The organism is Paenibacillus eucommiae (assembly GCF_017874215.1).
GTDB classification, from domain to species: domain Bacteria; phylum Bacillota; class Bacilli; order Paenibacillales; family NBRC-103111; genus Paenibacillus_AI; species Paenibacillus_AI eucommiae.
In genome coordinates, this window is sequence record NZ_JAGGLB010000027.1 from 1 (window position 1) to 57,368 (window position 57,368).

General features: G+C 44.2%; 58 protein-coding genes and 1 tRNA gene (1 of these 59 running past the window's edge). 43 read left to right on the forward strand and 16 right to left on the reverse strand.

Annotated features, from left to right (window positions below; all coding sequences use genetic code 11):
• Positions 1-582: 582 nt before the first annotated feature.
• The 8 genes from J2Z66_RS29930 to dnaA form a co-directional block, all read right to left on the reverse strand.
• On the reverse strand, positions 583-1,653 hold the full coding sequence (locus J2Z66_RS29930) for an HD-GYP domain-containing protein (protein ID WP_209976433.1): 1,071 nt from the start codon (positions 1,651-1,653) through the stop codon (positions 583-585).
• A 116-nt stretch (positions 1,654-1,769) separates the two neighbouring features.
• Positions 1,770-4,244 (reverse strand): DNA gyrase subunit A, encoded by a 2,475-nt coding sequence (gyrA, locus tag J2Z66_RS29935; protein WP_209976434.1) that lies wholly within the window; start codon positions 4,242-4,244, stop codon positions 1,770-1,772.
• 47 nt (positions 4,245-4,291) lie between these two features.
• A complete protein-coding gene (gene gyrB / locus J2Z66_RS29940) occupies positions 4,292-6,202 on the reverse strand; it encodes a DNA topoisomerase (ATP-hydrolyzing) subunit B (RefSeq protein WP_209976435.1) in 1,911 nt (636 codons plus the stop codon).
• A 36-nt stretch (positions 6,203-6,238) separates the two neighbouring features.
• Positions 6,239-6,487 (reverse strand): extracellular matrix regulator RemB, encoded by a 249-nt coding sequence (gene remB / locus J2Z66_RS29945; protein ID WP_209976436.1) that lies wholly within the window; start codon positions 6,485-6,487, stop codon positions 6,239-6,241.
• 4 nt (positions 6,488-6,491) lie between these two features.
• On the reverse strand, positions 6,492-7,610 hold the full coding sequence (gene recF, locus J2Z66_RS29950; protein ID WP_209976437.1) for a DNA replication/repair protein RecF: 1,119 nt from the start codon (positions 7,608-7,610) through the stop codon (positions 6,492-6,494).
• A 30-nt stretch (positions 7,611-7,640) separates the two neighbouring features.
• A complete protein-coding gene (yaaA, locus tag J2Z66_RS29955) occupies positions 7,641-7,856 on the reverse strand; it encodes a S4 domain-containing protein YaaA (RefSeq protein WP_209976438.1) in 216 nt (71 codons plus the stop codon).
• A 19-nt stretch (positions 7,857-7,875) separates the two neighbouring features.
• Positions 7,876-9,018: a DNA polymerase III subunit beta gene (dnaN, locus tag J2Z66_RS29960; RefSeq protein ID WP_209976439.1), complete on the reverse strand. Its 1,143-nt coding sequence runs from the start codon at positions 9,016-9,018 to the stop codon at positions 7,876-7,878.
• A gap of 175 nt (positions 9,019-9,193) precedes the next feature.
• Entirely contained in the window at positions 9,194-10,558 is a 1,365-nt protein-coding gene (dnaA, locus tag J2Z66_RS29965) for a chromosomal replication initiator protein DnaA (protein WP_312894833.1), read from the reverse strand.
• A gap of 541 nt (positions 10,559-11,099) precedes the next feature.
• Here dnaA and rpmH point away from each other — a divergent pair.
• From rpmH to J2Z66_RS30025, 12 genes are all read left to right on the forward strand, one after another.
• Positions 11,100-11,234: a 50S ribosomal protein L34 gene (gene rpmH, locus J2Z66_RS29970; protein WP_209976441.1), complete on the forward strand. Its 135-nt coding sequence runs from the start codon at positions 11,100-11,102 to the stop codon at positions 11,232-11,234.
• Between the two features lie 86 nt (positions 11,235-11,320).
• A complete protein-coding gene (gene rnpA / locus J2Z66_RS29975) occupies positions 11,321-11,680 on the forward strand; it encodes a ribonuclease P protein component (RefSeq protein ID WP_209976442.1) in 360 nt (119 codons plus the stop codon).
• Positions 11,681-11,752: 72 nt separating this feature from the next.
• Positions 11,753-12,499: a membrane protein insertase YidC gene (yidC, locus tag J2Z66_RS29980; RefSeq protein ID WP_245375952.1), complete on the forward strand. Its 747-nt coding sequence runs from the start codon at positions 11,753-11,755 to the stop codon at positions 12,497-12,499.
• Positions 12,496-13,113: an RNA-binding cell elongation regulator Jag/EloR gene (jag, locus tag J2Z66_RS29985; RefSeq protein WP_209976443.1), complete on the forward strand. Its 618-nt coding sequence runs from the start codon at positions 12,496-12,498 to the stop codon at positions 13,111-13,113. The genes yidC and jag overlap by 4 nt, the downstream gene beginning before the upstream one ends.
• A 79-nt stretch (positions 13,114-13,192) precedes the next feature.
• A complete protein-coding gene (mnmE, locus tag J2Z66_RS29990) occupies positions 13,193-14,569 on the forward strand; it encodes a tRNA uridine-5-carboxymethylaminomethyl(34) synthesis GTPase MnmE (RefSeq protein ID WP_209976444.1) in 1,377 nt (458 codons plus the stop codon).
• Positions 14,570-14,607: 38 nt separating this feature from the next.
• Positions 14,608-16,497, forward strand: coding sequence for a tRNA uridine-5-carboxymethylaminomethyl(34) synthesis enzyme MnmG (gene mnmG, locus J2Z66_RS29995; protein WP_209976445.1), 1,890 nt, complete (start codon positions 14,608-14,610; stop codon positions 16,495-16,497).
• Positions 16,498-16,541: 44 nt separating this feature from the next.
• On the forward strand, positions 16,542-17,270 hold the full coding sequence (rsmG, locus tag J2Z66_RS30000) for a 16S rRNA (guanine(527)-N(7))-methyltransferase RsmG (protein WP_209976446.1): 729 nt from the start codon (positions 16,542-16,544) through the stop codon (positions 17,268-17,270).
• Positions 17,271-17,460: 190 nt separating this feature from the next.
• On the forward strand, positions 17,461-18,276 hold the full coding sequence (gene noc / locus J2Z66_RS30005; RefSeq protein ID WP_209976447.1) for a nucleoid occlusion protein: 816 nt from the start codon (positions 17,461-17,463) through the stop codon (positions 18,274-18,276).
• A 214-nt stretch (positions 18,277-18,490) separates the two neighbouring features.
• Positions 18,491-19,249, forward strand: a complete 759-nt coding sequence (locus J2Z66_RS30010; RefSeq protein ID WP_209976448.1) for a ParA family protein — start codon at positions 18,491-18,493, stop codon at positions 19,247-19,249.
• Entirely contained in the window at positions 19,246-20,106 is an 861-nt protein-coding gene (locus J2Z66_RS30015) for a ParB/RepB/Spo0J family partition protein (protein ID WP_209976449.1), read from the forward strand. The genes J2Z66_RS30010 and J2Z66_RS30015 overlap by 4 nt, the downstream gene beginning before the upstream one ends.
• A 139-nt stretch (positions 20,107-20,245) precedes the next feature.
• The gene (locus J2Z66_RS30020) at positions 20,246-21,439 is read left to right on the forward strand and encodes an aminotransferase class V-fold PLP-dependent enzyme (RefSeq protein WP_209976450.1); all 1,194 of its coding nucleotides are present in this window, start codon (positions 20,246-20,248) and stop codon (positions 21,437-21,439) included.
• Positions 21,440-21,532: 93 nt separating this feature from the next.
• Positions 21,533-21,949, forward strand: coding sequence for a DUF4446 family protein (locus tag J2Z66_RS30025; RefSeq protein ID WP_245375957.1), 417 nt, complete (start codon positions 21,533-21,535; stop codon positions 21,947-21,949).
• On the opposite strand, the gene yyaC is transcribed toward J2Z66_RS30025, so the two are convergent.
• Complete coding sequence (gene yyaC, locus J2Z66_RS30030) at positions 21,924-22,544, reverse strand: spore protease YyaC (RefSeq protein ID WP_209976451.1); 621 nt, start codon at positions 22,542-22,544, stop codon at positions 21,924-21,926. The two genes, J2Z66_RS30025 and yyaC, sit on opposite strands and share 26 nt — an antisense overlap.
• Before the next feature lie 102 nt (positions 22,545-22,646).
• Between yyaC and J2Z66_RS30035 the strand changes: the two genes are divergently transcribed.
• From J2Z66_RS30035 to J2Z66_RS30050, 4 genes are all read left to right on the forward strand, one after another.
• Positions 22,647-22,907: a putative Se/S carrier protein gene (locus J2Z66_RS30035; protein WP_209976452.1), complete on the forward strand. Its 261-nt coding sequence runs from the start codon at positions 22,647-22,649 to the stop codon at positions 22,905-22,907.
• A gap of 3 nt (positions 22,908-22,910) precedes the next feature.
• On the forward strand, positions 22,911-23,744 hold the full coding sequence (locus J2Z66_RS30040; protein WP_312894835.1) for a mechanosensitive ion channel family protein: 834 nt from the start codon (positions 22,911-22,913) through the stop codon (positions 23,742-23,744).
• Positions 23,745-23,801: 57 nt separating this feature from the next.
• Complete coding sequence (locus J2Z66_RS30045) at positions 23,802-24,017, forward strand: DUF951 domain-containing protein (RefSeq protein WP_209976453.1); 216 nt, start codon at positions 23,802-23,804, stop codon at positions 24,015-24,017.
• Positions 24,018-24,108: 91 nt separating this feature from the next.
• Positions 24,109-24,199, forward strand: a tRNA-Ser gene (locus J2Z66_RS30050).
• Positions 24,200-25,163: 964 nt separating this feature from the next.
• Here the strand turns inward: J2Z66_RS30050 and J2Z66_RS30055 are convergent.
• Both J2Z66_RS30055 and J2Z66_RS30060 read right to left on the reverse strand, forming a co-directional pair.
• Positions 25,164-25,505: a PH domain-containing protein gene (locus J2Z66_RS30055; protein ID WP_209976454.1), complete on the reverse strand. Its 342-nt coding sequence runs from the start codon at positions 25,503-25,505 to the stop codon at positions 25,164-25,166.
• A 61-nt stretch (positions 25,506-25,566) separates the two neighbouring features.
• Positions 25,567-26,694: an ROK family transcriptional regulator gene (locus tag J2Z66_RS30060; RefSeq protein ID WP_209976455.1), complete on the reverse strand. Its 1,128-nt coding sequence runs from the start codon at positions 26,692-26,694 to the stop codon at positions 25,567-25,569.
• Positions 26,695-26,932: 238 nt separating this feature from the next.
• Here J2Z66_RS30060 and J2Z66_RS30065 point away from each other — a divergent pair, with 238 nt between their 5' ends.
• From J2Z66_RS30065 to J2Z66_RS30080, 4 genes are all read left to right on the forward strand, one after another.
• Complete coding sequence (locus tag J2Z66_RS30065) at positions 26,933-27,793, forward strand: sugar phosphate isomerase/epimerase family protein (protein WP_209976456.1); 861 nt, start codon at positions 26,933-26,935, stop codon at positions 27,791-27,793.
• Positions 27,794-27,804: 11 nt separating this feature from the next.
• Positions 27,805-29,067, forward strand: a complete 1,263-nt coding sequence (locus J2Z66_RS30070; RefSeq protein WP_209976457.1) for a DegT/DnrJ/EryC1/StrS family aminotransferase — start codon at positions 27,805-27,807, stop codon at positions 29,065-29,067.
• 101 nt (positions 29,068-29,168) lie between these two features.
• Positions 29,169-30,197: a TIM barrel protein gene (locus J2Z66_RS30075; RefSeq protein WP_209976458.1), complete on the forward strand. Its 1,029-nt coding sequence runs from the start codon at positions 29,169-29,171 to the stop codon at positions 30,195-30,197.
• Positions 30,198-30,263: 66 nt separating this feature from the next.
• Complete coding sequence (locus J2Z66_RS30080) at positions 30,264-31,433, forward strand: Gfo/Idh/MocA family protein (RefSeq protein ID WP_209976459.1); 1,170 nt, start codon at positions 30,264-30,266, stop codon at positions 31,431-31,433.
• A 613-nt stretch (positions 31,434-32,046) separates the two neighbouring features.
• Here the strand turns inward: J2Z66_RS30080 and J2Z66_RS30085 are convergent.
• Positions 32,047-32,310: a hypothetical protein gene (locus J2Z66_RS30085; RefSeq protein WP_209976460.1), complete on the reverse strand. Its 264-nt coding sequence runs from the start codon at positions 32,308-32,310 to the stop codon at positions 32,047-32,049.
• A 55-nt stretch (positions 32,311-32,365) separates the two neighbouring features.
• Complete coding sequence (locus tag J2Z66_RS30090) at positions 32,366-32,554, reverse strand: YjzC family protein (protein ID WP_209976461.1); 189 nt, start codon at positions 32,552-32,554, stop codon at positions 32,366-32,368.
• A 158-nt stretch (positions 32,555-32,712) separates the two neighbouring features.
• Here J2Z66_RS30090 and J2Z66_RS30095 point away from each other — a divergent pair, with 158 nt between their 5' ends.
• The 11 genes from J2Z66_RS30095 to J2Z66_RS30145 all read left to right on the forward strand — a co-directional run bounded on the left by J2Z66_RS30095 (position 32,713) and on the right by J2Z66_RS30145 (position 42,821).
• Entirely contained in the window at positions 32,713-33,384 is a 672-nt protein-coding gene (locus J2Z66_RS30095) for a Bax inhibitor-1/YccA family protein (protein WP_209976462.1), read from the forward strand.
• 315 nt (positions 33,385-33,699) lie between these two features.
• A complete protein-coding gene (gene rpsF / locus J2Z66_RS30100; protein WP_209976463.1) occupies positions 33,700-33,987 on the forward strand; it encodes a 30S ribosomal protein S6 in 288 nt (95 codons plus the stop codon).
• A 33-nt stretch (positions 33,988-34,020) separates the two neighbouring features.
• Positions 34,021-34,485 (forward strand): single-stranded DNA-binding protein, encoded by a 465-nt coding sequence (gene ssb, locus J2Z66_RS30105; RefSeq protein WP_209976464.1) that lies wholly within the window; start codon positions 34,021-34,023, stop codon positions 34,483-34,485.
• A gap of 21 nt (positions 34,486-34,506) precedes the next feature.
• Positions 34,507-34,788, forward strand: coding sequence for a 30S ribosomal protein S18 (gene rpsR, locus J2Z66_RS30110; RefSeq protein WP_209976465.1), 282 nt, complete (start codon positions 34,507-34,509; stop codon positions 34,786-34,788).
• A 283-nt stretch (positions 34,789-35,071) separates the two neighbouring features.
• Positions 35,072-35,986 carry a DUF2232 domain-containing protein gene (locus J2Z66_RS30115; protein ID WP_245375953.1) on the forward strand — a complete coding sequence of 305 codons (915 nt, stop codon included), beginning with the start codon at positions 35,072-35,074 and terminating at the stop codon, positions 35,984-35,986.
• A gap of 18 nt (positions 35,987-36,004) precedes the next feature.
• On the forward strand, positions 36,005-37,966 hold the full coding sequence (locus J2Z66_RS30120; protein WP_209976466.1) for a DHH family phosphoesterase: 1,962 nt from the start codon (positions 36,005-36,007) through the stop codon (positions 37,964-37,966).
• Positions 37,963-38,409: a 50S ribosomal protein L9 gene (rplI, locus tag J2Z66_RS30125; protein WP_209976467.1), complete on the forward strand. Its 447-nt coding sequence runs from the start codon at positions 37,963-37,965 to the stop codon at positions 38,407-38,409. Before J2Z66_RS30120 ends, rplI begins: the two co-directional genes overlap by 4 nt.
• A 125-nt stretch (positions 38,410-38,534) precedes the next feature.
• Positions 38,535-39,896 (forward strand): replicative DNA helicase, encoded by a 1,362-nt coding sequence (gene dnaB / locus J2Z66_RS30130; RefSeq protein WP_209976548.1) that lies wholly within the window; start codon positions 38,535-38,537, stop codon positions 39,894-39,896.
• A 293-nt stretch (positions 39,897-40,189) separates the two neighbouring features.
• Positions 40,190-41,476 (forward strand): adenylosuccinate synthase, encoded by a 1,287-nt coding sequence (locus tag J2Z66_RS30135; protein WP_209976468.1) that lies wholly within the window; start codon positions 40,190-40,192, stop codon positions 41,474-41,476.
• 63 nt (positions 41,477-41,539) lie between these two features.
• Complete coding sequence (locus J2Z66_RS30140) at positions 41,540-41,797, forward strand: hypothetical protein (RefSeq protein WP_209976469.1); 258 nt, start codon at positions 41,540-41,542, stop codon at positions 41,795-41,797.
• Positions 41,798-42,104: 307 nt separating this feature from the next.
• Positions 42,105-42,821 carry a hypothetical protein gene (locus tag J2Z66_RS30145; protein WP_209976470.1) on the forward strand — a complete coding sequence of 239 codons (717 nt, stop codon included), beginning with the start codon at positions 42,105-42,107 and terminating at the stop codon, positions 42,819-42,821.
• A 52-nt stretch (positions 42,822-42,873) separates the two neighbouring features.
• Here J2Z66_RS30145 and J2Z66_RS30150 read toward each other — a convergent pair whose 3' ends face one another.
• Positions 42,874-43,143, reverse strand: coding sequence for a hypothetical protein (locus tag J2Z66_RS30150; RefSeq protein WP_209976471.1), 270 nt, complete (start codon positions 43,141-43,143; stop codon positions 42,874-42,876).
• Between the two features lie 181 nt (positions 43,144-43,324).
• Here J2Z66_RS30150 and J2Z66_RS30155 point away from each other — a divergent pair, with 181 nt between their 5' ends.
• From J2Z66_RS30155 to J2Z66_RS30180, 6 genes are all read left to right on the forward strand, one after another.
• Positions 43,325-44,869 carry a peptidoglycan DD-metalloendopeptidase family protein gene (locus J2Z66_RS30155; RefSeq protein WP_209976472.1) on the forward strand — a complete coding sequence of 515 codons (1,545 nt, stop codon included), beginning with the start codon at positions 43,325-43,327 and terminating at the stop codon, positions 44,867-44,869.
• Positions 44,870-44,985: 116 nt separating this feature from the next.
• Positions 44,986-45,702 (forward strand): response regulator YycF, encoded by a 717-nt coding sequence (gene yycF, locus J2Z66_RS30160; protein WP_209976473.1) that lies wholly within the window; start codon positions 44,986-44,988, stop codon positions 45,700-45,702.
• On the forward strand, positions 45,702-47,540 hold the full coding sequence (gene walK / locus J2Z66_RS30165; protein ID WP_209976474.1) for a cell wall metabolism sensor histidine kinase WalK: 1,839 nt from the start codon (positions 45,702-45,704) through the stop codon (positions 47,538-47,540). Before yycF ends, walK begins: the two co-directional genes overlap by 1 nt.
• On the forward strand, positions 47,537-48,826 hold the full coding sequence (locus J2Z66_RS30170; RefSeq protein ID WP_209976475.1) for a YycH family regulatory protein: 1,290 nt from the start codon (positions 47,537-47,539) through the stop codon (positions 48,824-48,826). Before walK ends, J2Z66_RS30170 begins: the two co-directional genes overlap by 4 nt.
• A gap of 59 nt (positions 48,827-48,885) precedes the next feature.
• Complete coding sequence (yycI, locus tag J2Z66_RS30175) at positions 48,886-49,668, forward strand: two-component system regulatory protein YycI (RefSeq protein ID WP_209976476.1); 783 nt, start codon at positions 48,886-48,888, stop codon at positions 49,666-49,668.
• A gap of 87 nt (positions 49,669-49,755) precedes the next feature.
• The gene (locus J2Z66_RS30180) at positions 49,756-50,562 is read left to right on the forward strand and encodes an MBL fold metallo-hydrolase (RefSeq protein WP_209976477.1); all 807 of its coding nucleotides are present in this window, start codon (positions 49,756-49,758) and stop codon (positions 50,560-50,562) included.
• Positions 50,563-50,635: 73 nt separating this feature from the next.
• Here the strand turns inward: J2Z66_RS30180 and J2Z66_RS30185 are convergent, their stop codons facing one another.
• A complete protein-coding gene (locus J2Z66_RS30185; RefSeq protein ID WP_209976478.1) occupies positions 50,636-50,836 on the reverse strand; it encodes a hypothetical protein in 201 nt (66 codons plus the stop codon).
• A gap of 142 nt (positions 50,837-50,978) precedes the next feature.
• Between J2Z66_RS30185 and J2Z66_RS30190 the strand changes: the two genes are divergently transcribed.
• The 3 genes from J2Z66_RS30190 (at position 50,979) to rlmH (ending at position 53,411) form a co-directional block, all read left to right on the forward strand.
• On the forward strand, positions 50,979-52,190 hold the full coding sequence (locus J2Z66_RS30190; RefSeq protein ID WP_209976479.1) for a S1C family serine protease: 1,212 nt from the start codon (positions 50,979-50,981) through the stop codon (positions 52,188-52,190).
• A gap of 38 nt (positions 52,191-52,228) precedes the next feature.
• Positions 52,229-52,396 (forward strand): CxxH/CxxC protein, encoded by a 168-nt coding sequence (locus J2Z66_RS30195; protein ID WP_209976480.1) that lies wholly within the window; start codon positions 52,229-52,231, stop codon positions 52,394-52,396.
• A gap of 535 nt (positions 52,397-52,931) precedes the next feature.
• On the forward strand, positions 52,932-53,411 hold the full coding sequence (gene rlmH / locus J2Z66_RS30200) for a 23S rRNA (pseudouridine(1915)-N(3))-methyltransferase RlmH (RefSeq protein ID WP_209976481.1): 480 nt from the start codon (positions 52,932-52,934) through the stop codon (positions 53,409-53,411).
• A gap of 69 nt (positions 53,412-53,480) precedes the next feature.
• Here rlmH and J2Z66_RS30205 read toward each other — a convergent pair whose 3' ends face one another.
• Complete coding sequence (locus J2Z66_RS30205; RefSeq protein WP_209976482.1) at positions 53,481-53,657, reverse strand: hypothetical protein; 177 nt, start codon at positions 53,655-53,657, stop codon at positions 53,481-53,483.
• Between the two features lie 10 nt (positions 53,658-53,667).
• Between J2Z66_RS30205 and J2Z66_RS30210 the strand changes: the two genes are divergently transcribed.
• From J2Z66_RS30210 to J2Z66_RS30220, 3 genes are all read left to right on the forward strand, one after another.
• Complete coding sequence (locus tag J2Z66_RS30210) at positions 53,668-54,993, forward strand: recombinase family protein (RefSeq protein WP_209976483.1); 1,326 nt, start codon at positions 53,668-53,670, stop codon at positions 54,991-54,993.
• Between the two features lie 69 nt (positions 54,994-55,062).
• The gene (locus tag J2Z66_RS30215) at positions 55,063-55,398 is read left to right on the forward strand and encodes a hypothetical protein (RefSeq protein WP_209976484.1); all 336 of its coding nucleotides are present in this window, start codon (positions 55,063-55,065) and stop codon (positions 55,396-55,398) included.
• Between the two features lie 707 nt (positions 55,399-56,105).
• Positions 56,106-57,368, forward strand: the start of a protein-coding gene (locus tag J2Z66_RS30220) for an anti-phage-associated DUF499 domain-containing protein (RefSeq protein WP_209976485.1). It continues 1,806 nt past the right edge of the window; only the first 1,263 of its 3,069 coding nucleotides appear in the window; it begins with the start codon at positions 56,106-56,108; its stop codon lies beyond the right edge, outside the window.

The following is a 57,368-nucleotide window of genomic DNA, read 5'->3' on the forward strand; positions in this document are numbered from 1 at the left end:
CGCATAGGACCGAGGTCTTACACGACTTTTTATTCTCAAGCTTAACAGCTCAAAATTCGAAACTGACGAGATTTACATCTCATTTTAAAACTTTTTTTGATCACTTGTGTGCTTCATTTCCGTTAGGATCCGAGGCCTCATCAGGCGATCTCTTCTTCACTCGTTATTCAGTTTTCAAAGAACAATTTCTCTAGCAGTTTTACTTTTCGTCTAACTCTCTCTCGAAAGCCAGAAGACTAATATACCATATTCATTTCTCTTTTGCAAGTAAAGTGTTTAACTTATTTTTTTTCATATAAGCTTTAACATTTTGTCGCTTGATGTCGCTTTTTAGCGGCAACTTTTATAAGATACCACATCAGTGGATAGGAATGCAAGCTTTTTTTTAATATTTTTATTAAATTTCAATAATGAGCCCATTTGAAGCATTCTGGCTGCTGCTTTACAGCCTTAAATGCTCCATAGATACCAATTGCCCCGCCGTTTTTATCAGTAAGCAAACAGCAAGCAATATCTTTCTTGCGGGATGAAAAAGCACATTGCTTATTTGTCTGTTCCATTAGTGCTCATTTAGAGTAGTGTTCATTTAGAGGATATTACATCTTTAATGAATAAAGCTCTTTCCATAGAAAGATTAACAATCGTTCCATTCACATTCACCCAGGGACGTGTAGGATTCGCCCGATCCGAAAAGACGATTTCACCGACACGGTTATCACTTAGCTTTACCAACGTACCCTGATCAAACTGTGTTGATTTACTTATGAATACCTGAACCAGGGCAGGATCCACTTTGCCGAAGGATTCTGTAAACAATTGTTCCAGGACAAGATAAGGAGACATGGCCAGCTTATAGATACGATCATTGGTCATAGCATGATAGATATCGGCAATGGCAACTATTTTAGCATAAGAATGAATTTTATCTCCTTTGACACTTAAAGGGTACCCCGAACCATCCTCCCGTTCATGATGCTGCAAAGCACATAACTTCGCTCCCTCATTTAAAGCAGGAACATTTTTTAGAATCGAATAGCCGGTAATCGTATGCTTCTTTACTTCTTCCATTTCTCTTTCGGTTAATTTTTTATTTTTATTCAATATATCAGCATCCACTTTCACATTCCCGATATCATGGAGCAGTCCGGCCAATGCAATCTGCATCAAATCCTTCTGTGGAAGTCCATACCATCTGGCAAGAGAATAGGAAGAAAGGCTGACCATGATGCTTTTATGATAAAAATAATCGGCTATAAGCGCATGCTTTGGAGAAAAAGTAAGAACCTTATAGAAATCGATATGCTGAAGCAAGGCTTCCAGATTTGTGCGAATATCAAGAATAGGTAAGCTTTGTCCCCCGCTGGCAAGATTAAACACACGCTTCAGCAGTTGCAGCATTTTGTTATATTCCTCATAAAAAGGGTGGATGACGATTGCTTCCTCTTTTGCTTTACTTTCCTCCCAATTCTCTTCCGCTTCCTGACCTTCTCTGGATTCGATGGGTACCGCTTGGATAAGAAAGGCTTTTAAAATTTCAATCTCTCTTTCTGATACTACTATTCCTTTATAAAAAAGAGTGCTGCCAAGCTTTGTCAAAACATTATCACTTAATCGCTCTCCATCTTTCAATTGGGAAACGGCAATCATGGGCATAAATACTCACTCACCTTACTCTTCGTCTATTACTTATTTGCTATTGTAAAACAAAAAGAATGGGTTTGTAAGTCCCCATCCTTCTTTTTTCGAAATATTAAATTTTAAAGATACGGCTATTCTTGCTCTTCTCCATCTTCGAGATCATCCGCAAGATCATCGGATTCCTCATTTTTCTGAACTCGAGCCAATGTAGCTACTTCATCATCTTCTCTGATGTTAATGAGACGGACACCCTGGGTATAACGCCCCATCATGGATATTCCGGCCATGCTTGTGCGTATAACAGTTCCTAATGATGTAATAATCATCAGATCTTCATCATCCTGCACAACCTTAAGTCCAACAACCGGTCCGTTCTTCTCTGTAACATTAAGCGTCTTGATACCTTTTCCGCCGCGGGACTGTATGCGGTATTCGGAGACAGGCGTACGCTTCCCAGATCCCTTGGTAGTTACGATAAGCACGCTGTTATCCTCACGGACCACATCCATATCGATAACGATATCGTCCTTGACCAGATGAATCCCTTTTACCCCTGTTGCGGATCTGCCCATTGGACGGACATCCTGCTCAGGGAAATGGATCGACATGCCAAGCTTGGTTCCCATAATGATGCCTTGATTGCCATCAGTCAGCTTTACTCCAATTAGATCATCGTCTTCCCGCACATTGATAGCGATTAAGCCACCTTTACGGATATTCGAATAATCGCTGATTGGCGTTTTCTTCACAATACCTTGCTTCGTAGCAAAAAACAGGTACTGCTCGGATTCGAAGCTTTCCACAGGTATCACAGCATTAACGATCTCACCTTGTTCAATTTGAATTAAATTGATGATAGGTGTGCCCCTTGCTGTGCGGCTTAGATCTGGAATCTCGTAAGCCTTCAACCGGTACACCTTACCCTTGTTTGTAAAAAACATCAGGTAATGGTGCGTGTTGGTTACGAAAAGATGCTCGACAAAATCGTTATCCTTCGTATCCATCCCCACTACACCACGGCCACCGCGCTTTTGGCTGCGGTAAGTTCCAACAGGGAGGCGTTTAATATACCCGGTATGAGTGATCGTAATGACGACATCTTCACGAGGAATCAGATCTTCATCTTCGATGCTCTCTTCACCGATTGTGATTTCGGAGCGTCTTTCATCACCGAACTTCTCTTTTATTTCATTCAGCTCTTCGCTGATAATAGCAAGAACCAATTCCTCATTGCCTAGAATGGCTTTGTATTCAGCAATTTTTTTGAGAAGCTCCGCATATTCATTTTCAATCTTGTCTCTTTCGAGTCCAGTCAGACGCTGCAAGCGCATATCGAGAATCGCTTGAGCTTGATCAAGGCTTAAGCTAAAGGAGCTCATCAGCCCTTCTCTGGCTTCCTCTGTCGTCTGAGAGGCTCTAATAAGTGCAATCACTTGATCCAGATGATCGAGAGCGATTCGCAAGCCTTCAAGAATATGAGCGCGGGCCTCCGCTTTCTTTAATTCAAATTCGGTTCTGCGCCGAATGATTTCCTGCTGATGCTGGAGATAATGATAAAGAATATCCCGCAAATTCAATACTTTAGGTTGGCCGTTTACCAGCGCCAGCATAATAATACCGAAGTTGGATTGCATGGCTGTCTGCTTATATAAATTATTCAAGATTACGCTCGGATTGACGTCTCTGCGGAGCTCAATCACGATACGCATACCATTGCGGTCAGACTCATCTCGCAGATCTGTGATACCTTCAATTTTTTTCTCGCGAACCAGCTCGGCAATTTTCTCAATGAGTCTGGCTTTATTAACCTGATACGGAAGCTCATTCACAATAATTCTTGCTTTATTGTTATGTTCTTCAATAACCGCTCTGGCCCGCATCGTAACGGAGCCTCTCCCGGTCGAATAGGCTTGTCTAATGCCTTCTCTGCCTAATATAAAGCCCCCGGTAGGGAAATCTGGCCCTTTAATAGATTGCATAAGCTCCAGAGGACTAATATCCGGATCCTTAATCAGCTGCTGCAAACCATCTATGACTTCACGCATATTATGGGGAGGAATATTCGTAGCCATACCTACAGCAATACCGGAAACGCCATTGACCAGCAAATTGGGGTATCTGGACGGCAGTACGACAGGCTCATTCTCTTCACCATCATAGTTTGGTGCGAAATCTACAGTTTCTTTATTAATATCACGGAGCAGCTCCATAGCAACTTTGGATAATCTGGCTTCCGTATAACGCATAGCAGCTGCCATATCACCATCAATCGATCCGAAGTTTCCATGACCGTCTACCAGCATATAACGCAGCGAGAAGTTCTGGGCCATCCGCACCATCGTTTCGTATACAGCCGAATCTCCGTGTGGGTGATACTTACCGATAACTTCGCCGACAATTCTCGCCGATTTTTTGTGTGGCTTATCCGGTGACATCCCAAGCTCGGACATGGCGAATAGAATCCGACGGTGAACCGGCTTGAGACCGTCTCTAACATCAGGAAGCGCACGACTGACAATAATGCTCATCGCATAATCCATAAAGGAGGTGCGCATTTCCAATCCGATGTCGATTTCTTTCACTTGTGAATTTAATTCATCGGTCATTCCTTAACCTCCTGAGCTTTTTCCCAAACTTGCACCGTCAAAAGGTACTAAACGTCCAAGTTTTTCACATATTTAGCATGCTCTTCAATAAATTCTCTTCTTGGTTCCACATTGTCCCCCATAAGCGTATCAAACATCGCATCCGCTTCAATGGCATCTTCAATAGTCACCTGCAGGAACGTCCGGCTTTCCGGATCCATAGTTGTATCCCATAGCTGCTCGGGATTCATTTCTCCTAGTCCTTTATAGCGCTGGACATTCACTTTACTGCTTTCTCCGAACTCCTGCATAATAATTTCTCTTTGCTTATCGTTATAAGCATAGCGAACGACCTTATTTCGTTCCAGTTTATAGAGCGGTGGTTGTGCAATATAGACGTAACCAACCTCGATTAACTTTTTCATATATCTATAAAAGAAAGTAAGCAGCAGTGTCCGAATATGCGCACCATCGACATCCGCATCCGTCATAATAACGATTTTGTGATACCTGGCTTTTGCAATATCGAACTCATCACTAATCCCGGTACCGAGAGCTGTAATGATCGCCCGAATTTCCGTGTTGGACAAAATTTTATCCAGTCTGGCCTTCTCTACGTTCAAAATTTTGCCGCGCAGTGGGAGAATCGCCTGAAAATGACGATCACGTCCTTGCTTGGCAGACCCGCCCGCAGAGTCTCCTTCTACAATGTAAACCTCGCTGATCGAAGCATCCTTGGATGAACAATCGGCTAATTTACCAGGAAGGGAGCTGACCTCCAAAGCACTTTTGCGCCTTGTCAGTTCTCTTGCTTTACGAGCTGCTTCTCTTGCTCTGGCAGCCTGAATTCCTTTTTCCAAAATTTTTCGGGCCACTGCAGGATTTTCTTCCAGAAACTCTTGCAGCTTTTCGGCAAACAGAGATTCAACGATCCCTCTGACTTCACTGTTACCTAGCTTGGTCTTCGTCTGCCCCTCGAACTGCGGCTCAGGTATTTTGACGGAAATGATAGCGACAAGACCTTCACGCACATCGTCACCGGATAGGTTTGAATCATTATCTTTAATGGAATTGGATTTACGGGCATAATCATTCAAAACTCTTGTTAAAGCACTCTTGAAACCTGATTCGTGGGTTCCGCCTTCATGTGTGTTGATGTTATTGGCAAAAGAATAAATATTCTCGGTGTACGCATCGTTGTATTGAATCGCTATCTCTATTTGAATATTATCCTTATTGCCCTCCACATAGATAGGCTCTTTATTTACGGTTTCCCGATTTCGGTTCAAATGCTCGACAAAGGAAGCAATTCCCCCTTCAGCATGGAACGTATTGGAGGTATCGGTTCGTTCATCAAGTAAATTGATTTCAAGTCCCTTATTTAAAAAAGCCAGCTCACGGAGACGAGCCTGCAGAATATCGTAATCGTACTCAGTCGTTTCAGTGAAAATCTCAGGATCCGGCTGGAACGTAATTTGTGTTCCCGTTTCTTCGGATTCGCCAATCACCTTCAGGTCATACTGCGGGGCGCCGCGGCTGTATTCCTGCTGGTGTATCTTGCCTTCACGCTTAACAGTAGCAACAAGCTTCACGGACAGTGCATTCACAACGGAAACCCCTACACCGTGCAAACCGCCAGAAACTTTATAGCCTTCTCCGCCAAATTTCCCACCAGCATGAAGAACCGTTAATACGACCTCGAGAGCCGGTCTATTCATTTTGGATTGGACGCCGACAGGGATCCCACGGCCATTATCAATAACCGTTACACTGTTGTTCTTGTGGATAATCACGTCAATTCTAGTACAGTGTCCGGCTAAAGCTTCATCGATACTATTGTCGACAACTTCCCATACGAGATGATGAAGTCCTCGGCCGCTCGTGGAGCCAATGTACATACCAGGCCTTTTTCTTACAGCCTCCAAGCCTTCGAGTACTTGAATCTGATTCTCATCATACGAATTTTGATTCACAGACATTTTATCCTTCACCTGCTTTTTTATAGTTACGACCGGTTAGTTCGTTAGAAGCTGATTCGCTCTTTTTTTAAGAGTTGTAGAGGAAATAGGGGAGTAATAGACCTTATTGCAGGTCACTACCAGTGATTTGCATTCTTCTTCACCAATGATCTCGGTTTTTTTATCCTTGCTTGCCTGCTCAATAAATTGTTTGGATATTTTCGAGGATTTTTCAATCGACATATCAAAAATCGCAATCAGCTCGGAAGTCCTAATTATTTTATCGCTGCCCAAATGAATAAACATCTTCTCAACTCCTGCTGCTTACTTTTCCTTCAAGCACATGAAATACGGAAGCGTCATCCAACTTGTCAAGGTGCACGCTTTCCAGACCGGTCGTTGTAATAAATGTTTGCACCTTGCGCTGAAACGTTCGAATCAATTGTGTCTGCCTGTATTCATCAAGCTCTGAGAGCACATCATCCAGAAGCAGGAGGGGGTATTCTCCAACTTCTCCGTGGATAAGCTCGATTTCCGCCAATTTCAAAGAAAGCGCCGTTGTCCTCTGCTGCCCCTGGGAACCATAGGTTTGAACTTCTTTTTCGTTGATAAAAAAAAGAAGATCATCACGATGTGGACCGACCAGTGTTATCCCACGTCTTAGTTCCTGATCCTTTACCTGTGATAACTTTATCATAAATTGGCTAAATAAAACAGATTCATCTTCATTCTCGGGAAATTCAAAAGATGGGGCATAGCGAATTGTCAGGCTTTCCTGATCGTTCGTGATGCCTTTATGAATCGTTTCCGCCCAATGCTGCAGTTTCTTTATAAAGCTTTGACGTTTTTTCATAATTTTAACACCATACTGCGCTAATTGTTCATTCCACACGGCAAGTAAGGCTTCTCCAGCCTGTCCGGAACCGATAGATTGCTTTAATCCATGGTTTCTTTGCTGCAAAATTTTTTGATATTGGGAGAGGTCATACAGATAGGAGGGCTGGACTTGGCCAATCTCCATATCAAGAAAACGCCGTCTTCCTCCAGGAGCACCTTTTACAATTTCCAGGTCTTCGGGAGCAAACATAACGACATTCATTGCCCCAATGAAATTACTTAGTTTTCTTTGTTCAAGTCCGTTAATTTTAGCTTTTTTCCCTTTTTGGGTAATTTGCAGATCCAGCTTGCAGGGGCCGTACTTTTTGTTTACCTCTGCATGCAAAAACGCTTGCTCGGAATTCCAGCCTATAAGCTCTTTATCCTGGTGGGTCCGGTGCGATTTGGTTAGAGCCATCACATAAATGGCTTCCAGTAAATTTGTTTTCCCTTGCGCGTTGGGTCCGACAAAAATATTCACATTGCTGTTTGTGGACAATTCTACTTGTTCATAGTTGCGGTAATGCTGCAAGCTAAACTTGGTTAAGAACACTTTTCTTTCCTCCCGGCCTGAGCCTTACCATCAGGAGCTTACCACCTCAAACGACCCGAAGCCCTCCACAGTCACTACATCATGCGGCACCAGCTTCTTTCCTCTTCGATTTTCAGGTTCTCCATTGACTTGAATCGCTGTTTCTTCCAGAAAAAATTTAGCTTGTCCACCTGTGGATATACATTCTGAAAGTTTTAAAAACTGGCCTAACGTAATGTAATCCGTATGAATTGAAATTGGTTTCATATTTTGCTCCTTAGGCTTCTTAATTCGTTGTCCGGTAGGGGAGGATCAGCTGAAGAATGCTTGTGTCTTCCTCTGGTTTAATAATGATTGGATGCATGGCTCCAGTGAATCCGATACGAATATGATCGCTATCCATCACTTTTAGTGCATCCAGCATATACTTGGAGTTAAAAGAAATCCGCAGCAGCTCTCCTGCAATATGCTTCAGCTTTATTTGCTCCGTTACCTTACCCAGCTCGGAAGAGCTCGATGAAATCTCTAAAGACTCGTCCTCATGCATAATCATTTTGACAATATTCGTTTTATCTTCTCTGGAAAGAAGGTAGGCCCGGTCGATCGCATCCGCAAGCTCCTTGGTTGGAACAACTAAATCTGTTTGAAAAGATTCGGGAATAAGCTTGGAGGTATCGGGATAAGTACCGTCCAGAATCCTTGTATAGAACAATATGGAGTGAATTTTGAATAAAACCTGATTGTCTGAAATAACAATATCTATAAGATTATTTTGATCCGGTAAAATTTTGTGAAGCTCATTTAAAGTTCTGCCCGAAATGACTGTATTGTGAAAATTTTGCAGGGAATCACTTTCTATAGTTATTTCTCTTGTTGCTAATCGATGACGATCACAAGCAATAAATTTCAAGCGGTTTTCGTTAATATGCCATAGAACCCCAGTCAGGATAGGGGTGGATTCATTCGTGGAGACGGCAAATGTTGTCTGTTTGATCAAATCCTTCAGTAAATTACTGGGGATCGTTATTTTTTTGCTTTCTTCAATTTGGGGCAGCAGCGGATATTCTTCCGGATCAAGTCCCATAATTTGAATTTCGGAAGAACCAGAGCGAATGATCGTTTGAAAACGGTCTTTAACCTCAATCTCAATTTTTTGTGCCGGCAGCTTACGTATGATTTCGACAAAAAATTTAGAAGGAAGCACAACGCTTCCTGGTTTGAAAACTTCTATGATCATATCATTGCCAATTTGATTAGGGGTAAAGCTTTGGATCGATATATCTGTATCACTTGCGGTTAAGGTCACTCCGTTTGCATGTGCATCTATTTTTATCCCGGTTAAGATGGGAATCGTCGTCCGGCTGGATATGGCTTTGGAAACATGGCTAATGGATTCGTTAAGTTGATCCTTGAGGATGGTTATTTTCATAATTTCACTCCTGCAGTTCTATTTTCGATCTGAATGACATATATCTTTATAATATCTTTTTTTTATTAGTAATAGTAGTAGGGCCTGTGAATATGTGGATACAGCTGTGTATATCGCAAAGGTAAAGCCTATCCACATGTGAATTGTTTGTGTATAGGCATACTAATAACTATGGTTAAGAATGATTTTTTATTTTTTCCGTTAGCATATGAATAATCTTATAGAGCTCTTGATCCACCTTAAGCGACTCACTGATTTTATCGTGAGCATGAATAACCGTCGTATGATCTCTGCCGCCGAAGTTATCGCCAATTTTGGGAAGAGAGAAATCGGTAAGCTCTCTGGATAGGTACATAGCTACCTGTCTTGGGAAAGCTACAGCTTTCGTGCGTTTACGCGCTTTGAAATCCTCAAGCTTCATACCATAGAATTCGCCAACTTTTTGCTGAATATCTTGTATAGTTATTACTCTTGGCCGGCTTGAAGGAATAATATCCTTGAGTGCTTCCGAGGCTAAATGAACACTTATATCCTGATTGATCAAAGAGGAATAGGCAACAACCCGAATCAGTGCGCCTTCCAGCTCGCGGATATTCGTATCAATTTGATTGGCTATGTAAATCATGGCCTCGTTAGGTATGTCAAGGTTTTCTGCCTTGGCTTTTTTGCGTAGAATGGCAATTCTTGTTTCCAGATCGGGCGGCTGAATGTCCGTAATTAGACCCCACTCAAACCGGGAGCGGAGTCTGTCTTCCAGCGTTGGAATTTCCTTAGGCGGGCGATCAGAGGAGATAATGATCTGCTTGCCTTCTTCATGCAGCGCGTTAAAAGTATGGAAAAACTCTTCCTGAGTACCTTCTTTACCAGCCAAAAATTGAATATCATCAATAAGCAGAACATCGATGGTTCTATATTTATTGCGAAAGCCTTCGCCGCGGTTATCGCGGACTGCGTTGATGAATTCGTTCGTAAATTTCTCGGATGAAATATATAAAACCCTGGCTTCAGGGTTATGCTCCAATACATAATGTCCGATGGCATGCATCAAATGGGTTTTTCCGAGTCCGACTCCTCCATAAAGAAAAAGCGGATTATAGGCTTTGGCAGGTGCTTCAGCAACAGCCAAAGAGGCCGCATGAGCAAATCGGTTGCCGGATCCAATAACAAAGGTATCAAATGTATATCTGGCGTTCATCATATTAGTAAAGGTTTCTTCCTGCGAAATTATAGCAGGCCCTTTGGGGAGAACGGTAACAGGAGCTATGGCTGCTGCGTTATTCTTCTGTTCTTCCGTTTCAATGATAAATTTAACATCCACCTGCTTGCCGACAAGATCATAAATAGTACTGGAAATCAGCTTTGTATAGCGGCTTTCCAGCCATTCTCTGGCAAAATTATTCGGCGCACAAATGACGACAAGCGAGTCGGTAAATACATTTGCTTTTGTAGATTTAAGCCACGTATCAAAACTCGGCTTACTTAGCTTCGTCTGTATGACGGATAATACCTCTTGCCAAAGATCGTTAGTAGGGCCTTCCACAAGCTGTTCACTCCTTTGAAATAAAAACATGTGGCGTAAGGCCAGTTGTTAGAATAAAAGATGTAGAATAAAAAAGCAATTTGTCGATTTATCCACATTATTAAGAATAGTCTGAATAATTTTATACAGAGTGAGGGTAGTTTGTTCACATTGTTATCCACAGGCTGTTGATAATTCGGAGGATTGTTGGAGTGTATCCACAACAGAAACACTATTATATTATCAAAATGAGCCTTGATTATCAATAAAATGTTTACAATTATCCACAAACTCAATAACTTGTGTATAGGTTTTGTCAACAGCACAAGATATTGTTGATAAATTGTGTGTTTTCGACATTATTCGTTTTTAGAGCCGGAAGGTTTGTACACAGCTTGTTAGTTCGACAAAAGAAGCCACCAGTCAATCTTGTGCACAGCTTATTAGCTCGATAAAAGCAGCTATGAAGCAGCTGCCAGTCAATCTTGACTTTTTGCTTACAAAATGGTTTAATGATAAGAGAAATTTTTGTAGGATGGATATCCTCAGGGAGGTGCTATAGATGGGTCCGACGTTTAACCCGAACAATAGAAAGCGCAAGAAGAATCATGGTTTCCGTGCAAGAATGAGCACAAAGAATGGTCGTAAGGTGCTTAGCGCACGCCGCTTGAAAGGCAGAAAAGTTATCAGTGCATAAGTAGAGAAGCTCCGTGAGGGGCTTTTTTTTAATTATTGATCGTGGAAGAACCGTTTAAATTTGCATATTCTGGAGTGTCATCGCCTGTGGAAAAAATATATCGCTTAGCCAAGAGGGAAGATTTCAATAAGGTTTACCGCTATGGAAAATCAGAGGCTAATCGCCAGTTTGTTCTTTATTATTTACCTCAACCCGGGAACGAACATTTTCGTCTCGGTGTTTCAGTGAGCAAGAAAATTGGAAATGCTGTTGTTCGCAACCGCTTACGAAGAATGATGAAAGAAATTGTACGTTTAAAAAAAGAACAAATGACACCACACTATGATTACATTCTGATCGCAAGAAAGCCGGTTTTGGAAATGGATTTTGAGTCTATGGAAAAGAGCATTTTCCATGTAATCCGAAAGGCCTCTTTAGTCAAAAAAAGCAGCAGGACGAAAAACTAGAGATTTCTTTCCTTGTGGATGAAAGATGTGGTATAGTTTATGTTGGAAAAGAATATTTAGGAGGATCTCATTTTGACTCGTCGAATTTACGTACCGGCTTTACTTTTGTCCATGATTCTTGTTTTATCGGGCTGTACACCTGAGGCAGCAAGTGCGCCGATAGATCCGAAAACCGCAGGCTTTTTTGTGAAGTACTTTGTATACCCGTTGACAGAGACGCTGGACTGGTTCGCAGATCATCTATGGGGTCAATATGGCTTATCCATTCTGGTCGTAACGATTATTATCCGCTTTATTATTTTGCCTCTTACTTTGAAGCAATACCGCAGTTCCAAGCGCATGCAGGATCTGCAGCCTGAAATGAAAAAGTTGAAGGAAAAATATAAAGACGATGCGAAGAAACAGCAAGAAGAAACAATGAAGCTGTTTCAAGCCAATGGCGTAAATCCGCTTGCGGGATGTTTCCCTATTCTGGTACAAATGCCAATCCTGATCGCGCTCTATCAATCGATTATGCGCAACCAGCATATTCATGATCACACGTTCTTGTGGTTAAATCTTGGACAACCCGATCACTTGTACATTTTGCCGGCAATCGCGGCGCTTACGACTTTTCTTCAGCAGAAGTTTATGTCTGCTCAGATGAATCCTCAAATGCAAAGCTTGATGTTTATATTTCCGGTGCTGATCTTTGTAATGTCGATGAATTTCGCTTCGGCTTTGCCGCTGTACTGGGTTTACAGTAATATCTTTACTATTGTTCAGTCTTACTTTATTTATGGGAATCCTCAAAAACTTAAGGGTGGCCTATCCAAATGAAAAAAATCGTGGTGACTGGTAAAACCATCGAAAGTGCGGTGAACTCCGGACTTCTTCAATGGCAAGTCTCAGAAGACCGTGTAAAAATTAATATATTGGAGCAGCCTTCCAGAGGTTTGTTTGGCCTCTTTGGTTCGAGAGAAGCGAAGGTAGAGCTCGAATTGATCCCGGATGCGTTCGAGGAAGCAGCTTTGTTTTTACAGGAAATTTTTAGGACGATGAAAGTAACCATCACCATTGATCAACGGAAAGACAAAGAAGGCGCCATCTTCAATATGAGCGGCTCGGAGCTGGGTATACTTATTGGCAAAAGAGGGCAGACTTTGGATGCTCTGCAGTATTTAGTCAATATTGTAGCAAACCGCTATTCGGACTCTCATTTACGAATTATCCTGGACGCTGAGAATTTCCGCGAAAGACGCAGAAAGACACTGGAAGAGCTGGCTTCAAGGCTTGCTAGCCGGGTTATCAAAACCAAGAAGGAAGTTATCTTGGAACCGATGAGCTCGCAGGAACGTAAAGTGATCCATTTTGAGCTTCAGGATCATCCAGTAGTGAAAACTTACAGTAAGGGCGAGGAACCTAATCGAAGGGTTGTTATCGCTTTAAAATAGTCGTAGCCGCAATGACCTGCTGATCGGTGTCATTGCTTTTTCTTTCATAAATAAGCAATTTCTTATAAGGTGTGATGTCATGATTATGGATACGATTGCCGCTATATCCACTCCTTTGGGGGAGGGGGGGATATCGGTTATTCGTGTAAGCGGCGGAGAAGCGGTCCCTCTTGTTGAACGTGTATTTCAGTCGAAGGTGAAGCTGTCCGAGGCCGCTACGCACACGGTACATTATGGAAATATAATTGTTCCTGCTACTAAGGATCGGGTTGAAGAGGTTTTGGTTACAGTGATGCGCGCCCCCAGATCTTTTACGATGGAAGATGTTGTTGAGGTCAGCTGTCATGGCGGTATCGTTTCGGTTAAAAAGGTTTTGGATTTACTGCTATTGCAGGGGATTCGGCTTGCCGAGCCCGGGGAATTTACGAAACGGGCATTTCTTAATGGACGGATTGATTTAACACAGGCAGAAGCGGTTATTGATTTAATTCGAGCCAAGTCGGATCGGGCTTTCAGTATCGCCTTAAAGCAAGTGGAAGGGAATCTTTCGAAGCAGATCAAAGTAATTAGACACCAATTAGTGGAGCTTATGGCCCATATTGAGGTTAACATTGACTATCCGGAGCATGATGTCGAAGAGATGACAAATGCTTATATTCATGAGAAGGGCACCGCTGCTCTTGCTCATATAGATATGCTGCTGCACACAGCACAGCAGGGGAAGATTCTGAGAGAAGGCATTGAAACAGCCATTGTCGGCAGACCTAACGTTGGGAAATCGTCTTTGCTTAATGAACTTGCCCAGGAGAATCGTGCTATAGTTACAGATGTACCTGGTACAACCAGGGATGTGATTAGTGAGTTTGTTAATGTAGGTGGAATTCCATTAAAGCTGCTGGATACGGCAGGTATTCGTGAAACTTCGGACATTGTGGAACAGATAGGTGTTGAACGTTCACGAGTTGCACTGGCGGAGGCAGATTTAATTTTGCTTGTTATTAGTAGAAGTGAAGAGCTGCTGCCAGATGAAGTAGAGTTAATGAGGCAGCTTGCTGGAAAGCAAACGATAGTAATCATTAACAAAATTGATCTGCCAAGTAAGCTGGATATGAATCAAATACTTGCCTATTTTCCACAGGAGCGTATTGTTGAAGTATCTCTGGTCGAGGGTACTGGAATGGACGGACTTGAAAAGGCGATTTCAGGAATCTTTTTCGAAGGGAAGCTTGAGGCTGGGGATTTGACGTATGTCAGCAACATTCGACATATTCATTTGCTCAAGCAAGCTAGAGCTTCTCTTGAAGATGGATTACAGGCTAATGAAGAACATACGCCCATTGATATATTACAAATTGATCTGCGTTCGGCTTGGGAATACTTGGGCGAAATTATTGGAGATTCCGTAGGGGAATCGTTGATTGATCAAATTTTCACCCAGTTCTGTTTGGGTAAATAGAGTTTTGGTAAATAGATTGAATGAAGGAGGTAATACCTATGGGTTACAAAGCTGGTGAATATGACGTTATCGTTATTGGTGCGGGTCATGCAGGTTGTGAAGCAGCCTTGGCTTCGGCACGGATGGGATGCGAAACACTGCTGCTAACGATCAATCTGGATATGGTAGCTTTCATGCCATGCAATCCTTCCATCGGTGGTCCAGCCAAAGGGCATGTAGTCCGGGAAATTGATGCTATTGGTGGAGAGATGGGCCGTAATATTGACAAAACTTATATTCAAATGAGAATGCTGAACACTGGGAAAGGACCAGCTGTTCATGCACTTCGTGCGCAAGCGGATAAATTTCTTTATCAGCATAAGATGAAGGAAACGATTGAACAAACGCCCCATATGACTCTGCGTCAAGGAATGGCGGAAGAGTTGATTGTGGAAGACGGAGTATGTAAAGGTATCGTTACGAAAACTGGTGCGGAGTATTATGCAAAAGCGGTAGTCGTCACAACGGGTACTTATTTGCGTGGCAAAGTGATTATGGGCGAACTGATGTATGAGAGCGGCCCTAATAATCAGCAGCCATCCGTCAAATTATCCGAATCTTTGCGTCAGCAGGGGTTGGAGCTCGTACGTTTTAAAACGGGGACACCTCCACGCGTGCATAAGGATTCGATTGATTTCGTCAAAACGACGATTCAGCCTGGGGATGAAGAGCCTAAGTTTTTCTCTTTTGATGGAGATAAGGAAGTGAGGGAGCAGTTGCCTTGCTGGTTAACCTATACTTCAGAAGAGACGCATACGATCATCAGTTCGAATCTTCATCGTGCACCTATGTTTAGTGGCGCAATTGAAGGAACTGGCCCTAGATACTGTCCTTCAATTGAAGATAAAATTGTCCGTTTCAGTGATAAGCCCAAGCATCAAATTTTCTTGGAGCCTGAAGGCGAATCTACATCGGAATACTATGTACAAGGTCTTTCCACAAGTATGCCGGAGGATGTGCAGCTAGATATTCTTCGTTCCATTCCTGGTCTGGAGAAAGTGGAAATGATGCGGACCGGTTATGCTATTGAATATGATGCTGTAGTTCCTACCCAGCTTAAGCCCTCTTTGGAAACTAAGCTTGTTGACGGACTATTTACAGCTGGCCAAATTAACGGAACTTCAGGCTATGAAGAAGCTGCAGGCCAAGGCGTTATGGCGGGTATTAATGCAGCACGTAAAGTACAAGGGAAAGAAGCTGTAGTACTGGATCGTTCGGAAGGCTACATTGGAGTACTAATCGATGATCTTGTTACCAAAGGAACGAATGAGCCTTACAGACTTCTAACTTCCCGCGCCGAGTATCGTCTTCTTTTGCGTCATGACAATGCAGATCTAAGATTAACTCCGATTGGTCATGAAATTGGGTTGATCTCCGATGAGCGATACCAGAACTTTTTGGACAAAAAGGCTCTTGTCGAACAAGAGTTGGAGCGTTTAAAAACGACTAAAGCGAGACCGGATGCAAACACACAGGCTATATTGGAAGAAGCCAATAGCGTTATTTTGCACAATGCAGTTGATTTAATATTACTTTTGCGCAGACCGGAAATTCAATATACGCATATTGAACGAATGTCTCCATCACCGTTGCCTTTAACGGATGAAATGAAGGAGCAGGTGGAAATCCAGGTTAAATATGCAGGCTACATCGAGAAACAGCTTATTCAAGTTGAAAGACTTCGTAAAATGGAAAAGAAGAAAATTCCTGATGATATAGATTACAGCGATGTGTATGGAATAGCTACAGAAGCTAAACAAAAGCTTGCCAAGATACGTCCTATCTCGATTGGTCAAGCAACCAGAATTTCTGGCGTAAGCCCAGCAGATATTTCCATATTGCTTGTTTACTTGGAGCATTACAACAGAGTAATTGCCGCAAGAGGGTAACCATGAATTTGATTACGAATACGAATAAGAATGAGAATACGAATATGGATGAAATACAACGTAATTTTGTACAATTGCTGAAGGAACGAGATATTCTTATTTCGGACAATCAATTAGCCCAGTTCGAGCTGTACTACAAAGAACTTATTGAATGGAATAATAAGCTCAACCTAACAGCTATCACAGAGAGAGAGCAAGTTTATTTGAAGCATTTCTATGACTCTCTTTCTCTGGCTTTTTATTATGATATGAACAAAGCCCTTTCTATTGCTGATATAGGCTCGGGTGCAGGATTTCCCAGCATTCCTCTTAGAATTATTTTTCCTCATTTAAAAGTAACCATCGTAGACTCTTTAAACAAAAGAATTATTTTTTTGAAAGAATTAGTAGATAAGCTTGAATTGAATAATGTTGAATGTATTCACGGAAGAGCAGAGGACGTTTCAAGAATGCCTGCTTATCGGGATCAATTTGACCTCGTTACGGCAAGGGCTGTTGCTAAGCTAAGCGTTTTGAATGAGCTATGCCTTCCTTTTGTAAAGAAGGATGGACATTTTATTGCAATGAAAGGCTCCGAGATTGAAGAGGAGCTATTAGATGCAGCATATAGTATTTCCGAATTAAAAGGGAAAGTTGTTCAGGTAGATCGTATGGAGCTTCCTTCTGAACATTCGATTCGTCATATTGTGGTAATAAAAAAACGCTTTGCTACTCCGGCAAAATATCCACGTAAAGCGGGATTGTTAAATAAAAATCCTTTGACAAAAGGATAGCTTATTTGCAATTACTTGTTTCACGTGAAACAGTTTTATTTATAGAACGTTCATAATTAATTGGCAGGAACTTCTTCTTTTGTGGAGAATTAGTAATAGAGTAATAGTTCTCGTTCTCCTATTGCCATACTTAGCCTTATTGGAAGTGTGGGTAGAAAAACTGCGGGAAGAGTTGGTGGTATGTTTTCATATGAAGGAGCACATCTCTAAGCTATTTGGATTTACGGAACGAGCTGTCACGGATGAAGTAAAAAATATAGCTGTCAATAGTATCTTGCCGAGCCCCTATCAGCCTAGATCTATATTTGATGATGATCGAATAGATGAGCTAAGCCAAACGATTCGTACTCATGGGATTATTCAGCCTATCGTCGTTCGTGTGCGCAATAATTCTTTTGAATTGATTGCTGGAGAGCGTCGATTAAGAGCTGTTAAAAAGTTGGGAATGGATACAATTCCAGCTATTATACGCGATTTCAATGACTCCCAAGCGGCTTCTATTGCTCTTATTGAAAATTTGCAGCGTGAAGGACTTACTGCGATTGAAGAAGCAGCTGCCTATCAACAATTGATAGAGCTGCATGATTTGACTCAAGAAAGCTTGGCTCAACGTTTAGGTAAAAGCCAATCTACAATTGCCAATAAAATACGCTTACTTCATGTTAGCGAACCTGTTAAAAACGCCTTGATGGAACGAAAAATTACCGAGCGTCATGCGAGAGCTTTATTAGCTTTAAGTGAAGAAGAGCTGCAGGTTAAGGTTCTTGAGGAGATCATATTAAAAGAGTTAAACGTTAAACAAACAGAGACAAGAATTAACTTTTTGAAAGAATCCGTCAAAATTAAGAAAACCAAGAGAGTTTCTTTTTCTAAGGACGTAAGGCTTGCATTGAATACGATACGCCAATCCGTAGAAATGGTAACGACTTCTGGTTTAAACATTCATACATCTGAAAAAGATCACGAGGACCATTACGAAATTGTTATTAAGATTCCTAAGAGATGATAAGAGTAAAATTCGTGATGCTACATTTTCAAACGGCATAAAGCCGTTTTTTTTGCTTCTATAGGGTCTATAGGATCTATTTTTTTAGCTAATCAGAATCACCTACATATTAAGGTCTCATTTACAAATTATGACAAGGTAAGCTAGTGACAGATATGTTACTATAGAGATATGGTTTTTTTAGTAAGTTGATATTATGATAGAGGTGAACGGGTTGTCTAAAATAATTGCAATAACCAATCAGAAGGGCGGCGTTGGAAAAACAACGACTTCTGTAAACTTGGGTGCCTCTTTAGCATCACTTGGCAAGAAAGTGCTGCTTGTCGATATTGACCCCCAAGGGAATACAACCAGTGGTATAGGAATTAATAAAGCAGATGTTACAAATTGTATTTATGATGTCATCATTAATGATATTCATCCTAAGGATGCTATCATGGATACAAATATTCCTAATCTGAAAATCATTCCTGCTACTATCCAACTTGCAGGGGCTGAGATTGAACTGGTCCCCACGATATCTAGAGAAGTTAGATTGAAGAAATCATTACATCTTGTTAAGCATATGTACGATTATATATTAATAGATTGTCCGCCATCATTAGGCATTTTGACTGTAAATTCATTAACTGCTGCGGATTCTGTTATTATTCCGATTCAATGTGAATACTATGCCTTAGAAGGCTTGAGTCAACTACTTAACACGGTTCGATTGGTCCAAAAACATTTAAACACTTCGTTACAAATAGAAGGGGTTCTACTTACGATGTTTGATGCCAGAACTAATTTAGGTATACAAGTTATTGAAGAGGTCAAGAAATATTTCCAGCAAAAGGTTTATCAAACTATTATTCCCCGTAACGTTCGTTTAAGCGAAGCGCCGAGTCATGGTCAGTCGATTGTAACTTATGATCCTAGATCAAAGGGTGCAGAAGTTTATATGGAATTGGCGAAGGAAGTGATCTCTGTATGACAAAAAGACTTGGTAAAGGATTGGACGCTTTGATTACATCCTTACATATTGATGAGAGCGATAAAGTTATTCAAATACCTCTTGCACAGCTTCGTGCAAATCCATACCAGCCTAGAAAACATTTTAATGAAGATAGCATTAAGGAGTTAGCAGACTCCATTAAAGAGCACGGAGTCATCCAGCCTATCCTAGTTAGGAAGGTACTCAAGGGCTTTGAAATTATTGCGGGTGAAAGAAGATTTCGGGCCTCACAGCTTTGTGGGCTAGCCACTATTCCAGCGGTTGAAAGAAGCTTTACGGATGAGCAGGTTATGGAAATTGCTCTGATTGAAAATGTGCAAAGAGAAGATTTAAATGCGATGGAAATAGCTGTTGCTTATCAATCCATTATTGATCAATTTTCTTTGACGCAAGAAGAATTGTCGGCTAAGGTGGGCAAGAGCAGATCTCACATAGCGAACTTTCTAAGACTTCTGCAGCTACCTGAAGTGATCAAGCAATATGTTTCACGTGGAACATTATCGATGGGTCATGCGAGGGCAATTGTAGGTGTTAAGGATGATAAGGTTAAAAAAGAATTAGCTGAAAATGTGATAAGCAAGCAATGGAGTGTTCGGGAGCTTGAAGAAGAAGTGAAAAAGCTGGAGGAAAATCCGGCTAAAGAAAAAGAGAAAACGAAGAGAAAAGAAAAAAACCAAGACCCATATATTAACCAAGCTGAAGATCAATTAAGAGATCTTTATCGGACCACAGTGAAAATTAAACACCAAAACAATCGTGGTAAGATAGAATTGGTTTACTATTCAAAAGATGATTTGGATCGGTTATTGGAGCTGCTGCAAGGAAAAACTTCTTAACAATTAGCTGAGCTGGCATGCCGATGGTTTTTCTTTCTATTCGAAGGAGAAAACGAAGGCATGCTTTTTTACTTGTAAAGAAGATCATTTTGTTTTGACAGAATAGTCGCTCATCTTCGAAAACCTCGATAGAAGAGTTATGTTCATACTTAAATCGTCTGGAGGGAGAACGAACTTGAACGATATTATTTATCTGGATAATGCAGCTACATCGTGGCCAAAGCCACCCGCTGTTCTACAAGCGATGCAAACATGCATGCTGGAGTACGCGGCCAATCCTGGTAGGGGCAGCCATCAAATGGCAGTAAAAGCAAGCCGTGCTTTATTTGAAACAAGGAAGCAAGTTGCCAAGCTGTTTGGAGTTAGAAATCCAAATGACATTTCGTTTGCTTTAAATACTACACATGCGCTCAATCAAGCGATCAAGGGGTACCTGCGTGAAGGTGACCATGTGATATGTACGAATATTGAACATAACTCTGTAAGAAGGCCCTTGGAATATTTGAGAAAACACCGAGGTATAGAAATTTCATATATACAAAATGATAAAACTGGAGAGCTTAATGTTAAGGACATAGAGCACGCCATACAACAAAACACCTCAATGGTCATTGTGAATCACAGCTCAAATCTGCTGGGAACTATTATGCCAGTTGGAGAAATCGGAGAGCTATGTCGTAAGAAGGGGATTAAGCTGCTTGTAGATGCAGCCCAAAGTGCAGGCATACTTCCCATTCATGTTAGTGATATGAATATTGATATGTTGGCTTTTCCAGGACATAAGGGGCTGCTCGGCCCTCAAGGTACGGGCGGATTATATTTACACCCTGATCTGGAATTGGATGTACTGCTCCATGGAGGAACAGGAAGCAAATCAGAGGATATCGATCAGCCGAATGTAAGACCAGATCGTTATGAAGCTGGAACGCAAAACACGGTGGGAATTGCAGGGCTTAATGAGGGCATAAAATTTGTGCTGCAAGAGACGGTAGAAAAGATACATGCAAGAGAATTGCTTCTTACCCGAAAGCTGATGGAAGGCCTCATGGGAATTAACGGGTTAACTATTCTTGGTCCTGCCTGGGATCAGCCGCGAACAGGTATAGTTGCATTTAATATCAAGGAGACGGATTCGTCAGAGCTTGCCTTTATTCTCGACCAATCGTTTAAGATTGCTGTTCGGTCCGGATATCACTGTACGCCACTTTCACATGCAACAGCTGGAACTATGGCTACGGGTGCGGTGCGGGTGAGCCCAGGATATTTTACAACGGATGATGAGGTGGATGCACTAATAGCAGCTATGAAGGAAATTAGCACACAGTATGCTTAATAGAAAGAAGGAATCTTTGTGGGGGAAATTTTCGGTATCGAAGGTGAACTGATCCTGCTCATAACCCTTGTTCTTTTAGTACTCATTATGCTTATGCTACTCATATTATGGATAAAGCTCTCGTCCATGAAAAAGAGATACAATAGAATGTTGGGCAGCTCAGGTGGAAACAATATAGAGGAGCTCCTTGTTGAAATACAAGAAAAGCTTCAATTGCAGGAAATGCAATCTGTGGAACTATTCGGACAAATTGAAGCTATTTCCAACAGAATTAAAAAAACGAAATCCAAATTGGGCGTACACCGATATGATGCCTTTGGAGATGGAAGAAGCAATCTAAGCTTTTCTATAGCCATACTTGATGAATATCAAACCGGAATCGTTTTGACGGGCATTCATGGTCGTGACCAAACGTATATGTATGCTAAGAAGTTGGAAAATGGACAACCTGAATACACACTTAGCCCGGAGGAAAAAGAGGCAGTCAATCAGATATCGATGCTGCCGTAGCTGACGCCGAGTAAGGCAAGATGTGACTCATTGCATCATAAATGGAATTACCAATGATCTCTGCCATATTCATGACCAGGTTAAGACGGGTATTTTGTAACACGAAATATTCCATAAACCCACCAACATTAACTACACCGGTGACGTGTATGTTTCCTACAGAGGGAAGCTCCTTATTAACACCAGCGCCAGGCTTTAAGGGCCCGTTATTAATTTGAATGGATCCTACGCTGGCAGCTTGACCTAAGCACGCATCCACAGCAATAATAAAAGGATCATGGTATTGCTGATGAATGGACTGTATAATTTCTGTTAGATTCATTGCATGTACAGGTTCATTAAGAGTGCCGAATAGGTTGCTGCCAGCTAGTCCCGTTTTTCTCAAATGAGTTCCTACCAAAGGCCCCAAAGAATCTCCGGTGGAACGATCCGTGCCTACACAAATGATAACGATAGGTTGATAGGATGGGAGTTTGCCTAAAATGTCAATCAAATGTCGGGAAAGCAGGCCAGGGGTTTCGCTATCGGTATAGGGGACTTTGAGTGGAGTTATTTCTTTATCTTTGTTAGAATCAAAATTAAAATGAAATTTCATAAGTGAGCCTCCCAGCATGAATGATTGGTGATTTTTACTAGTATACGGAGGCAAGGGATGTTTTATACGTAGAAGGAGTGGATTCTGCTGAATACTTCGCTTATGCTGCTTGCTTTTGATTCTACACAGCAGGCGCTTCGAGCCGAAATGCTGCTAGAGTATGCGGATATTGAAATTGACATCTGTCCAACACCTAAGGAAATAACCGCTGGTTGTGCCTTATCGATTGAATTCCCTAAAGATGATTTGGATCAGGTTCAAGCGATTATTGTTTCGGAAAAAGTAGAGATCAGAGGTGTTTTTGCAAAAGTAGAGAACAAGTATATAAGCATTAGCAGCAATGGGGAAGAGGCAGAGGAGTAAGGAGTGAGTGAGGATATGGAAGTGTATGCAACCGAAATACTGGATTGGTTAAAAAAGCATATACTAATAGAAGCTGTATTTTGGAATATCATCAGCATTATTCTTATCTATGTTGGATCCCGCATCCTTATAAGGATAACGAATAAATTGATGTCGCATATGGTAATTCATAAGTCCCGGGGACCCATTAAATTTGATGTTCGAAGAGCCAATACAATTGGTAAGCTGATCAATAATCTGATTTCGTATACGATTAATTTTATAACTGTATTGATGATATTAGGACAGCTTGGCTTGCATTTAGGTCCACTTTTGGCTGGGGCTGGCGTGTTGGGCCTTGCTATCGGATTTGGAGCACAGAGCTTGGTTAAGGATGTAATCACGGGTTTTTTCATTATTTTTGAGGATCAATTTGGTGTCGGGGATGTTATTCAGATTGATCAATTTAAAGGAACTGTTGAAGAGATCGGAATCCGAGTAACACGTTTGAAAAGCTGGACAGGAGAAGTCCATATCATACCTAATGGAAATATCAAGCAAGTAACGAATTTCTCGGTACATAATTCTCTAGCGGTGGTTGATGTATCGATTTCATATGAATCAGATGTAGATAAAGCTACAAGAATTCTGAAGGAAGTAATGACTGAACTTTATGAAAATTCTGACAATATCATGAAGGAGCCGGAAGTGCTTGGGGTCCAAATGATAGGAGAAACTGATCTCAAATTAAGGATCATTGTGGAATGCAGACCTAATTCGCAAGGATCGGTAACCCGGATCATGAATGCTGAGCTGAAAAGGCGTTTGGATGAGAACGGGATTAAAATGCGCGGATAATGAATATATAAGAAGAAAATATAGATGAAAATATAGCCATAGATAGGGGGCAGAAACATGGAAAAGAAGCAATACCAGCTTGGAGATATCGTACAAATGAAGAAGCAGCATCCTTGTGGAAGCAATGAAATGGAAATTATTCGTATGGGTATGGATATCCGGATCAAGTGTGTAGGCTGCAAGCATAGTGTTCTTGTACCAAGAGTAAAGTTCGAAAGTAAGCTTAAGAAGATACTTCGATCCACGGGAACTGGGGAAACATCGGAGGATTAAACACTTAACATTACCTAATATTTATTTTCAATAAATAGGACTTGCGGGAGCGGAATATTTTTGGTACAATGAATTTTGTTCTCGTCTATGTGGAAAGGTACCCAAGTGGTCCAAGGGGGCTGACTCGAAATCAGTTAGGCGTCGCGAGGCGTGCGTGGGTTCGACTCCCACTCTTTCCGCCATATTTTTATTGATAGGTTATCTGACCAGGTAATTTAATTGTTTCTAACATCAAACATGTTCCAATAGCCTCTGACGTTTTTCTAAAACGTAGGAGGCTATTTTTATGCCATAAAAAGGGTAATGAATGACTGAAGTAGAGGACTTGTCTAAGAGAAGGCTCTGTAAACGTCCAGGGTACGGTTTTAAGGACTTCAAAAGTAAATGTGAGAGTGGGATGGGAAATTAAGGAGAGGTGCGTTAAATGTTAAGCTAATGTGTTTAGATATGGGGATGGGTAAGTGTATAAAAAAATGTAAAAGCATTGTTTATGGTGATATAGTTATCCACAAGTTGATCCATAACTCTTCAATAAAGTTATCCACATGTTAATAACTTAAAGTGCGAGGTGGTTAACAAGGGGATAAAATGACTCTGATAGAGGCAAGGTTGATTAGCCAGCAAGGTAACCGCCCTGGGGTGTCCTATGAGGAGCGAGTTCATGACGTTGGTGCTAGGAGGAGGGAATGGATGTTGGTTGGAGGTGATTTTCATCTGGCCAAGCGCTAGGGATGAAGAGCTGCTACTTTAGCGATGTTTTTCATCGTTAAAAGTAGCAGTCCTCTCCATATCCTTGCTTTAACAATGAAAAACATCGTTAAAATCCCTTTTAACCACTAAGAGAGGCCATCCGTCCTCTTTTAACGATGAAAATCATCATTAAAGTGGTCGATTGACCTGGAAACGCTTGCTTTAAAGATGAAAATCATCGTTAAGTGAAACAGATGTTCCAACGGACTGCCAGTAGAGGTTGCTTTCCTGAGAGAAAGGGATAGCTTTCGTAGCTTTCTAAAGAGTTCACAAGATAAAAACCCGAGATAAGGGCATCTCGGGCCTAATGAGTTCGACGTCAACGTAACGTCTGCCATTTTTAATGAAAGCATCGGTATCGGTTCAGCAGCGCCGCGGCACCTATTGGTTTAAGCTTTAGGTCACTTCCGTTACTTCCAGTGCTTTGTGCTTAATTCTGGCTTTGTCTGCTGCATTTCCCAGCACATCGGCCACTTCCGTTGATTTACGGATATTACGGAGTAAAAACTGTGAGTTGTTAGCATCAGTAGAAAAAATCGTGATGTCCCCGAACCCCATCATACGCTCCATAAGGTTGCGCTTCGTGGAAATGTCGCGAATGCGATAGAGACGGATTTCGTCTCTTTTTTTGGTGAGTACACCTTTTTCAATAATGATACGGCTATCCGTAATCTTGTATGTCGTAAAGCTGGGAAATCCGAAATTGAAAGGCTTTCCCTCCCACAATACTTCCTCCATGACAGATCCTCCCATTAGTCTTTTCTAATAGTATACAGCATAGATATCCGTTTGGGGTAGATTATTGAGCCATGATATGAGAGATTTTGGCCAAGGCAAGTGCTCCCATGATGCCTTGTTTCAAACCGAAGGTTGGCCGATCCAGGTTTAAGGATGTTGTGGAGAAGCGGTTGCCGCGCAGAATGATGGTCCGTTTCGTTTCCTCAAGCAGAATCGGCATTTGGTCGAACATCGCTCCGCCGATATAAATGGTTTGGGGATTAAACAAATTCACTACGTTACTGAGCGCAATTCCAAGTGCTTGGCCAGCGGCAACACATACATCGATGGCTTGTTTGTCATTTTGCTGGTAAGCCTCAACGATCGTTGATTTTCCAGTTATTTTGCGATAGTCATTTCTGAGCATGGGAAAAGTGATGATGTTCTCCAGACAGCCATAATTGCCGCATAAACACCGGGTGCCGTTGGGGTCTGCTGTGATGTGGCCCAATAATCCGGCTGTATTATTTACACCCTTCAGCAGTTTCCCATTAATCATAATGCCTGCTGCAATGCCAAACCCGACTTGAACGGTGATGAAGTCGCTTATCGCATTAGCTTTACCCAGCATTTGTTCGGCAATTGCCATCGTTCTGCCGCCTTCTTCCAGGTAAACAGGGCAGTTGAATCGCTGGCTTATGATTGAAACGAGTTCCAAATGCTCCCAACCCGGGGAATTGGGTATGCTCAACAGGATTTGCTGCGTGGCATCAATGATCCCTGTAACGCCTATACCAATGGCGTCAATTTGAGCGGGGCTAATATTCCATTGAGCTAAGAAGGTATGCATCATCTGCATTAAAACTTCGGCCGGGTCCGGCTCTGTGGCTAGATCGGCCATTAAGCATTCGCCTTCATGGATAATCTCCAAGCTGTTCGTCGCAAGGGCAAACCGAATAACATGTCCGCCAATATCGACACCCAGAAAGGTGAACTTATTCGGGTTGGAATACAGCATGACTTCTTTACGTCCTAGGCCGCTGCTAATCCGGTTGCCCTCTATGATCAAACCCTCTTCCAATAAACTCCTGGTCATATTTGTAATACTTCCTTGCGTTAAATGCAGCGTCTCGGCTATTTTTTTGCGCGATAGTCCCTGCCCTAAGCTGATTAATTCCAATATTTGTTTTTCCGATGAATTCAGTTTCATAAGCGGTAATCCTTTCTTTCTAACGATTGCTTTTATATAAGTATACCTCATTTATGGCCCTAAGTTAATTTAAATAATAAAGTAAATCTAAAAAATGAGATATATAGGTTGAATTATCCTCTATTTATTTTAAAATTTCAATTTACAAGCGCTAAATCTGTTGATATAATATAAATATTGAATTAATAATAATTGAAATGCCGGCAAGAAGCCTGAAAATAACGAGGAGGAATTACTGTTGAATACATTTGATGGGAAAATAGCGGTACATGCAATTACTTGGGGACAGGATCACTTATTAGCTATGGAGGAGGCCTCCAAGCTTGGTTATAAGGCGATAGAGCCTTGGCCATCGTTTGCTCTCCAATATGAAGATCGTATCGACGAGTATAAGGAAATTCTTAATTCTTATGGGCTGCAACTGAGTGCATTGTATGGAGGGGCTTCAGGAGAAAGCGGTCGCAAGTTTACAGATCCTTCCAAAAGGCAGAGTGTCATTGATTTTAACGTTCGCCTGGCTAAGATTATTGCCGCGTGTGGCGCAGGACATCTGGTATTTGGGCCAGGGGCGCCGCGTACACATTCGATGACTTCTGACGAAGTGAAGGAAGCGGTTAAAACAATCAATGAAGCGGCAAAGCGTACGTTTGAGCTCGGAGTGAAATCTTGTTTGCACCCGCATCTATGGACGGAGCTGCAGGATGAGAATGAGCTGGATGCTCTGATGGAACTGTGTGATCCGGAAACTGTGTTCCTTGCGCCAGATACTGCGCATTTAACGGGGGCGGGTATGGATGTGCCAGCGATCATTCGGCGTTATAAGGATAGAGTGGCTTACGTGCATCTGAAGGACTTGGTGCCCAGGGATGTGCTGAAGGAAGAGGTCACGATGGTGAAAGGGAACGAAGCGCTGACCGTATTTTGCGAGCTAGGCTTAGGAACGATAAAATTCGAACCGATCATCGAGGCACTTAAAGAAATTCAATACAAAGGTTTTGTTACTGTCGAAATTGACTATTCTACCAGCACACCTTATCAAAGCCTGGAAATATGTCGTGATTTTGTAGAACAGAAGCTTTCAATTCCAATTCGAAAATAGGAGAGATCGATATGACAGTGAATAATGAGCAAGCCGAACATACACCTGTACGTACCAAACCGTGGGTGCCGACATTTCTAAGTTCCGAAGAATTCAGCGAAGTGGAAAAGCAATATGTAATGAAAGTAATTGATAACAAGCATGTGTTCCGCTATTCAGGTAAAAAGGACTCTGAAGCTGCCCAATTGGAGAAGCTGTACCGGGATAGATTGAATATCAAGCACTGTCTGGCTGTTAACGCCGGTACATCGGCCTTAATTTCTGCACTCATTGGCGCTGGCATTGGCCCTGGAGACGAAGTTATCGTTCCAGCCTACACGTATATTGCAAGCGCATCTGCTGTGTTAATTGCCAGGGCGGTTCCGGTTATCGTCGAGTGTGATGACAGCCTGACCCTGGATCCGAACGCGATCGAAGCAGCGATTACACCATATACGAAGGCAATTCTTCCCGTTCATATGAAGGGCATACCTTGCCAAATGGATGAAATCATGGCTATTGCGCGCAAGCATAACTTGATTGTCATCGAAGACGTTGCCCAGGCAAATGGCGGCTCTTATAAAGGAAAACAACTTGGCTCCATAGGCGATGCAGGCTGCTTCAGCTTCCAGCAATACAAGCTGATTACCTCTGGAGAAGGCGGAATGGTAGCGACAAACAACGATACGATCTATGCACGTGCCTGCGTGTATCATGATTCGGCCTACGGCTTCTGGGGCATCAATGAGTTCGAGAATGTAACCTTGTTCCCAGGCGAAAATTATCGCATGAGCGAGATCAACGCAGCGCTAGGCTTGGCTCAATCAGAAAGAATCGACACGGTCGTAGCCAAGCTGCGGAACAATAAAAGTAAAATTGTCGCTGGAATTAAGGATATCCCACAAATTCAGCTGCAGCGGGTTCCAGATCCAGAGGGAGATGTGTCTTACAGCCTTAACTTCTTCCTTAAGGATGCTGAAACGGCCGAGAAGTTTGCTTCTTTACTTGTCAGAGAGGGGATCCCGTGCGGAACGATTAATAACAATGGCTTCGCAGATCGGCATATTTACAAGAACTGGACCTATATTATGGAAAAGAGGGGCGCTTCCGAACAGGATACTCCTTGGAACTGCCAAAGCTACAAAGGCAATGTACAGTATTCAGTCGACATGTGTCCCAACACCTTGGATTGGCTCAGCAGAGCGATCTCGATCAGTTTACACCAAAGCATGAGCGAAGAGGATTGCCAAGACGCCATTAACGCGATCCAAAAAGCAGCGTCTTTCTTGGATTAATCATAGGCGTAAAATTTTGAACTATTTTGAACTTATGTATTTCATATCTCATATTTTTCATTATTTTTTAATCATATTTCATCATATAAGGAGCGAAAACAATGCAAACATTTCGTTATTCGGTAGGCCCATGGAACATTCATACAGGAGCGGACACTTTTGGACCTACAGTACGTCAAGAAGTCCCTTTTGCTAAAAAGCTGGAGAAGTTCAAGGAAATTGGCTTTGATGCGATTCAATTACATGATGATGATGCTGTTCCGAACATTAATGATTATGAAGGGGACGCGCTGTTAGCCAAAGTAAAGGCACTGAAGGGGCAGCTCGGGGACGCTGGTCTTGCTGTTGAATTTGTCGCTCCGCGGTTGTGGGAGGATTCACGGACTAGAGACGGAGCCTACACGGCCAACTTAAAGCAGCTTCGCGATTATGCAAATGAGCGCAGCAAAAAGGCAATTGAAATCGCTAATGAGCTGGGTACGAAAAATATTGTGCTATGGCTGGCAAGAGAAGGGAATTTCGTTCCGGAAAGCAAATCAGCTGTGAGATCCATCGAATATTTGGTGGAAGCCATTAATAGAATGCTTGAGCAGGATAAGGATATTCGTATTTTAATTGAGCCTAAGCCAAACGAGCCGGTGGATAAATCATTTATTCCTACCGTAGGTCACGCTCTAGCATTAGGTTATGGTACAATTGATCATAGCCGCGTAGGTGTTCTGATTGAATCCGCGCATTCCTTGCTGGCGGGTCTGGATCCTGCGGATGATATGGCTTTTGCTTTATCACAGAACAAGCTGTGGGGCGTTCATTTGAATGACCAGAACGGGTTGAAGTTCGACCAGGATCGTGCATTCGGATCCGTTAATTTGCGCCAGGCATTTAGCCAAGTGAAGCTTCTAATGGAAACAGGTTATGGACAGAATGGTGAGTATGTTGGTTTGGATGTGAAAGCACTGCGCACGCAAAGCGATGATAAAGCTTTCAAGCATTTGTCTAATTCCTTGTTTGCCGTAGAACGTCTTGCTGACAAAGTAAGATCACTTGATCTTGAATTTATTAATGCTAGACAACAGGATACTGATTATGAAGATTTAGATCGTTACATCATTAACCATTTGTTGGGATAATCAAGGCAGTATGGCATGTTTGAATGTTGTGCAGTAAGAAAAGTGTGAAAGTGAGGAGCCTAGTCCATGAGTCAAGCGAAAAAGAAAGTACGTGTAGGCATGATCGGTTATAAATTTATGGGGAAAGCTCATAGCCATGCTTACCGGGATCTACCCTTTTATTTTGATCTGGATGTCGAACCGGTGATGCAAGCGGTAGTTGGACGTAATGAAGAAGGCGTGAAAGCTGCCGCGGACAAAATGGGCTGGGCTTCGTATGAAACGGACTGGCGGAAGCTGATTGAAAGGGACGATATCGATGTGATCGATATCGGTTCTCCCAATAATACGCATGCGGAGATTGCCATAGCTGCAGCGGAGGCGGGCAAGCATATTATTTGCGAAAAACCGCTGAGCTTGAATGTGGAGGAAGCGGTTCGCATGCGTGATGCGGCGAACAAAGCGGGGATCGTACATATGATCTGCCACAATTACCGTTTTGTTCCTGCTATTCAGTACGCCAAGAAGTTGATTAGTGAAGGACGGCTCGGACAAATCTATCATGTGCGCACCCGATACTTGCAGGACTGGATTATGGATCCGCAGTTTCCATTGGTCTGGCGCTTGCGCAAGGACGTTTGCGGCTCTGGAACGCATGGCGACTTAATGGCTCACTCCATTGATTTGGCTCGTTTCCTTGTCGGGGAATTTGTGGAGGTTTCAGGCATGATGGAAACTTTCATTAAGAAGCGACCGCTAGGTGAGATGTCTGGTGGCCTGAATGCGGAAATCAGCGATACCGAGTATGGCGAAGTGGATGTTGATGATGCGGTCGCTTTTATGGCCCGTTTTGACAATGGTGCGATGGGGGTCTTTGAAGCTTCGCGGTTTGCCAAAGGAAATCGTAACGGCAACAACTTCGAAATCAACGGATCCAAAGGCTCAATTCGCTGGGACATGCAGGATATGAACAACTTGCAGCTGTATTTAGAGGAAGATGAGGCCGGCTCGCAGGGCTTCCGCACGATTAGCTGCACAGAGCAGGAGCATCCTTATGCCGGTGCCTATTGGCCAGCAGGCCACATTATTGGTTACGAGCATACGTTTATCAATATACTGCATGCGTTTATGCAAGGTATTGCAGAAGGACGCAGTCCGGCACCTAACTTTGATGATGGCGTACGCAACCAAATTGTGCTCGAAGCTGTTGAACAATCGGCGAATTCCCGTCAGTGGGTAAAAATCCCTATTTTATAAAATTTTTGTAGCTGAGTGAGGGAAGGGCTGTGTGAGAATTGCGATAGTAGCGATAGTAGCAGCCCGCCCTTCGCAGAAATGAGCGTGAACCCCACTTAACGATGTTTTTCATCATTAAGTGGGGTTTTTCAGGCCGATCCGTCACGTTAACGATGTTTTTTATCGTTAAAAGAAGGCGGATGGCCTTTCAGGGTCCTTCTCGATTGTGTGCGCTGGCGGGGCCGTTCTTCAATCCCAGCGGCTGGCCCACGGGGAAGTCTCCACCAGTCAAGAGAAAAACCTTTGTTGGCTATCCGTTTGAGCTTGGCGTTCGTGCGATTGTAGCTGAGAAGAGGGGAAGCGCTGTGGGTGGAAGAGCGTTAGCGTCCGCCTTTAAAAGATTTGTTCTAACCCCCATATCCATTCCATTCGATGGAACAAATCTTTAACAGCGGCTGGAGCCCACAGCCATTCCCTCCCGCAACGCTCCCAAGTCTCGAACACGCACCTCAAAGGACGCTACAAGGCATCTTTCTCAAAGCAAAGCCCAAATAACCCTTATTGGTGAACTATGCATGAGGGTTATTTGGTGCGTTTCGTTGTTGCGTTTCATCGGTGCGTCCAGGCAGGCTGGTTATGATTTGCTGCGACGACGGTACCCGTATGTGAATCGGTCGATAATAAAGCCTATAAGTGACCAGGAAGCGATGGTGAGCACATATAGGACTAACAGATTCGTCATGGAAATATCGTACACATTCGTAAACACTGTAGCGAACCAGGCTGGGACACTTAATGCGTAAAATAGCAGGTAGACGCTATCGTAGTCATGAAAGAGGTAATGAGCCAAGCACAGAACCAATCCAAACAAGGTCAAATAAAGAGTGAATTTTCTCATAGCGACGAGTCTCCTTGCTCTATCGGATCGTAACGCTGCCATAGGCTATTGATTTCTAGCTATTTTTAGCTTTACGTCTCCACTTGCGGTTATGGTTGCTTGTATCCGGGAAGTGATCCCCTTTTTGTAAAGTAACCATTTTGGGGTTGTTGATTCCCATGTGAAAATCATTTTCGCCAATTTCTATATATTCCCCATCATTAGGTGCGTGATCCCCAGGATTATATTGCGTTTTTTCGCCCATTTGCTTCACCTCCATCCATTACCTTTCTAGCGTACCCAAAAGCAGGGCAAACATGCGTCTTTATACGTTTTTAGGTGGATAAGAGGTTTATTTTTCCTATTTTAATGATACAATAACAATAACCGTTTTTTCGGTAAAATTAGGAGGTAGGTGAAGCCATGAGTTATGGGCAGAATGACACAATAACCGGCGGAGTGGAGCGGGTTTACAACACGTCTTTTCATAAGCTGCTGCGCATGTTCACGTTGTCTATACTAGTTTCATTTATAGGCACCTATGTGGGGATGGAGTTCGTACCGGTTGAATGGATTATCCCGCTAGTGATTGTGGAATTTATTATGCTGATCAGTGCTTTTTTCATTCGCCGTAGTAAAGGCCGTTCGGTCGGGTATTTGTTTGTTTATGCTTTTTGCTTTATAAGCGGGATTACGATTTTCCCTTCCGTTATGCATTATGCCAATGTGGGCGGTTCGGGCTTGATTAGCACAGCTTTTATTGTAACAACTGTTATTTTTGGCGGACTGACTTTGTATGCTTATTATTCAAAAAGAGACTTTACCTTCCTTGGCGGTTTTTTAATGGTAGGTTTGCTTACGCTGATCGGATTTAGCCTTGTAGGCATGTTTATCGGCGGCTTTGGCAGCACATTGGGTCTGATGATCGCGATTGGTGGCGTTTTGATTTTTTCCGGGTTTATTCTTTACGATATTTCTCAGTACCGCCATGGACTGGCAGACGAAGCGATTCCAATGGCCGTATTAAGTTTGTATTTGAGTTTTATCAACCTGTTTTTGTACATACTTAGGCTGCTTGGTTTTTCCCGGGATTAATAGGGGACAGAAGAAAGAGGATAGAGGCTTACATATGGAAGAGTCGGACTTATTGTCTGGCTCTTTTTTGACTGATAAGAAAATTTAGATCAAGGAAACCTATCTTTAACAGCGGCTGGAGCCCACATCCATTCCCTCGCCCACGCACTTCCGTTACGGACAAGCACCTCAAAGGAAGGGATCAGCTTGTAAAATAATAGTGAATCTGCTATAGTATTTAGGTGCGAGTTTTGAAAAGCAATCCTCGCTCCTTGCTCCTACAAGCTAATGATGCTTGAAAATGGGGGCCGCTTAGACCAAAAGGAGGTGAAATACATGCGCAAATATGAATTAATGTACGTGATTCGTACAGATATTGAGCCTGAAGTTGTTCAATCTACTGTAGAAAAGTTTCAAAACATCATCACGAACGGTAATGGCGAAATTACCAAGCATGATTTAATGGGTAAACGCCGTCTTGCGTATGAGATCAATAAGTTCCGTGATGGACATTATGTCCTTGTACACTTCGACGCAGAACCTGAAGTTATTGCAGAACTTGATCGCGTATTGAAGATTACGGACGAAATTATTCGTCACTTAATCGTAAAAGACGTTGCCTAATCATGATAGTACTTATCGCCAGGAGGGATTACCATGTTGAATCGTGTCATTCTTATCGGCAGGTTGACCAGAGATCCGGAGCTTAGATATACTCCAGCCGGAGTAGCTGTTACCCAATTCACATTAGCTGTAGACCGTCCGTTTGCCAATTCGCAAACGAAAGAGCGGGAAGCTGACTTTATCAATATCGTAACGTGGAGGCAACTAGCCGAAACGTGTGCGAATTACTTGCGTAAAGGTCGTCTGGCAGCTGTTGAAGGCCGCATGCAGGTGCGCAATTACGACAATAATGAAGGTCGCAAAGTATATGTGACTGAGGTTATTGCTGACAATGTGCGTTTCCTTGAATCAAGCGGATCCGGCAATCGTGAAGAAGGAACAGGGACGAGCCCAGGAAATGGCGGCGGCGCTCGATACGGTGGATCACGCGAGCAGCAGGATCCTTTCATCGATGACGGAAAACCGATCGATATTTCAGATGATGATTTGCCATTCTAAAGTAGAAAGGACTGAGTACAAATGGGTTTCAAAAGAAACGATGGTGACGACCGTGCAGACCGTAAGTTTGCTCCTCGTAAAGGCGGCAAAGGCGGAAAGCGCCGGAAGGTTTGTTACTTCACTGTAAACAAAATCAAACACATTGATTATAAAGATATTGAAACGCTGAAGAAGTTCATCAGCGAGCGCGGGAAGATTCTTCCGCGTCGTGTGACTGGCACTTCCGCTAAATATCAACGTGCTCTGACGATCGCTATCAAGCGTTCCCGTCAAATCGCGCTGCTTCCTTACACAACTGAGTAAGCTAAGAAGTGAAATTATAAAAGGACTATGATGGAGGAATCCGTTGTAGTCCTTTTTATTTAGTGAAATGTAATGGCATGTTCGCTAGTGGGCCAAGTTAATATTGTGTATAATTATGACTCGTAGGCTTTATCTGCTGCCAGACTGGCAAGAGCCAGGTCGTCAGGACTACAGAGAATACTGGATTATGAGCAGGATGGGATTGGCTTTTCTTCTATTAGGGTGTTTTGTGGTATAATCGAATCATTGAATGCAAGAACTTGAATGTAAGAGGTGAGCCCTTTTGGGGAAGCAAGGTTGGCAGAGGTTCTTATGGAGTGCAATTGCGGGGATTATCCTATTGTCCTTTATGTCTCCGTTCATTATTTTTACGGTTAGCTTTCTGATGGTACCTGTGCTGATACTGTATGTTAAATCAAGTACGAAGCAGTTCGTTATTTATTATGCAGCAAGCTTGCTCGTGGTCTACGCTCTAGCTGCTTGGCAGGGGGCATTCCTGATCGCTGTGTCACTCTTTTTCCTCCCGCCGGTTCTGGTGATGGGAAATATGTATAAGCGCAAGGCGGCTGCCAGGTCTGTCATTACAGCGGGCTCGATAACGCTCTTGGCAGAATCGCTGCTGAGTCTTATGGTTGCATCTATGCTGGGCTTTAATCCGATTATGAAATTCAAGCAGCTTATGGGCGACAGCATCAACTCGATGAGTCCGGCTCTAAGAGAGCTTCTTCCTGCGGATCAGGATTTGTATCTGAATTTATTGATTCAAATTATACCGGTTTATTTGATTGCTTTTGTTTTATTTTATTCGCTGGTTACACATGGAGTCAGCCGCTGGCTGCTGGGTAAGACTGGTGAGCAAATTCCCGGTTTACGTCCTATGCGGGAGCGGATGCTGCCGAAGTCCTTTGTCTGGTTCTACCTGATTGCTTTTGCCGCGGATTTATTTATTAAGCCGGGGTCCGACTCGATGATAGCGGTGCTGCTGTTTAATATGCTGCTGATTCTTGTACCGCTTTTTGCACTCCAGGCGATTTCATTCCTGTTCTTTGTAGCGCACACCAAGAATTGGAACCGGGCTATGCCGATAATAGGTATTATATTGCTGCTAGTGGTGCCTCCATTTTTCTTTTTATACAGTTTATTGGGAGTATTCGATGTCGCGTTTCCAATCCGTGAACGATTTAAGAAAAAATTATAGGATTAGGAGCTTGAGCCAATGCCGAAATTCCTTTTTAAGCGGTGGCACGGACTGCATATAGTTTGGACGTTCGCCCTGCTGGGGGGACTTACGCTTGCGATTTTTGCCTATCAATGGATTCTAGGGGTGGCGGCTGTAATCCTTAGCGGGCTGCTGGTTTATTTCACGCTTAAGGCGGAAACCGCATTTCGTGCAGATTTGAAGGACTATCTAGGAACGATAACCTACAGGGTTAAGAAGGCCGGCAACGAGGTCACGAGCAGTCTTCCCATCGGAATTATGATTTATAATGAAGAGAAGCGGATTGAATGGCATAATTCGTTTGTTGCGAAGATGCTGGACCGGGATTCCGTTGTCGGGGAGTCGATCCTGGAGCTGATGCCTGAGCTGAAAAGCAAGAAGGATAAGGATGAGAAATTCGAGCTGGTCATCGGCAAGCAGGTGTATCAGACTTGGATGAAGCAGGGGGAGCGGCTGCTCTACTTCCGTGAAATTACGGAGTTTGCGAACCTTTCGAAAAAATACGAAGAAGAGAAGATTGCCGTCGGTATTGTAATGATGGACAATCTGGAGGAAGCTACGCAGGGCCTGGACGATCAAACCCGGAGTCTTATGCTGGCTAAAGTAACTGGAGAATTAACGGAATGGGCGCAAAAGAACGAGCTCTTCCTACGTCGGACCTCCTCTGATCGTTTCCTCATCGTTATGAATCAAAAGTCGCTTAAGCAGCTTGAACAAACAAGGTTTGATATTCTTGATGATGTCCGTGATTTAACGATAGAGAATAAGCTTCCTCTGACGCTAAGCGTGGGCGTAGCATCTGGAGCCGAACGGCTGGTGGAGATCGGACAGATGGCTCAGGTGAGTCTGGATATGTCTCTGGGCCGCGGAGGCGATCAGGCTACGGTGAAGGTTGGCCAGCGGCTTTCCTTTTATGGAGGGCGTACGAATGCGGTTGAGAAGCGTACGCGAGTCCGGGCGAGAGTGATTTCCCATGCATTAAGAGATTTAATGAAAGAAAGCGACAAAGTGATTGTAATGGGCCATAGAGTCCCTGATATGGATTCAGTTGGCGCGGCTGTGGGCGTGCTTAAAGCGATTCAAATTGCAGGCAAGGAAGGCTACATTGTTCTTGAAGGCGTGAATCCGTCGATCGACAAGCTGATGGAAACCATTTCAATGGATGAGAAGTTGTACCGTTGGTTTATTACTCCGGAGCAGGCTATGCAGATTACTACCCAGCGGACACTTGCTGTGGTCGTGGATACGCATAAGGCTTCGATGCTTGCGGAGCCGAGGCTGCTGCACCTGACCCACAGGATTGTCGTCGTCGATCATCACAGGCGCAGTGAGGAATTCATTCAGGATGCCACACTGGTCTACATGGAGCCCTATGCGTCCTCCACATGCGAGCTTGTAACGGAGCTGCTGCAATATTTCAACGACAAGCTGACGTTGGAGGTGCTGGAGGCTACGGTGCTGCTTGCCGGCATGGTGGTTGATACGAAAAGCTTCAGCCTGCACACGGGAGCCAGAACCTTCGAGGCGGCATCCTTTCTGCGGCGGAACGGCGCCGATTCCGCCCTGATTCAACGGCTGCTGAAGGAAGATCTCGGTTCATATATTGAAAAGGCCGAGATTATCAAGCATGCACAAACCTTATATGAACATATAGCGTTTGCTGCTGCAGAGCCAGGACGTAAATATTCACAGCTTATGATTGCGCAGGTTGCCGATACGCTGCTTAATATGACCGATATTATGGCATCCTTCGTCATAAGCGAACGGCATGACGGACTCATTGGCATCAGCGCAAGGTCAACGGGACAAATGAACGTGCAGGTCATTATGGAGCGACTTGGCGGCGGCGGACATTTAACTAACGCTGCGACTCAGCTGGAAGGAACTGTTGAGGAAGCAGGGAGAAGACTTAAGCAGGTGCTGGAGGAAATTAAGCAAGAGGAGGGACTTTTCGAATGAAAGTAGTATTCTTGAAAGACGTGAAGGGTCAAGGGAAAAAAGGAGAAGTCAAGGAAGTGGCGGAAGGCTATGCGATTAATTTTTTAATTGCCAAGGGCCTGGCTTCACCAGCAACGCAAGGAACTGTAAAGCAGATTGACAATCAGAAAAAAGCGGAGCAAAGAAAGAAAGATCAGGAGAAGGTTGATGCCGAGGTGCTTGGTGCAAAGCTCGCTGAGCTGACCGTTCAAATCAAAGCTAAGGCAGGCGAGGGTGGACGTCTCTTCGGAGCGATTACCAATAAGCAAATTGCCGAAGCCCTTGAGAAGCAAAGCATCAAGATTGATAAGCGCAAGCTACTGTTGGAAGATCCAATCCGTACGCTGGGAGTTACCAAGGTTCCTGTAAAGCTGCACAGTGAAGTCACTTCATCTCTCAATGTTCAGGTCATAGAGGACAAGTAAGTAGAGAAGTTTGAAGATTGAAGATTTGCTAGAATTACTAGATTCATTAGATTCATTAGATTCATCACGATTTATTAGACAGAAGCTGTATGAGACTTACGTATGTAAAAGGAGATGTGGGTGCTATGAGCGGGGAGTTGTTTCTGGATCGAGTACCCCCACAAAATATAGAAGCTGAACAAGCCGTGCTTGGTGCTATTTTGCTGCACGGCGATGCACTCATAACGGCGATGGAGCGTGTGACCGCTGATGATTTCTATCGCGGCACGCATCAGCGCATTTTTGATGCGATGACGGAGCTGTCTGAGGAGAATGAGCCGGTCGATCTGATCACGCTGACGTCCAAGCTGCATGATAAGCAGCAGCTTGAGGACATTGGCGGTGTGACCTATCTTTCCGAGCTGGCAAATGCCGTGCCTACGGCCGCGAATGTAGATTACTATGCCGCGATCGTAGAAGAGAAGTCAATGCTGCGCAAGCTGATTCGCACAGCTACGGAGATTGTCTCCAACGGCTATGCGAACGCCGACGACGTGGGCGATATGCTCAGCGAAGCCGAGCAGCGCATCATGGAGATCTCGCAGCGGCGCTCCTCCAGCGGGTTCATCTCCATTCGCGATGTGCTCATGGAAGTTTTCGAGCGGGTAGAGTTTCTCTACTCGCACAAAGGAGGATCCACCGGAATCCCTTCGGGCTTCGTGGATCTCGACAAGATGACGTCCGGCTTCCAGCGCTCGGACCTTATTATCGTAGCCGCCCGGCCTTCGGTAGGGAAGACCGCGTTCGCGCTGAACATCGCGCAGAACGTCGGGGTGCGGGCGAAAGAGACCGTCGCCATCTTCTCCCTGGAGATGGGCGCGGCACAGCTGGTTCAGCGGATGATATGCGCTGAAGCGAATGTAGACGCCACCCGGATGCGGACCGGTTATCTCGAAGGAGATGACTGGGAGAAGCTGACGATGGCTATAGGAGCTTTGTCCGAGGCGAACATCTATATCGATGATTCTCCCTCGATTACTGTAACCGACATTCGCGCCAAATGCCGGAGGCTGAAGAAGGAGAAGGGCCTCGGCATGATCCTGATCGATTATCTTCAATTGATTCACGGCCGCGGCAAGGGAGACAACCGGCAGCAGGAGGTATCGGAAATTTCTCGTACCTTGAAGCAGATTGCACGGGAACTTAATGTTCCGGTCATTGCACTGTCTCAGCTGAGCCGGGGTGTGGAGCAGCGGCAGGATAAGCGTCCGATGATGTCTGACCTTCGGGAGTCCGGTTCGATTGAGCAGGATGCCGACATTGTAGCGTTCCTGTACCGGGATGACTACTACGATAAGGAATCCGAGAAGAAGAATATCATTGAAATCATCTTGGCCAAGCAGCGGAACGGCCCGGTTGGAACGGTCGAGCTGGCTTTTTTGAAAAATTATAATAAATTCGTCAACATGGACCGTTCACAGCAGGAAATGTCTGCAGGAGCACGTTGATCGCACTAATACACTATATTAGGCTATAATACCCGAACGATTGCACATGGCATGGTTGGATCGTTCGTTTTTTATTGACTTTACTTGGGTGTACTGCTACACTAGAGACGGCAAAAAACCTGTATCGAGGCTCGCTCCAAAAAAAGAGTGAATCACGCCTATAGGTAAATTTGTATGCCACAAACGGTACAAATTAGCGCTAGAGTGTCTCTGAAATGATCTGTTTTTGATGCTTTACTTTAACAAAGAATGGCAAATACAGGGTGCATAGTCACCCCGCGGAGGTTGTGCAAATGTCAACGGTTGTTGTTGTCGGAACGCAATGGGGAGATGAAGGAAAGGGTAAAATCACGGATTTTCTGGCTGAATCAGCTGAAGTTGTAGCCCGTTATCAAGGCGGTAACAATGCTGGCCATACGATCCTGATCGAGGGCAAGAAATACAAGCTCACGATGATTCCTTCCGGAATTTTTTATAAAGATAAGACTTGTATTATCGGCAATGGAATGGTTATTAATCCGGCGGCTTTAATCGAGGAAATCAATTATATTCATGAAAATGATTTTACCACTACGAATTTAAAAATTAGCGACCGCGCTCATGTGATCATGCCTTACCATCTTGTTATGGATGGCTTAGAGGAAGAGCGTAAGGGTGATAATAAAATCGGTACAACCCGCAAAGGGATTGGCCCTTGCTATATGGATAAAGCGGCTCGCAATGGCATTCGGATCGCTGATCTGATGGATGCGGAGGAATTCGAGCTTAAGCTGAGACGGGTTCTTGCTGAGAAGAACGTGCTGATTGAGCAAGTTTACGGTTCCACACCTCTTGATGTTGAGCCTATTCTTAAAGAATACCTAGAGTACGCGGAAATCATTCGTCCTTATGTAACAGACACCTCTGTTGTTTTGAATGATAACATTGATCAAGGACGCCGTGTATTGTTTGAAGGTGCCCAAGGTGTGATGCTGGATATCGATCAGGGGACTTATCCATTCGTTACTTCTTCGAACCCAACTGCTGGTGGCGTATGTATCGGATCAGGCGTTGGTCCAACAAAGATCGACAATATTATCGGCGTAGCTAAAGCTTATACAACACGTGTAGGCGATGGCCCGTTCCCAACAGAACTGAACAACGAGATTGGCGACTGGATCCGTGAGAAAGGTTTCGAATACGGAACAGTTACTGGAAGACCTCGCCGTGTAGGCTGGTTCGATAGTGTCGTTGTGCGTCATGCAAGAAGAGTTAGTGGAATTACAGGCTTGTCCTTGAACTCCATTGACGTTCTGAGCGGACTGGAAACTGTCAAGATTTGTACAGGTTACATGTACCGTGGTGAGCTGATGGAGCATTACCCTGCAAGCTTAAAAACACTTTCTGAGTGTGAAGCTGTATATGAAGAGCTGCCAGGCTGGAGCGAGGATGTTACTGGAGCCCGCACACTTAGTGATCTTCCGGAGAATGCCAGACATTATATCGAACGCGTTTCTCAGCTGAGCGGTATTCCGATTTCCATTTTCTCGGTAGGCCGTAATCGTGAGCAGACGAATCTGGTAAGATCCATTTATGCTTAGGTTTTGGATGAATTGAATATATATTTTTTGAACCTCTGACCTTTTTGTCAGGGGTTTTTTTGCGTGGAATTGGGCATTAGTTGGCACTATTATCTTACTTTGGTAGCCGCCCTCTTCCGAATGAGCTCCTTCTCGGCTGCGCTAAGAGAAAAACCATTTGCTGGCTGTCCGTTTGAGCTTGGTGTTCGTGCGATTCGTCCGATTGTTGCTAGAGAGAGGGAAGGGATGTGGGCGGAAGAGCTTGTTCAAAATCAGGTGTTTATCTCGATTTTTGTCCAGTCGGGGGGAGGGGCTGTTTATATGATAAAAAATTTTTTCTGAGGCAAGTACAAAGATAATGGTGAGATAGGCATGTGTGGTAAGTGTATAAGTGTACTGTATTGTAGTGGGTTGTAGTGAGTGCAGTGAAGTGCAGTGCTGTGAAGTAAAGTAAAGTGAAGTGTAGTGAAGTGCAGAGCAGAGCAGAGCAGTAGTACTGTCATTGCCTTGCCTGAATATCAAATTTTTTGTCACTAAAAATCTGTATTTTTTTGGATACATTTCCTCCGTTAGGATTTAACCGCCGGATTTTCGTCCATACTGGTTGAGGTAGGTATTCCATCAAGTATGCAGAGGTGAACATGCAAATATGAAATTATTGAGTTGGTTCAGCAAGATTCTTATCAGCACGGTCCTTATTTCGACTTTAACGGTTCTTACTACCTGGTATGTGGTGAGCTTGTATGTAGATGAGATTATTCGACAATATCAGCTTCCGGGAATAGGTAAGAAGATTCAAATTTCGGATATTACGGCAAGATTATCGGAAGAGCTGAATATAAGTAAGCCAAGAGACGGGGCTGTGGCAATAAATGACAAGGTTGTCCAGCCTTCGCCATCTGCAAGCACGAAACCGCCCGCGGGTACGCAAAGTAATGGGACCATTCCAGGCGCATCTTCTGCCAGTTCGTCCGGTGCATCTTCTCTAACAGCTCCTACGGCATCTCCTGCGACCTCTCCGTATGATTTAGGTAGTTCAGGAGCTTCCGGCAGTCCAGCGCCAGGTGGTGCTAAGGACGATGCTGTAGCCGTATGGGGTCAGGTCAGGCAGGATTCGGAGAAGCAGCAGATGGCCATCTCCACGGAGGAGTTCGCCGAGAAGAAGGATATGCTGACGGCCGAGGACAAAATGAAGATCTTCTCACTTGTCGTCACCAAGCTTCCCGAGGATAAAGTACAGCAATTGTCTACTCTTCTGGAGGACGGGGTAACGATGGATGAGCTGGAGAAGGCTGATGAAATTTTACAGCAAAATCTGGAGGAGGAGGAGTATAAGCAATTAATGGAAATTTTGAATAAGTATTAAGTTTGTAAAAGTCTTAAATGTTTAAAATGTCTTGTTTAAATGTCTAATAGCTTTAAAACGTCCCTGAAAGGGCTCCAGCGTATTTGGCTATAATATCCTCAGACTGGCGGTAGCGCGATTTTTCGACGCTTACTTGAAGGGTGTATGTTTGGCCGGCTAGGCTATTTTCCAAGCTTTCCATGACTGTGTCTGCCTGAAAATCTACTTTTATCGGAATTTGATTATCGAACCTGATATCGAGCACGCCTTGTAGCCGCAGCTCTTCCACGGCTTGTTCCAAGCTGGACATATCCTTAAATTCGGCTGTTAAATGAATCTCCATAGTGACGCCTCCGGGTCGCCTTTTTCAACACTTTTTGCTGCATCATGAGGGTAAATGTTGAAATAAGGTCTAAAAGTGTGGTAAATTTAACAAAACGAATGTTTCGTTAGGATGTATATTGGGTAAATAAAGGTTTTTTTATGTATCTTTCGATGCAAAACCGTCTAAAGGGAGCAGATTCATGACAGGTTTCAGGGGAATACGCTGGGTAAAGGCACTTTTTAAGGGTCTTACAACCAAGCGCGAGAGCTTGACTGAATTAAACTCAGACAAGCAGAAATCATCTACGATGACAACAACGACGTTGACGGCAATTAACCAACACAAATGGCGGTTGTTATATGGAGCAAGTGCACTTACGCTTGTAGGGGCTATTGTTCTTTCAGGTAACCAATACGTTGCAAGCAATATGGTAGAAGGCTACCATGTGAAGTTATATGATCAAGAAATAGGTGTTGTGAGCAGCCAGCAGCTTATTGAAGAATACAAGAGCTCCAGGCCTCTTGAGATTCAGGAACAAAATCCTGATGTACATATGGAGTTGAATACTGACGGGGTTTCCACCGAGCCAGAAGTAGCTTATATGCTTGAGACGGATGACGCTGGTGTCATAGCGAAGCTGAACGAGTTACTCGTACCTCAGGCTCTGGGTGTAGAGCTTAGGGTTGACGAGAAGGTTGTTGCGGTTGTTAAGGATCAGGCCGCGGCAGATCAGATTTTGCAGCAAATAAGAGATCCTTTCACGCCCAAAGAGAAGGTTACGGGTAAGGTTAATGCGCTTTCAGCAGCGAATGCGGGGATGACTGATATCGGATCAGCTCCTTCGGAGCTTGAAAAGGTTGATTTTGTTGAAAAGGTCGAGACTGAAGAGGTTCCTATTGATCCGGACGTTCTCGAAGATCCGAAAGCCGTTGTGAAGAGATTGCAGACAGGTGGCATGCAGCCTACGAAATATAAAGTGGTGGAAGGGGACTGTGTCTCCTGCATTGCCCAGAAATTTGGGACTTCTACGAAATTCATTCATGAGAATAACCCGGGTATTGAGGACGATAAGCTGAAAATAGGGCAGGAGATTGATCTGACTGTGCTGAAGCCAGTTATTTCGGTCAAAACTCTGGAGCGTGTCGTGCAAAACCATGAAATACAGTTTGATACGGAATATATTCAAGATGATTCGCTGCGGGTTGGCATTATTCAGCCAGTCTCAGCTGGTAAGAACGGGATGAAGAAAGTTACGATTCAAGTGACGAAGGTGAATGGACAGCTGCTGAGCGAGGAGCTCGTGAGTGAAGACCTGATTGAGGCGCCAGTCGTCGCCAAGGCCAGGAGAGGCACCAAGGTAGTTCTCGGAGAAGGGACAGGCAAGTTCTCATGGCCGGTAATTTCCCCCAACATAAGCAGCACCTTTGGACAGAGATGGGGCAGGCTCCATAAAGGCATTGATATAACGGGCAATAAGAATATCCAATCAGCAGATAATGGAAAAGTGGTTGAAACCGGCTACAAAAGTGATTACGGCAATTATATTATTATCGATCATATGAATGGTTACGAAACATTATACGGGCATTTGAGTAAAATTATCAGCTCCAAGGGAGACATCGTCGAAAAGGGCGAAAAGATTGGAGTTATGGGCAGTACCGGCGATTCTACCGGGGTCCATTTGCATTTTGAAATTCATAAAAAAGGCTCTTTGGAGAATCCTCTGAAGTATCTGAGCCGTTAAAACGGCCGAAGAGGCATGGGTGCACCTGAATACAGGTTCCATGTCTCTTTTTGCTTGAAGATATGTTAAAATAGATAGAGCAACAAGCATTGGATATCAACTAGGTGGTGGTAGGTTTGTTTGGAAAAATTCTGGTCGTGGACGACGAACAACCCATTGCAGATATACTTAAATTTAATTTGGAAAAAGAAGGCTACTACGTCATTTGTGCTTATGATGGCGGTAAAGCAGTGGAGCTTGCTTTCTCCGAACAGCCGGATCTCATTTTGTTGGATCTTATGCTTCCCGTTAAGGATGGCATGGATGTGTGCCGCGAGGTTCGCTCCAAGCTGAATACTCCGATTATTATGCTGACGGCGAAGGATACGGAGCTGGATAAGGTATTGGGGCTGGAAATGGGCGCTGATGATTATGTGACCAAGCCTTTTGGCACCCGTGAGCTGTTAGCCCGCGTTAAGGCGCATTTGCGAAGGCAGACGAAGGCACAGACCCCGCAGGAGAACGACGAACAGCGTCAAGGTCTGCGTATTCATGGGCTTTTTATCGATACGGATATGTATATGGTGTACCGGGATGGTGAGCCGCTGGATCTTACGCATCGCGAGTTTGAGCTGATTCAGTATTTAGCCAAGCATTCCGGCAAGGTTATGACCCGGGAGCATCTGCTTCAGGCGGTATGGGGCTTTGAGTACTTCGGTGATGTGCGGACCGTGGACGTGACGATTAGACGGCTGCGTGAGAAGCTGGAGGCGGACCCAAGCCGTCCGGAATATATTATGACTCGGCGGGGACTTGGTTATATGATGCGGAGTCCGAAAGCCGGAGGATTCTAATGAAAGCCGTTCGCTTTTTTCAATCGATTCAGGCGAAACTAGTTATTATCTATGTATTGCTCATCCTCATTGCCATGCAGTTGATTGGCGTTTATTTCTATCGGACATTGGAAAATTATTTCAAGACAGACTTTCTGGATTCCCGGGATAAGCAGGTGACGCTGCTGTCTGACTTGATCTTCGAGCCGTACTTTCTGGGAAATCAACAAGAGAGCAAGACTGAGGATGGCAAAAGAACGTATACGGATTGGAGCGATGTCAATAATTTATTTGCGATCAGTAATGCCGAGATCCAAATTATTGATGCAAATGGTATTGTCATCAGTACTTCCGTGCCGAGTCATCAGGAAATTGTCGGGCACAAGAACCCTCAGACTGAAGTATCACGTGCACTTCAAGGTATTAAGAATCAGCGTATTTTCAAGGATACGGATGGCTATCGTAAGCTGATTATCGCCAAGCCGGTAGGCAATGGTGTCAGGGTGCTGGGTGCTGTATATTTCATTGCAAGTATGGAGGAAATGTATAATACGCTGGGCAGTATTTTTCGAATTTTGCTGACGGGAACGATTATTGCGCTTGGTCTTACGGCAGTGCTCGGTGTTATGCTTTCAAATACGATAACAAGACCAATTAAGGAAATTACGAAGCTGGCGACAGCGGTTGCTGACGGGGACTTTGACCAACAGGTGATGGTCCGGGGGAAGGACGAGATTGGCCAGCTAGGGCATACGTTCAACTTCATGATGAATCGCTTGAAGGAGGCTTTATCGCTCAATGAAGAGGAGAAGGACAAGCTTGCTTCGATTCTGACGAATATGAACGATGGTGTTATAGCTGCGGATGAGTTCGGGAGGGTTATCGTACTGAACCGCAGGGCCAAGCAAATTCTTCAAGTAGAGGAAGAAACAACCATTGGCAAGGAAATAGCTGCGGTTCTGGGCATGCCAGGCGAAGCGATCCAAGAATATGTCAGCAGTGTCAATAATATGACGGTGCTCGAAATTCATCTTCCGGATGATGAAGAACAACTGGTTGTCAGGGTAACTTTCACTCCGATTCATCGAAGAGGTGAAGGGGTGAGTGGTACGATAGCGGTGCTTCAGGATGTCACGGAGCAAGAGAAGCTGGAGCAAGCACGTCGTGAGTTCGTAGCCAACGTGTCACATGAGCTGAGGACACCACTGACGACGATCAAGAGCTATCTGGAAGCTTTGGACGATGGAGCTATGGATGACCATCAGCTGGCCACCAGGTTTCTAGGAGTAACCCGCAGTGAAACGGAGCGGATGATCAGGCTTGTTACCGATTTATTGCATTTATCCAGGCTGGATTCGAAGCAGGCGATAATTGCTAAGGAATCGACTGTCGTTTCCGAGATGCTGGAGGAGGTTGCCGACCGGTTTTCGTTTCAGCTGCAGCAGCGGCGGATTCGGATTGTGATCCGGATCGAGCAGGGCATAAGCCGGATTATGCTGGATCGCGATAAAATTGACCAGGTACTCGATAATCTTGTATCCAATGCGATTAAATATACGGCAGACGAGGGAACGATTCATATATTGGCGCGTCCTGTGGACAAGGATTTATTGCAAATTTCTGTGCAAGATACGGGAATTGGGATTCCCAAAAAGGATCTGGAGCGTATTTTCGAACGCTTCTATCGGGTGGATAAGGCCCGCTCACGCAATATGGGCGGTACAGGACTTGGACTTTCTATTGCCCGGGAAATTATAAAAGCTCACGGGGGAGCTATATCCCTTGAATCTGAGTTCGGACAGGGAACGAAAGTGGTGTTCACCCTGCCTGTTCAAGCAGAGGAAAGTGAAGCGATATGATGGATAAGCTGAAGACGCTAGTACTTGTGCTGCTTATTCTGGGCAGCTTGTATCAAAGCTATCTGCTCGCTTACAGCTCTCCCAAGCCAGAGTCTGTTCAGCAGAATGATTATGTTCAAACTGAGCTGCTTGGAGCACCAGCAGAGCTGGCAGGCTTACTTTTTCCCGATCAGATTATCGTTCATATGGGTGAGGATCAGCATTCTGTGTTGTATCCTGGCAGCTATGGCTTTGAATCTCTGCTTGACAATATTACAAAGCGGAGCATTGAAGGCTTTGCCAAAACATCTATATTTTTAAGCACAATCAACTGGGATGAAATAAGGACGAAGGAGCAGGGAGTGGAGATCCGTTTTCGAGATGGACTTCCGATTACTGTGCTGCAGAAGCTTCTGCAAATTAAAGGTGATCTGCCTTTAGATAATGATATTATTACCAGGATATGGATTTTTACGAATGGTGAAATAGAGGATGTGCGAACTTTTCTGTTCACTGACTCGCCAAGTGTGAGCTATGAGATTACGAAGGCTGACTTTACGAGCAAGGATTTGGAAAAATTTGTATCGAATTATGGCAATCCTTTGGATTTGTACAAAACGAGTAATGGTGAATATTATTTGCCTGTTAAACCGCTTGCTGTTACAGGGTATTCGTTTAAATATAATCAGTTTACAGCCGAACAGCTGAAGCGCAGCCTGTTTGTCGACCCGGGGATCACCCGGAACCTGAAGGAGAGAAATGGCTCGGAAATTTACACGGATGCCAAACGCGGACTGCAAATTAATAATGAGCAGCGCTGGTTCAATTACTCGGATCCTGTAGCACCCGTAGACAGCAAGAATGATGTCAGCGAAAATTTGCTGGCCGGTGTGCAGTTTGTAAATCAGCATGGGGGCTGGGATGGCAATTATGCCGTTGTACGCACGCCTCAGCGCCAGGCCTTTTCTAACCAGACTTTTATATTCAGGCAGTATTATGATGCTTTCCCGATTGTTAATTCGCGGACGGATGAGGGCTTCGGCATTATTAAGCTTTTGATCCAGAAAGGTATTGTATCCGGTTATGAACGCTCGATGGTGCTGCCAGATGAGAAGACTGCAGTGCGTACGCCGCTGGAGCTTCCGGGAGCTGAAGCTTTGGAGGCGCGATTGAAAAACTATCAACGTTCATCAAGCATCGTCTCGATATATCCTGCTTATACACCGATTATTAAGGAAGATAGCGTGGTGCTGTCTCCTGTATGGGCTTTGGAGTTTCGCGATGGCACGTTGGATTTTATCCAGTAATTTTAAGCAATAAGCAATAAGCAATAAGCGATAAGTAGTAAGTAAGAGGGAGGGACGCTATGGACTGGGGCCGGGCAAAAATGATTCTGATTCTTTCTTTTCTGTTTCTGAATATGATTCTCGGTTTCCAGCTATGGAATGGGATGTCGGAGCAAACGCAGCTCGCGGCAGATACGTCCGGTTTGGTAGAAGAGCTGAATAGGGTCATGAATGCCAAAAATATTCGCCTTACGAAGGAGCTTCCCAATGAAGTCCCTAAATTAAAGGAAATAACGGTTAAAGTGAATGAGAGCATCGGATTGAATGAAAAGATTGCGCTCAGCACCCCAACCACGATAACGAGGATTCTCGCCAAGGGAGCCGGCAAGGATGACCCGGCAAGGAAGGAAATCCAGAAGCTGGATTTGTATCAGTTCGATGCTGTAGCCAGTAAGGATGGCATGTTTGTTTTCAATCAGACCTATGATTCCCTGCCCATGTTCGAGGTGAAGACGGAGCTCTATGAAACTGAAGGGCAAATTGTCAGCTACCGGCAAGCTTATGTGGAAGTAGAGTCCGATGATACACAGAAGGAGCAGACAATTATTCCTGCACAGCTGGCTGTCCGCAGTCTGGTGGAGAATTATTTGCTGGAAGGCTCTGTCATTATTGATGTAAGACTTGGCTATCATGGTCAGCTGTACAATTCACAGACGCAGTATATGGCTCCTCATTGGCGTGTGGCTTTAGGGAGTGGAGATATTTATTATGTGCAAGCATTCAATGGGGCTGTGGTGATACCGCAGACAGGCATCGATGATGCTCAGGATATTCTTGGTGGAGCCAAGAGCACTCCGAAGTAGTGACAGGAAAGAAAAGTAAGTGTAAAAATAGCTGGAAAAGTAGAAAAGCAAGCCGAAAAAAGTTAGTGTAGCAGAGGAGCAAGTGCAATGGCAGTAAGGTTTACCGTATTATCAAGCGGATCTACAGGGAACGCGATGGTCGTTCAGAGCGGCGAGGTCAATCTGCTGGTGGATGTCGGCTTTAGCGCCAAGAAGATGGAGCAGCTCATGAAGGAAAGAGAGCTTGCAGCCAGTGAAATTGATGCTATTCTGGTGACTCATGAGCATTCAGATCATATTAAAGGCTTGGGCGCATTCGCCCGCAAGTATGATTTGCCAATCTATGCTAATGAGAAAACCTGGGAAGAGCTGAACCGGCAGATCGGCGTCATTGCAGAAGAAAACAAGCATGTGATGGAAACGGGGGCAGTCCGTGATTTTGGCACCCTGCAGGTAGAATCTTTTGGAATTTCCCATGATGCGGCCGAGCCTGTGGGATTCTGTTTCCACGAGGGCGAGCATAAGCTTAGTCTGGCAACGGATTTGGGCTACATGAGCTCGAAGGTGAAGGAGAAGATTGTGGATTCTGACGCTCTGGTGCTGGAGACGAACCATGATGTGGAAATGCTCCGTGTCGGCCATTATCCATGGAATATCAAGCGGCGAATTCTTGGCGATAAGGGCCATTTGTCGAATGAGGCTGCCGGAGAAGCGCTTAGTGAAGTGATGACCGGCAAAACCAAATCCGTGTATATGGCCCATCTTAGCCGCGATCATAATATGATAGATTTAGCCAGAATGACGGTGAATAACCTTTTGGAAAGTAAAGGGGTTGCCCTGGACTCGAAAAATCTGGAGCTGAAGGATACATATTTCGACCGGCCAACAAAGTGGGAAACTTTGGGTGAGGAATAGGGACTGATAGCTACTAAAGATGCAAATAGTAGATAAAAATAGTAGATAAAAATAGCAGATGGAAATAGTTGTGCTAAGGGCTTATTAAGCTGTTGTCCATATGGTTCAACTCTTGGGCTTTATCCGTTAACTCCTCGAGGGTGATAATGCCTTTGTGGGTGAGAAGCTCAATAAGTGCGGAGAGCAGTAGAGATTGATGGTAATGACTGTCCTTAAGATCGGCAAGCTTGCCAATCATATTGATTTCGTCCAAATGGGGATGGATGCGATTCATGGTACATTCTCCTTCTCTAGAACTCTAGTTTTGAAATGAAAGATTACTTACTACTAGTTTAGGCAAAAGGAACGGAAAACATTCCTATTTTGATAAGAAAAATCAGCCATGCATAATTAGCAAAGCAAAGGGGGGACCGGGGATGAGTTTTTTCGAAGACGATTTTTATTCAACAAAGCCTTCTAAAGAGCGTCAACAGCGTCAATGGAAACAAAAAGATAAAAGGACGGCCCGCTTAAGTGCCGCGGATCAAAAGCTATTGGTCATGCTCACAGCGGGAATCGGCGGTGTAATCGGATTAGTCTTGTTAATCTGGCTGGTTGGACTTATTAATGTTCATCCCTCCAATGAGGCTCAAGCAGTGACAGCTGTTGTCCCGGTTTCCCTCGAATCAACTTTGCTAACGGATAATCCGTTCGTTGGTGTTGCAGATAAGATCAAGCCTGCTGTTGTAAGTGTGATCACTACGGCGAAGGGTGAGGGAGAGAGTGGGAGCAGCGCAGGCTCTGGCGTTATTTTTCAGAAAAATGGAAGCCGGATTTTGGTGCTGACGAACAACCATGTGGTTGACGGGGGAACAGATTTTGAGATTATTACGGGTCAGGGTGAGCATCGGAAGGCTTCGCTGATAGGGAAAGATCTGATTACGGATCTGGCTGTATTGGAAGCTGATGGCGACGGTATGAAGGCGGTTGCTGAGTTTGGAGATTCAGATTCCTTAAGAGCGGGTGAATTTGCCATTGCTGTGGGGATTCCTCTAGGGCTTGGCTATACGCCAACGGTTACATTAGGGATGATCTCGCTGCCGAGCCGAACGATTCCGGTTTCCTTAGGCCGCGAAGGCGACTATGATTGGGAAATGGATGTTATTCAGACGGATGCCGCTATTAATCAAGGCAACAGCGGCGGACCGCTGGTTAATATTGAAGGCAAGGTCGTCGGAATCAACAGCATGAAAATTTCTGATACCGGCGTTGAAGGACTAGGCTTCGCCATTCCGATCAATTCGGTTAAGCCTATTATCGAGAGCTTGATCACGAACCATAAGGTGAAACGCCCGTTGCTGGGTGTGTCTACGCTGGAGCTGCAATCTTTTAAAGGGACGGATGTATTAAAGCTGCCAGAGGATGTGAAGACTGGAGTTATCGTATTCGATGTCTCAGGACCAGCCAAGGAAGCGGGTATTAAGGCGGAGGACGTGATCGTCAAGCTGGATGACCAGGACATTCCTACTACAATTGCCTTGCGTAAGTACCTATACAATGAGAAAAAGATTGGCGATAAGATAAAGGTCGTTTTTTACCGCGGCAGCAAGAAGATGGATGCTGTGGTGACTCTGGTTGAGGCACAATAATAAAGAAGCAGATTTTTCAGACTAGTGAGGTAGCTTATATGTATGTAGTATGCAAAGAGCATCTAGAGATCGGCATTGATCAATTCGTGGACGAATATGAGGAAGCCCCAGACATTATCGACCTGGAGGAAGCTCATTTCGCGAAGTGGGATCCTCCCAGGACCTGTGAGCATTGTGATGCGGAGCCTCGGTTTTTGGTGGTTTGAGGATTAGGATAAGACATGAGAGCGTTGGGATTTGAGGGTTTAGGATTGAGGATTAAGGATAAAGGATAAAGGACTAAGGATTGAGAATTAAGGATTAAAGATTAAGGATTAAGGATTAAAAAATAAGAAATAAGAAATAAGAAATAAGGATTAAGGATTAAGGATGGGAGATGGGGGCTGTTTTGGGCTTCCATTTTTGTTTTTTTGTGGGTGAGAGATGAAAGATGTAGGGCAAAAGATGGAAGAAAAAGATGAAAGATAAGAGATAAGAGATAAGAGATAAGAGATAAGAGATGGAAGAAAAAAGATGAAAGATGAAAGAAAAAGACGGAAGAAAATAATAAAGAAAAAGATGTAAGAAAAAATAAAAGAAAGAGACGGAAGAAAAAAGATAGGAGAAAAAAGAAAAAGATGGAAGAAGAAAGATAAGAGATAAGAGATAAGAGATAAGAGATAAGAGATAGAAGAAAAAAGATGAATGAAAAAGAAAAGAAGAAAATGAAGTAGTTACTTTTGAGCAAAGGATGTAAGTAGGATGCATATTCAGGTTTTGGCTGTTGGGAAGTTAAAAGAAAGCTATCTGGTGCAAGGGATTGCTGAGTATGTAAAGCGCCTTGGGCCGTATGCCAAGGTGCAGTTGATAGAGGTGCCGGATGAGAAGGCACCAGAGAACATGAGCCCTGCTGAGGAACAGCAGGTCAAGGGTAAGGAGGGCGAGCGTGTGCTCGCGCAGCTGCGGAGCGATGCCTTCGTCGTGGCGTTAGCCATCGACGGGAAGGCGCTCAGCAGCGAGCAGCTTGCGCAGCAGCTCGACCAGCTCGCCACCTATGGGCGGAGCCAGGTGGCGTTCGTGATCGGCGGCTCCCTCGGCCTATCGGACGAGGTGCTCCGCCGCGCGGACATGCGGCTGTCCTTTGGCCGCATGACGCTGCCGCATCAGCTGATGCGGCTGGTGCTGGTGGAGCAGATTTATCGGGCTTTTAAGATAAATCGGGGGGAACCGTATCATAAATGACGCAAATTTTTTGGTAGAAACTAGGGGAGAATCCTTGAGAGATAAGGGTTGTCCCCATTTTGCGTAGCACTACTCCTCTACTCGAGTAGCAATACCCTTTTCCACAATGAACTCCATCCCTAGGTCGAGAATGATCTCAATCTGCTCTTTGTTCAAAATCACGTCAGGCTGTCGCTTGATGTAGGCCACCTGCTCATCCGGATCGATACTGACTCGCCTAGTTTTCGTCTGCCTCAGTCGACGCACAATTGACCTTTTGAAGATTGTAGAGGAACTGGGTCAGCTAAGAATTACGTTCCGTAGCTTCTCTGAAAACTTCGAGACGGAAACCGCCATGGGCAAGTTCGCCCTTCAGATGCTTGGAGCGGTTGGTGATTTGGAACGAAATACAATTGTTTACAATACCAGGATGATCATGAAGCAACGAGCTCGGTCCGGTCAGTGGAACGGCGGTAAAGTGCTCGGGTACCGCAGTAGTCAAGCGGTCCGCGGACAACGGCACCGAAGGGACTCCACCCAGGAGATTGTCCCTGAGGAGGCGGCCATCGTGCGAAAGATTTTCGAGCTCAACGCATCTGGTAAGGGGCTCAAGGGCATTGCCAATCAGATCAATCGCGAAGGGCATACGACCAAACGCGGAAATGCCTTCAGCACGGATTCCATCAAGCAGATCATCCTCAACCCTGTCTATGTGGGAAAGATTCGATATTTGCAACATGAGAATTGGAATGAACGACGGCGCAAAGGCAAGAATGCCTCGCCGATCCTCGTTAATGGCGGTCACGTGCCCATCATCTCTGAAGAGTTGTGGGGGAAGGTCCAGCTCTTACAGAAATCCAAAGCCGTTATAACGTCGAGAACCTTCGACGGAAAATATACCCTGACAGGCCTCATGCGTTGTCCTCAGTGCGGCGCGGCGATGGTTGCAAGCCGGACCGTCAACAAACTGAAGGATGGCTCCAGGATCGTCCGCAGCTATTACTCCTGCGGCAACTTCAAGTGCAAGGGCAGCTCTGTCTGCTCCGCCAATAGCGTGAAAGCTGACTATGCCGAATCGTTCGTTTACCAGCGCATCAAGGAGGTGATCTACAATGAGTGCATCCTCGCGGATGTCATTACTGCCATGAACAAGCACCACAAAGGCAATACGACCCCGCTACAGGAGGAACTGAAAAGTATCCATCAGAAGGTGGAGTCCATTGAGAGCAAGCGGCAAAAGTATTTTGGCCTGTTTGAGGACGAGCTGGTGGACCGCGAAACCCTTGCCAACCGGTTGGAAGAGCTGAAGGCGGAGAAGGAGCGACTTATCGCCAGAAAGTCCGAGATTGAGTGGGAGCTCAGCAACGATAGCAGTCAGTTGGTGGATTTCGAATACGTCCGGGCCATACTGGGTCAGCTTGACCAGCTTCTCTTCAAAGCCTCTACCGAGCAAATCAAGTCGTTGCTGCATCTGGTCATCAAGCAAATCAGCGTCAAAAACCGAAAGATCGAAGCGATCGAATTGAACTTCGATAAAGACATGCAGAAGCACTTCTTGGCTGCCCCTTCCGACGACGAGTCGGAGGGGCTTTTTCTGTTTTGAGGTTAAGGCCTCTGCTGTACAAATTAAGCTTGGTCATTTGACCACCTAACGACGAAGGGAGAAACCACAATGAAAACCGAGAATGAACTGATTCTTGAGAGGCTGAAAGAGGAATTCGAACGCAACGGATATAACCCCGGCCTGCAAATGCTCGATGATAATGTCTGGGTCATGACAGTCGCAGTAATCCCGTTTGAGGAAAAACTGAAGGTTGCAGAATTCCTCCCGTATTCGCTGGACGATGTAACGCTTCGGGAATCGTATTTAAGCCAAGGTAAGCCAACCCATATTGTAAGGGTAGTCTTCCGAACTAACGGCTCCTACAGCCTCTGCGAGTATGTGGATGGGACGGACCTGTATTTTTCGGTCGACCAGAAAAAGCAAGAAGCTAATTGTCTTGTTTGATCAGAGACCTGGGTCGAGGGGCCTCCAAGTTTGAGGGAGGGAGCGTTGAATCATCGCTTTCTTGGGTCAGAAGGATGGGAGAGCCGTTCATCATTTGAGTTGAAGATCCTTTTATATGATTTAGTACCGTAACAACGCAAGCAGGACTATCCTGACGATAGGGTAGTCCTGCACAATTTTTTAGTTATATGGTCAAGCTATAACCACAAGTCATCATTAAGATATAGAAAAGACAATAAGATATTATATATTAGAGCGATGTCTGATCGACTGACAATCATCCCGGAACATAGGGATCACAAAAACAGGACGATTTGGAGGGGCAATCTGTAGGTGAAATCCCCCTCTAAGTATAGCCATATCTCATGTAATAACCTAGATAATTAAGAGGACATTTTACATTGATGTCGAATCTAATATTTAAGATATCTAGTACTGCAGTCGCAGGGGTGCCAAAGTATGGCTACTTTATTGTGTGAGAACACTATATAACCATACGGCGCAACTGTTCAGATTGATGGGGCATTTGCGTTTTTTTTTGTTGGAGAATAAGTGTTTTGTGACAGCTAGGTGCCTTGGAATGATGGTATTCTATAAGAATCTATCGGAAGAGTGGGGGGTTATTCATTGAGAATCCCCCCCGTCCAATGAGTTATATACGTGGAGCCTTGCTTCAATTAGTTAGGGTAAAAGGAAGGAGCTTATAAATGAAAACAGTCAAATCAGCATGCGTACTACAACCAAAGGCTCTTGAAATAAATGTTGGTGATCAGATCGAGCAACTGGATCAGATCATTCATGACACCAATGGACAGGATTACTTTAAGAAAACGTTCATAACAGACGGAATGAAAGCCCTTCTATCCAAGGGAATGGCACGTCTTGCTGGAAGGTCAAACGATACCGTGTTCCACCTTAAACAAGCCATGGGCGGTGGTAAAACACACCTGATGGTTGGGTTTGGACTCTTAGCAAAAGATGCAACGCTTCGAGAGGCACAAATAGGATCCATGCCATATCAGTCCGATTTTGGTTCGGCCAAGATAGCCGCGTTTAATGGACGCAACAATCCTCATACTTATTTCTGGGGGGAAATTGCCCGTCAGTTAGGTAAAGAGGGGATTTTTAGGGAATATTGGGAATCCGGTGCAAAGGCTCCGGATGAGCAGTCATGGGTGAAACTGTTCGATGGCGAAGAACCCATTCTTATTCTCTTGGATGAGATGCCTCCCTATTTCCATTATTACAGCACGCAGGTTTTAGGTCATGGAACGATTGCCGACGTGGTTACCAGAGCATTTTCCAATATGCTAACAGCAGCCCAAAAAAAGAAAAACGTCTGTATTGTCGTGTCTGACCTGGAGGCTGCCTACGATACCGGCGGGAAGCTAATCCAACGAGCGCTTGATGATGCTACACAGGAGCTAGGGCGTGCGGAAGTTTCTATTACTCCGGTTAATCTGGAATCCAATGAAATCTATGAAATTCTTCGCAAACGTCTCTTTCTGTCGTTGCCGGATAAAAGCGAAATAGCAGAAACTGCTGCAGTCTATGCGTCGAGACTATCAGAAGCTGCAAAAGCGAAAACAGTTGAAAGAAGTGCGGAGGCACTGGCTAATGAGATAGAATCAACCTATCCGTTTCATCCAAGCTTCAAGAGTATTGTTGCCCTGTTTAAGGAAAACGAAAAGTTCAAACAAACGCGTGGATTGATGGAATTGGTTTCGCGTCTTATGAAATCCGTTTGGGAAAGCAGCGAAGATGTATATCTAATTGGCGCTCAGCATTTTGATCTCTCCATCCACGATGTTCGTGAAAAGCTGTCCGATATCTCAGAAATGCGGGATGTAATTTCAAGAGACCTTTGGGATTCCACGGACAGCGCCCATGCGCAGATCATTGATATCAACAGTGGGAGTCATTTCGCTAAACAAGTTGGAACTCTACTGCTAACGGCGAGCCTATCAACC

What these genes read in the sequence shown, in the direction of transcription:
- J2Z66_RS30055 (WP_209976454.1), bottom strand. Translation starts at nt 25,505, where the DNA reads ATGGAGGAAGTATTGTGGGAGGGAAAGCCTTTCAATTTCGGATTTCCC.
- J2Z66_RS30180 (WP_209976477.1), top strand. Translation starts at nt 49,756, where the DNA reads ATGGCAGTAAGGTTTACCGTATTATCAAGCGGATCTACAGGGAACGCG.
- ssb (WP_209976464.1), top strand. Translation starts at nt 34,021, where the DNA reads ATGTTGAATCGTGTCATTCTTATCGGCAGGTTGACCAGAGATCCGGAG.
- dnaN (WP_209976439.1), bottom strand. Translation starts at nt 9,018, where the DNA reads ATGAAAATAACCATCCTCAAGGATCAACTTAACGAATCCATTAGCCAT.
- J2Z66_RS30085 (WP_209976460.1), bottom strand. Translation starts at nt 32,310, where the DNA reads ATGAGAAAATTCACTCTTTATTTGACCTTGTTTGGATTGGTTCTGTGC.
- J2Z66_RS30070 (WP_209976457.1), top strand. Translation starts at nt 27,805, where the DNA reads ATGACAGTGAATAATGAGCAAGCCGAACATACACCTGTACGTACCAAA.
- rsmG (WP_209976446.1), top strand. Translation starts at nt 16,542, where the DNA reads ATGGATGAAATACAACGTAATTTTGTACAATTGCTGAAGGAACGAGAT.
- dnaB (WP_209976548.1), top strand. Translation starts at nt 38,535, where the DNA reads ATGAGCGGGGAGTTGTTTCTGGATCGAGTACCCCCACAAAATATAGAA.
- J2Z66_RS30150 (WP_209976471.1), bottom strand. Translation starts at nt 43,143, where the DNA reads ATGGAGATTCATTTAACAGCCGAATTTAAGGATATGTCCAGCTTGGAA.
- rpsF (WP_209976463.1), top strand. Translation starts at nt 33,700, where the DNA reads ATGCGCAAATATGAATTAATGTACGTGATTCGTACAGATATTGAGCCT.
- walK (WP_209976474.1), top strand. Translation starts at nt 45,702, where the DNA reads ATGAAAGCCGTTCGCTTTTTTCAATCGATTCAGGCGAAACTAGTTATT.
- J2Z66_RS30215 (WP_209976484.1), top strand. Translation starts at nt 55,063, where the DNA reads ATGAAAACCGAGAATGAACTGATTCTTGAGAGGCTGAAAGAGGAATTC.
- mnmG (WP_209976445.1), top strand. Translation starts at nt 14,608, where the DNA reads ATGGGTTACAAAGCTGGTGAATATGACGTTATCGTTATTGGTGCGGGT.
- J2Z66_RS30185 (WP_209976478.1), bottom strand. Translation starts at nt 50,836, where the DNA reads ATGAATCGCATCCATCCCCATTTGGACGAAATCAATATGATTGGCAAG.
- remB (WP_209976436.1), bottom strand. Translation starts at nt 6,487, where the DNA reads ATGTTTATTCATTTGGGCAGCGATAAAATAATTAGGACTTCCGAGCTG.
- J2Z66_RS30090 (WP_209976461.1), bottom strand. Translation starts at nt 32,554, where the DNA reads ATGGGCGAAAAAACGCAATATAATCCTGGGGATCACGCACCTAATGAT.
- J2Z66_RS30060 (WP_209976455.1), bottom strand. Translation starts at nt 26,694, where the DNA reads ATGAAACTGAATTCATCGGAAAAACAAATATTGGAATTAATCAGCTTA.
- J2Z66_RS30015 (WP_209976449.1), top strand. Translation starts at nt 19,246, where the DNA reads ATGACAAAAAGACTTGGTAAAGGATTGGACGCTTTGATTACATCCTTA.
- noc (WP_209976447.1), top strand. Translation starts at nt 17,461, where the DNA reads ATGAAGGAGCACATCTCTAAGCTATTTGGATTTACGGAACGAGCTGTC.
- J2Z66_RS30025 (WP_245375957.1), top strand. Translation starts at nt 21,533, where the DNA reads ATGCTACTCATATTATGGATAAAGCTCTCGTCCATGAAAAAGAGATAC.
- J2Z66_RS30135 (WP_209976468.1), top strand. Translation starts at nt 40,190, where the DNA reads ATGTCAACGGTTGTTGTTGTCGGAACGCAATGGGGAGATGAAGGAAAG.
- jag (WP_209976443.1), top strand. Translation starts at nt 12,496, where the DNA reads ATGAAAAAAATCGTGGTGACTGGTAAAACCATCGAAAGTGCGGTGAAC.
- J2Z66_RS30190 (WP_209976479.1), top strand. Translation starts at nt 50,979, where the DNA reads ATGAGTTTTTTCGAAGACGATTTTTATTCAACAAAGCCTTCTAAAGAG.
- yyaC (WP_209976451.1), bottom strand. Translation starts at nt 22,544, where the DNA reads ATGAAATTTCATTTTAATTTTGATTCTAACAAAGATAAAGAAATAACT.
- J2Z66_RS30075 (WP_209976458.1), top strand. Translation starts at nt 29,169, where the DNA reads ATGCAAACATTTCGTTATTCGGTAGGCCCATGGAACATTCATACAGGA.
- rpmH (WP_209976441.1), top strand. Translation starts at nt 11,100, where the DNA reads ATGGGTCCGACGTTTAACCCGAACAATAGAAAGCGCAAGAAGAATCAT.
- J2Z66_RS30035 (WP_209976452.1), top strand. Translation starts at nt 22,647, where the DNA reads ATGCTGCTTGCTTTTGATTCTACACAGCAGGCGCTTCGAGCCGAAATG.
- J2Z66_RS30020 (WP_209976450.1), top strand. Translation starts at nt 20,246, where the DNA reads ATGTTCATACTTAAATCGTCTGGAGGGAGAACGAACTTGAACGATATT.
- J2Z66_RS29930 (WP_209976433.1), bottom strand. Translation starts at nt 1,653, where the DNA reads ATGCCCATGATTGCCGTTTCCCAATTGAAAGATGGAGAGCGATTAAGT.
- yycI (WP_209976476.1), top strand. Translation starts at nt 48,886, where the DNA reads ATGGACTGGGGCCGGGCAAAAATGATTCTGATTCTTTCTTTTCTGTTT.
- J2Z66_RS30095 (WP_209976462.1), top strand. Translation starts at nt 32,713, where the DNA reads ATGAGTTATGGGCAGAATGACACAATAACCGGCGGAGTGGAGCGGGTT.
- J2Z66_RS30045 (WP_209976453.1), top strand. Translation starts at nt 23,802, where the DNA reads ATGGAAAAGAAGCAATACCAGCTTGGAGATATCGTACAAATGAAGAAG.
- J2Z66_RS30155 (WP_209976472.1), top strand. Translation starts at nt 43,325, where the DNA reads ATGACAGGTTTCAGGGGAATACGCTGGGTAAAGGCACTTTTTAAGGGT.
- mnmE (WP_209976444.1), top strand. Translation starts at nt 13,193, where the DNA reads ATGATTATGGATACGATTGCCGCTATATCCACTCCTTTGGGGGAGGGG.
- gyrB (WP_209976435.1), bottom strand. Translation starts at nt 6,202, where the DNA reads ATGTCTGTGAATCAAAATTCGTATGATGAGAATCAGATTCAAGTACTC.
- gyrA (WP_209976434.1), bottom strand. Translation starts at nt 4,244, where the DNA reads ATGACCGATGAATTAAATTCACAAGTGAAAGAAATCGACATCGGATTG.
- rlmH (WP_209976481.1), top strand. Translation starts at nt 52,932, where the DNA reads ATGCATATTCAGGTTTTGGCTGTTGGGAAGTTAAAAGAAAGCTATCTG.
- J2Z66_RS30170 (WP_209976475.1), top strand. Translation starts at nt 47,537, where the DNA reads ATGATGGATAAGCTGAAGACGCTAGTACTTGTGCTGCTTATTCTGGGC.
- J2Z66_RS30080 (WP_209976459.1), top strand. Translation starts at nt 30,264, where the DNA reads ATGAGTCAAGCGAAAAAGAAAGTACGTGTAGGCATGATCGGTTATAAA.
- J2Z66_RS30195 (WP_209976480.1), top strand. Translation starts at nt 52,229, where the DNA reads ATGTATGTAGTATGCAAAGAGCATCTAGAGATCGGCATTGATCAATTC.
- yaaA (WP_209976438.1), bottom strand. Translation starts at nt 7,856, where the DNA reads ATGAAACCAATTTCAATTCATACGGATTACATTACGTTAGGCCAGTTT.
- rplI (WP_209976467.1), top strand. Translation starts at nt 37,963, where the DNA reads ATGAAAGTAGTATTCTTGAAAGACGTGAAGGGTCAAGGGAAAAAAGGA.
- J2Z66_RS30145 (WP_209976470.1), top strand. Translation starts at nt 42,105, where the DNA reads ATGAAATTATTGAGTTGGTTCAGCAAGATTCTTATCAGCACGGTCCTT.
- rpsR (WP_209976465.1), top strand. Translation starts at nt 34,507, where the DNA reads ATGGGTTTCAAAAGAAACGATGGTGACGACCGTGCAGACCGTAAGTTT.
- J2Z66_RS30120 (WP_209976466.1), top strand. Translation starts at nt 36,005, where the DNA reads ATGCCGAAATTCCTTTTTAAGCGGTGGCACGGACTGCATATAGTTTGG.